The organism is Streptomyces sp. GESEQ-35 (genome assembly GCF_017948485.1).
GTDB lineage: Bacteria > Actinomycetota > Actinomycetes > Streptomycetales > Streptomycetaceae > Streptomyces.
This window is the reverse complement of the sequence record NZ_JAFFSX010000016.1, coordinates 1-57,671: the sequence shown is the minus strand read 5'-3', so window position 1 is coordinate 57,671 and position 57,671 is coordinate 1. Positions and strand designations below refer to the sequence as shown.

The 57,671-nt window shown below is 68.4% G+C and carries 54 protein-coding genes and 2 pseudogenes; 37 read left to right on the top strand and 19 right to left on the bottom strand.

Features of this window, described 5'->3' with window-relative positions:
- Positions 1-392 precede the first annotated feature (392 nt).
- From KCH87_RS28140 to KCH87_RS28130, 3 genes are read right to left on the bottom strand one after another with little or no spacing between them, the layout of a single operon-like run.
- On the bottom strand, positions 393-563 hold the full coding sequence (locus KCH87_RS28140; RefSeq protein WP_210589084.1) for a hypothetical protein: 171 nt from the start codon (positions 561-563) through the stop codon (positions 393-395).
- A gap of 26 nt (positions 564-589) precedes the next feature.
- On the bottom strand, positions 590-1,909 hold the full coding sequence (locus tag KCH87_RS28135) for a D-arabinono-1,4-lactone oxidase (protein WP_210589083.1): 1,320 nt from the start codon (positions 1,907-1,909) through the stop codon (positions 590-592).
- Positions 1,869-3,107 carry an MFS transporter gene (locus KCH87_RS28130; RefSeq protein WP_210589082.1) on the bottom strand — a complete coding sequence of 413 codons (1,239 nt, stop codon included), beginning with the start codon at positions 3,105-3,107 and terminating at the stop codon, positions 1,869-1,871. The genes KCH87_RS28135 and KCH87_RS28130 overlap by 41 nt, the downstream gene beginning before the upstream one ends.
- 203 nt (positions 3,108-3,310) lie before the next feature.
- Between KCH87_RS28130 and KCH87_RS28125 the strand changes: the two genes are divergently transcribed.
- Positions 3,311-4,438 carry a ferrochelatase gene (locus tag KCH87_RS28125; RefSeq protein ID WP_210589081.1) on the top strand — a complete coding sequence of 376 codons (1,128 nt, stop codon included), beginning with the start codon at positions 3,311-3,313 and terminating at the stop codon, positions 4,436-4,438.
- An 8-nt stretch (positions 4,439-4,446) separates the two neighbouring features.
- Positions 4,447-5,262, top strand: coding sequence for an inositol monophosphatase family protein (locus KCH87_RS28120; protein WP_210589080.1), 816 nt, complete (start codon positions 4,447-4,449; stop codon positions 5,260-5,262).
- 78 nt (positions 5,263-5,340) lie between these two features.
- Here KCH87_RS28120 and KCH87_RS28115 read toward each other — a convergent pair whose 3' ends face one another.
- On the bottom strand, positions 5,341-5,514 hold the full coding sequence (locus KCH87_RS28115) for a hypothetical protein (RefSeq protein WP_210589079.1): 174 nt from the start codon (positions 5,512-5,514) through the stop codon (positions 5,341-5,343).
- A gap of 415 nt (positions 5,515-5,929) precedes the next feature.
- Here KCH87_RS28115 and KCH87_RS28110 point away from each other — a divergent pair, with 415 nt between their 5' ends.
- The 4 genes from KCH87_RS28110 to KCH87_RS28095 all read left to right on the top strand — a co-directional run bounded on the left by KCH87_RS28110 (position 5,930) and on the right by KCH87_RS28095 (position 9,475).
- A complete protein-coding gene (locus tag KCH87_RS28110) occupies positions 5,930-6,583 on the top strand; it encodes a response regulator transcription factor (RefSeq protein WP_030605557.1) in 654 nt (217 codons plus the stop codon).
- 4 nt (positions 6,584-6,587) lie between these two features.
- Positions 6,588-7,820, top strand: a complete 1,233-nt coding sequence (locus KCH87_RS28105) for a HAMP domain-containing sensor histidine kinase (protein WP_210589078.1) — start codon at positions 6,588-6,590, stop codon at positions 7,818-7,820.
- Between the two features lie 394 nt (positions 7,821-8,214).
- Complete coding sequence (locus tag KCH87_RS28100) at positions 8,215-8,511, top strand: DUF4193 domain-containing protein (protein WP_005481602.1); 297 nt, start codon at positions 8,215-8,217, stop codon at positions 8,509-8,511.
- Positions 8,512-8,524: 13 nt separating this feature from the next.
- Complete coding sequence (locus tag KCH87_RS28095; protein WP_210589077.1) at positions 8,525-9,475, top strand: hypothetical protein; 951 nt, start codon at positions 8,525-8,527, stop codon at positions 9,473-9,475.
- Positions 9,476-9,537: 62 nt separating this feature from the next.
- On the opposite strand, the gene KCH87_RS28090 is transcribed toward KCH87_RS28095, so the two are convergent.
- A complete protein-coding gene (locus KCH87_RS28090; RefSeq protein ID WP_210589076.1) occupies positions 9,538-10,002 on the bottom strand; it encodes a DUF3093 domain-containing protein in 465 nt (154 codons plus the stop codon).
- A gap of 58 nt (positions 10,003-10,060) precedes the next feature.
- Here KCH87_RS28090 and KCH87_RS28085 point away from each other — a divergent pair, with 58 nt between their 5' ends.
- From KCH87_RS28085 to KCH87_RS28050, 8 genes are all read left to right on the top strand, one after another.
- Positions 10,061-10,645, top strand: coding sequence for a PaaI family thioesterase (locus KCH87_RS28085; RefSeq protein WP_210589075.1), 585 nt, complete (start codon positions 10,061-10,063; stop codon positions 10,643-10,645).
- Positions 10,642-11,202, top strand: coding sequence for a dUTP diphosphatase (dut, locus tag KCH87_RS28080; protein ID WP_210589074.1), 561 nt, complete (start codon positions 10,642-10,644; stop codon positions 11,200-11,202). The genes KCH87_RS28085 and dut overlap by 4 nt, the downstream gene beginning before the upstream one ends.
- A gap of 1 nt (position 11,203) precedes the next feature.
- On the top strand, positions 11,204-11,971 hold the full coding sequence (locus tag KCH87_RS28075; RefSeq protein ID WP_210589073.1) for a DUF3710 domain-containing protein: 768 nt from the start codon (positions 11,204-11,206) through the stop codon (positions 11,969-11,971).
- Positions 11,972-12,143: 172 nt separating this feature from the next.
- A complete protein-coding gene (locus KCH87_RS28070) occupies positions 12,144-13,325 on the top strand; it encodes an alginate lyase family protein (RefSeq protein WP_210589072.1) in 1,182 nt (393 codons plus the stop codon).
- 178 nt (positions 13,326-13,503) lie between these two features.
- A complete protein-coding gene (locus KCH87_RS28065; protein WP_210589071.1) occupies positions 13,504-16,071 on the top strand; it encodes a sensor histidine kinase KdpD in 2,568 nt (855 codons plus the stop codon).
- Positions 16,068-16,751 carry a response regulator gene (locus KCH87_RS28060; RefSeq protein ID WP_210589070.1) on the top strand — a complete coding sequence of 228 codons (684 nt, stop codon included), beginning with the start codon at positions 16,068-16,070 and terminating at the stop codon, positions 16,749-16,751. The genes KCH87_RS28065 and KCH87_RS28060 overlap by 4 nt, the downstream gene beginning before the upstream one ends.
- Positions 16,752-16,883: 132 nt before the next feature.
- Positions 16,884-17,282: an OB-fold nucleic acid binding domain-containing protein gene (locus KCH87_RS28055; RefSeq protein WP_210589069.1), complete on the top strand. Its 399-nt coding sequence runs from the start codon at positions 16,884-16,886 to the stop codon at positions 17,280-17,282.
- Between the two features lie 3 nt (positions 17,283-17,285).
- Complete coding sequence (locus tag KCH87_RS28050) at positions 17,286-18,059, top strand: DUF3159 domain-containing protein (RefSeq protein ID WP_210589068.1); 774 nt, start codon at positions 17,286-17,288, stop codon at positions 18,057-18,059.
- A gap of 73 nt (positions 18,060-18,132) precedes the next feature.
- Here the strand turns inward: KCH87_RS28050 and KCH87_RS28045 are convergent, their stop codons facing one another.
- Together KCH87_RS28045 and KCH87_RS28040 are read right to left on the bottom strand one after the other, a co-directional pair.
- Entirely contained in the window at positions 18,133-18,810 is a 678-nt protein-coding gene (locus KCH87_RS28045; RefSeq protein ID WP_210589067.1) for a TrkA family potassium uptake protein, read from the bottom strand.
- Complete coding sequence (locus KCH87_RS28040; protein ID WP_210589066.1) at positions 18,810-19,481, bottom strand: TrkA family potassium uptake protein; 672 nt, start codon at positions 19,479-19,481, stop codon at positions 18,810-18,812. The genes KCH87_RS28045 and KCH87_RS28040 overlap by 1 nt, the downstream gene beginning before the upstream one ends.
- A 384-nt stretch (positions 19,482-19,865) precedes the next feature.
- Here KCH87_RS28040 and KCH87_RS28035 point away from each other — a divergent pair, with 384 nt between their 5' ends.
- Positions 19,866-21,914, top strand: a complete 2,049-nt coding sequence (locus KCH87_RS28035; protein WP_210589065.1) for an APC family permease — start codon at positions 19,866-19,868, stop codon at positions 21,912-21,914.
- A gap of 74 nt (positions 21,915-21,988) precedes the next feature.
- The gene (locus KCH87_RS28030) at positions 21,989-23,320 is read left to right on the top strand and encodes a class I SAM-dependent RNA methyltransferase (protein WP_210589064.1); all 1,332 of its coding nucleotides are present in this window, start codon (positions 21,989-21,991) and stop codon (positions 23,318-23,320) included.
- Positions 23,321-23,923: 603 nt separating this feature from the next.
- Here the strand turns inward: KCH87_RS28030 and KCH87_RS28025 are convergent.
- On the bottom strand, positions 23,924-25,573 hold the full coding sequence (locus KCH87_RS28025) for an FAD-binding oxidoreductase (protein ID WP_210589063.1): 1,650 nt from the start codon (positions 25,571-25,573) through the stop codon (positions 23,924-23,926).
- A 1,129-nt stretch (positions 25,574-26,702) separates the two neighbouring features.
- Here KCH87_RS28025 and KCH87_RS28020 point away from each other — a divergent pair.
- From KCH87_RS28020 to KCH87_RS27985, 8 genes and pseudogenes are all read left to right on the top strand, one after another.
- The gene (locus tag KCH87_RS28020) at positions 26,703-27,668 is read left to right on the top strand and encodes an acyl-ACP desaturase (RefSeq protein ID WP_210589062.1); all 966 of its coding nucleotides are present in this window, start codon (positions 26,703-26,705) and stop codon (positions 27,666-27,668) included.
- A 122-nt stretch (positions 27,669-27,790) separates the two neighbouring features.
- A complete protein-coding gene (locus KCH87_RS28015) occupies positions 27,791-30,079 on the top strand; it encodes an MMPL family transporter (protein ID WP_210589061.1) in 2,289 nt (762 codons plus the stop codon).
- An 84-nt stretch (positions 30,080-30,163) separates the two neighbouring features.
- Complete coding sequence (locus tag KCH87_RS28010; protein ID WP_210589060.1) at positions 30,164-30,430, top strand: acyl carrier protein; 267 nt, start codon at positions 30,164-30,166, stop codon at positions 30,428-30,430.
- A complete protein-coding gene (locus KCH87_RS28005) occupies positions 30,430-31,662 on the top strand; it encodes a beta-ketoacyl synthase (protein ID WP_210589059.1) in 1,233 nt (410 codons plus the stop codon). Before KCH87_RS28010 ends, KCH87_RS28005 begins: the two co-directional genes overlap by 1 nt.
- Positions 31,663-31,800: 138 nt before the next feature.
- Positions 31,801-32,559: a thioesterase II family protein gene (locus tag KCH87_RS28000; protein ID WP_210589058.1), complete on the top strand. Its 759-nt coding sequence runs from the start codon at positions 31,801-31,803 to the stop codon at positions 32,557-32,559.
- 138 nt (positions 32,560-32,697) lie between these two features.
- A pseudogene (locus KCH87_RS27995) lies at positions 32,698-32,985 on the top strand (transposase); the annotation flags it as partial.
- 487 nt (positions 32,986-33,472) lie between these two features.
- Complete coding sequence (locus KCH87_RS27990; protein WP_210589056.1) at positions 33,473-33,760, top strand: hypothetical protein; 288 nt, start codon at positions 33,473-33,475, stop codon at positions 33,758-33,760.
- Between the two features lie 157 nt (positions 33,761-33,917).
- A complete protein-coding gene (locus KCH87_RS27985) occupies positions 33,918-34,511 on the top strand; it encodes a tyrosine-type recombinase/integrase (RefSeq protein WP_374199049.1) in 594 nt (197 codons plus the stop codon).
- Positions 34,512-34,559: 48 nt separating this feature from the next.
- Here the strand turns inward: KCH87_RS27985 and KCH87_RS27980 are convergent, their stop codons facing one another.
- The 4 genes from KCH87_RS27980 to KCH87_RS27970 all read right to left on the bottom strand — a co-directional run bounded on the left by KCH87_RS27980 (position 34,560) and on the right by KCH87_RS27970 (position 37,204).
- Positions 34,560-35,618 carry a hypothetical protein gene (locus KCH87_RS27980; protein ID WP_247196944.1) on the bottom strand — a complete coding sequence of 353 codons (1,059 nt, stop codon included), beginning with the start codon at positions 35,616-35,618 and terminating at the stop codon, positions 34,560-34,562.
- Between the two features lie 107 nt (positions 35,619-35,725).
- Positions 35,726-35,896, bottom strand: a complete 171-nt coding sequence (locus KCH87_RS49330; protein WP_247196943.1) for a hypothetical protein — start codon at positions 35,894-35,896, stop codon at positions 35,726-35,728.
- Between the two features lie 241 nt (positions 35,897-36,137).
- Positions 36,138-36,806 carry a nucleotidyl transferase AbiEii/AbiGii toxin family protein gene (locus tag KCH87_RS27975; RefSeq protein ID WP_210589055.1) on the bottom strand — a complete coding sequence of 223 codons (669 nt, stop codon included), beginning with the start codon at positions 36,804-36,806 and terminating at the stop codon, positions 36,138-36,140.
- Between the two features lie 5 nt (positions 36,807-36,811).
- Positions 36,812-37,204 carry a hypothetical protein gene (locus tag KCH87_RS27970; protein WP_210589054.1) on the bottom strand — a complete coding sequence of 131 codons (393 nt, stop codon included), beginning with the start codon at positions 37,202-37,204 and terminating at the stop codon, positions 36,812-36,814.
- A 403-nt stretch (positions 37,205-37,607) separates the two neighbouring features.
- Here KCH87_RS27970 and KCH87_RS50170 point away from each other — a divergent pair, with 403 nt between their 5' ends.
- The 13 genes and pseudogenes from KCH87_RS50170 (at position 37,608) to KCH87_RS27920 (ending at position 49,149) form a co-directional block, all read left to right on the top strand.
- Positions 37,608-37,736 (top strand): hypothetical protein, encoded by a 129-nt coding sequence (locus KCH87_RS50170; RefSeq protein ID WP_282613003.1) that lies wholly within the window; start codon positions 37,608-37,610, stop codon positions 37,734-37,736.
- A 37-nt stretch (positions 37,737-37,773) separates the two neighbouring features.
- A pseudogene (locus tag KCH87_RS50800) lies at positions 37,774-37,962 on the top strand (Clp protease N-terminal domain-containing protein); the annotation flags it as partial.
- Positions 37,963-38,030: 68 nt separating this feature from the next.
- Complete coding sequence (locus KCH87_RS49325; RefSeq protein WP_247196942.1) at positions 38,031-38,204, top strand: hypothetical protein; 174 nt, start codon at positions 38,031-38,033, stop codon at positions 38,202-38,204.
- A 392-nt stretch (positions 38,205-38,596) separates the two neighbouring features.
- Positions 38,597-39,376 (top strand): LamB/YcsF family protein, encoded by a 780-nt coding sequence (locus tag KCH87_RS27960; RefSeq protein ID WP_210589052.1) that lies wholly within the window; start codon positions 38,597-38,599, stop codon positions 39,374-39,376.
- Positions 39,373-40,143, top strand: a complete 771-nt coding sequence (locus KCH87_RS49320) for an allophanate hydrolase subunit 1 (protein WP_247196941.1) — start codon at positions 39,373-39,375, stop codon at positions 40,141-40,143. Before KCH87_RS27960 ends, KCH87_RS49320 begins: the two co-directional genes overlap by 4 nt.
- A complete protein-coding gene (locus KCH87_RS27955) occupies positions 40,136-41,107 on the top strand; it encodes a biotin-dependent carboxyltransferase family protein (RefSeq protein WP_247196940.1) in 972 nt (323 codons plus the stop codon). Before KCH87_RS49320 ends, KCH87_RS27955 begins: the two co-directional genes overlap by 8 nt.
- A gap of 118 nt (positions 41,108-41,225) precedes the next feature.
- The gene (locus KCH87_RS27950) at positions 41,226-42,455 is read left to right on the top strand and encodes an aminotransferase class I/II-fold pyridoxal phosphate-dependent enzyme (RefSeq protein ID WP_210589051.1); all 1,230 of its coding nucleotides are present in this window, start codon (positions 41,226-41,228) and stop codon (positions 42,453-42,455) included.
- Between the two features lie 210 nt (positions 42,456-42,665).
- Positions 42,666-43,991, top strand: a complete 1,326-nt coding sequence (locus tag KCH87_RS27945; protein WP_308298934.1) for an MFS transporter — start codon at positions 42,666-42,668, stop codon at positions 43,989-43,991.
- A gap of 44 nt (positions 43,992-44,035) precedes the next feature.
- On the top strand, positions 44,036-45,079 hold the full coding sequence (locus KCH87_RS49315) for a M24 family metallopeptidase (RefSeq protein WP_210589050.1): 1,044 nt from the start codon (positions 44,036-44,038) through the stop codon (positions 45,077-45,079).
- Between the two features lie 46 nt (positions 45,080-45,125).
- The gene (locus tag KCH87_RS27935) at positions 45,126-45,938 is read left to right on the top strand and encodes an aldo/keto reductase (protein WP_210589049.1); all 813 of its coding nucleotides are present in this window, start codon (positions 45,126-45,128) and stop codon (positions 45,936-45,938) included.
- Positions 45,939-46,148: 210 nt separating this feature from the next.
- Positions 46,149-47,192 (top strand): D-isomer specific 2-hydroxyacid dehydrogenase family protein, encoded by a 1,044-nt coding sequence (locus KCH87_RS27930; RefSeq protein ID WP_210589048.1) that lies wholly within the window; start codon positions 46,149-46,151, stop codon positions 47,190-47,192.
- A gap of 14 nt (positions 47,193-47,206) precedes the next feature.
- Positions 47,207-47,884 carry a 4-carboxy-4-hydroxy-2-oxoadipate aldolase/oxaloacetate decarboxylase gene (locus KCH87_RS27925; RefSeq protein WP_210589047.1) on the top strand — a complete coding sequence of 226 codons (678 nt, stop codon included), beginning with the start codon at positions 47,207-47,209 and terminating at the stop codon, positions 47,882-47,884.
- 350 nt (positions 47,885-48,234) lie between these two features.
- A complete protein-coding gene (locus KCH87_RS27920; RefSeq protein ID WP_210589046.1) occupies positions 48,235-49,149 on the top strand; it encodes a LysR substrate-binding domain-containing protein in 915 nt (304 codons plus the stop codon).
- 265 nt (positions 49,150-49,414) lie between these two features.
- Here the strand turns inward: KCH87_RS27920 and KCH87_RS27915 are convergent, their stop codons facing one another.
- The 7 genes from KCH87_RS27915 to KCH87_RS50165 all read right to left on the bottom strand — a co-directional run.
- The gene (locus tag KCH87_RS27915) at positions 49,415-50,572 is read right to left on the bottom strand and encodes an oxygenase MpaB family protein (RefSeq protein WP_210589045.1); all 1,158 of its coding nucleotides are present in this window, start codon (positions 50,570-50,572) and stop codon (positions 49,415-49,417) included.
- Positions 50,573-50,663: 91 nt separating this feature from the next.
- Positions 50,664-51,719, bottom strand: a complete 1,056-nt coding sequence (locus tag KCH87_RS27910; protein ID WP_210589044.1) for a polyprenyl synthetase family protein — start codon at positions 51,717-51,719, stop codon at positions 50,664-50,666.
- Entirely contained in the window at positions 51,709-51,987 is a 279-nt protein-coding gene (locus tag KCH87_RS27905) for a polyprenyl synthetase (RefSeq protein WP_210589043.1), read from the bottom strand. Before KCH87_RS27905 ends, KCH87_RS27910 begins: the two co-directional genes overlap by 11 nt.
- A gap of 215 nt (positions 51,988-52,202) precedes the next feature.
- Positions 52,203-53,444, bottom strand: coding sequence for a cytochrome P450 (locus tag KCH87_RS27900; RefSeq protein ID WP_210589042.1), 1,242 nt, complete (start codon positions 53,442-53,444; stop codon positions 52,203-52,205).
- A 29-nt stretch (positions 53,445-53,473) separates the two neighbouring features.
- Positions 53,474-54,799: a PLP-dependent aminotransferase family protein gene (locus KCH87_RS27895; RefSeq protein WP_374199043.1), complete on the bottom strand. Its 1,326-nt coding sequence runs from the start codon at positions 54,797-54,799 to the stop codon at positions 53,474-53,476.
- A 53-nt stretch (positions 54,800-54,852) separates the two neighbouring features.
- Positions 54,853-56,136, bottom strand: coding sequence for an MFS transporter (locus KCH87_RS27890; protein ID WP_210589040.1), 1,284 nt, complete (start codon positions 56,134-56,136; stop codon positions 54,853-54,855).
- A gap of 76 nt (positions 56,137-56,212) precedes the next feature.
- On the bottom strand, positions 56,213-57,671 hold a 1,459-nt coding region (locus tag KCH87_RS50165; RefSeq protein WP_210589039.1), incomplete at its 5' end, for a thioesterase domain-containing protein.

Below are 57,671 nucleotides of genomic sequence, written 5' to 3'. Positions count from 1 at the left end.
CCGCTAGTCGAGTGTGGCCTGCCCGGGTGCAGCCTGCCACAACCTTGCCGAGTTGCCCGGCGTGTCGGGCCAGGGCCCTGGATCGCCGTTATGGCACGGTTACCTATTCGCAACGCTAAGTGACAAACTCCGTCACCCTGTGCAACTAGCCCCCTCCCAGCGGTCCTTGAAGGCCACGGACGCCCTGGCGGGAGGCCGGACCCAGGGCTCGCAACAGTACTCCATTTGGACCACGTGCGTGGATTGGCACGCCGCCCAACTTCTCGCAAGGGGCGGGGCTTGGCCGCTCGGGGCGCCGTTTTCGGGATCTTGAACGTGGCGTACTTCACGTAAACGGCAGAAACGGAACTAATGGTTTCGTTTGTACGTCCCTTTCTTGTGCGGTTGGTTGATCAAGTGGGAATGTCCTCGAAGTCCGGTGACAGCGAACCGACTTCCTCAGGGACGCTCTCCCACTCCACCTCCGGGGGCGCCACTCCGTCGGGCAGCGCCTCCCCGCAGGACGACGACAGCGGTACGGCTGTGACTCCGGCGCCGACTCCGAGTACCACCGGCAACGGCACCCCGGACCCCACGCCGAGCGCGTCCGCTACGTCCCCAACACCCTCCGCAAGTAGTCGTTCTGAAACAGCCGCTCCGGATCAAGCCGATCCCGCAACGCCGTGAACTCGCCGAACCGGGGGTAGACCCCGGCGAAGTACTCGGCGTCCCGGGTGTGCACCTTGCCCCAGTGCGGCCGGCCCTCGTGCGCCGTGAAGATGCGTTCGGCGGCGGTGAAGTACGCCTGATAGGGCGTCCCCTTGAACATGTGGACGGCAATGTAGGCGGTGTCGCGGCCGGAGGCGGTCGACAGGGCGATGTCGTCGGCCGGGGCGGTGCGGACCTCGACCGGGTAACTGATCCTGAGATGCGAACGGTCGACCATCGCCTTGAGTTCCCGCAGCGTGTCCACCAGAGCCGCGCGCGGGAGGGCGTACTCCATCTCGACGAACCGCACCCGGCGGGGCGAAGTGAAGACCTTGTAAGGGATGTCCGTGTACGTCCGGGTGGACCAGGCCCGGGTGGAGATCTGGGCGATGGTCGGGACGGTCGCGGGCACCGTGCGGCCGACCCAGTTGGCCGCCTGCCAGAGGCCGTTGGAGACGAACTCGTCCTCGAACCAGCCCGCAACCCGGCCCACCGGCTGCTCCGGGCCCGCGCTGCGGTTGTTGCGCTTGGTGTTGGTGCTGCCGGTGTGCGGGAACCAGTAGAACTCGAAGTGCTCGTTCTCCGTCCAGAGTTCGTCGAACCGGCTGGTGACCTGGTCGAAACTCATCGGCTCCTCACGGGCGGTGAGGAGGAAGACCGGCTCCACGGCGAAGGTGATCGCGGTGACGATGCCGAGGGCGCCGAGGCCTATTCGCGCGCCGGCGAAGATCTCCGGATTCTCCTTCTCGGAGCAGGTGAGCACCGAGCCGTCGGCCGTGACCAGCTCAAGGCCCTTGATCTGGGCGGCGATCGAGGCAGAGTCGCGGCCCGTGCCGTGTGTGCCGGTGCTGGTGGCCCCGGAGACCGTCTGCTCCATGATGTCGCCCATGTTCGTGAGCGACAGACCTTCGCGCGCGAGGGCCAGGTTGAGTCTCTTGAGCGGGGTACCGGCCTCCACCGTGACCGTGCCGGCTTCGCGATCAATGTTGCGGATGCCGGTCAACAGTTGAGGGCGGATCAACACACCATCGGTGGCGGCAATGGACGTGAACGAATGCCCGCTGCCGACGGCCTTCACGGTCAGCCCGTCCTCCGCCGCCTTCCGTACGGCCGCGACGAGTTCGTCCACGGAAGCGGGTTCGACCTCCCGTGCGGGACGGGCCGCGACGGTGCCGCCCCAGTTACGCCACGTGCCGCTTTTCCCGCTCGCTGTGCTGCTCAACGGTGCCTCCCCGCCGTGGAGCCGGCCTGGTGAGCCGGCGGTACCCGAGGAAACCGACCGCGGCCGCGACGGCCCCGGACACCGCCGGAACCCCGTACCCGGCACGCGCTCCGGCCGCGTCGATCACCCAGCCGGCCACGGAGGAGCCGAGGGCGACCCCGACGGCGAGCCCGGTGCTCACCCAGGTCATGCCTTCGGTGAGCTGTGCGCGTGGTACGTGCTTTTCGATGAGGGACATCGTCGTGATCATCGTGGGAGCGATGGACAGACCCGCAACGAACAGCGCCACGGCCAGAAACGGCAAGTTTCCGACCAGTAGGAGGGGGATCATACTCACGGCCATCATGGATACGCCCAGCAGCCAGCGACGTTCGGGCGCCCCGTGGAACCGCAACAGTCCGAATACGGCTCCTGCTGCGCAGGAACCCGCCGCGTAGATCGCGAGGACGAGGCTTGCGGCGCCCTTGTGTCCCTGCTCCTCGGCGAAGGCCACGGTGACCACGTCGACGGCTCCGAAGATCGCTCCGGTCGCCACGAAGGTGGCCACCAGGACCTGTAGGCCGGGTGCACGCAGCGCGCTGCCGCCGCTGAGCTGCTCGCGCGGATGCGGCTTCGGCTCGGTGGCGCGCTGCGCGGTCAGCCAGAAGACGCCGGCCGCCAGGAAGCAGCCGGCGAGCAGTGGCCCCGCCTCCGGGAACCAGGCCGTGGACAGGCCGATGGAGACGATCGGCCCGAAGATGAAGCAGATCTCGTCGACCACGGACTCGAAGGAGTACGCGGTGTGCAGCTGCGGGGTGTCCCGGTACAGGGCCGCCCAGCGGGCGCGGATCATCGCCCCGATGCTCGGCACGCAGCCGATCCCGACACACGCCACGAACAGCACCCAGTCCGGCCATCCGTAGTGCGCGGCGAACAGCAGCAAGGCCGCCGCGGTGAGCGACACCAGCGTCGCCGGGCGCAGCACCCGCCGCTGTCCGTACTGGTCCACCAGCCGCGAGACCTGCGGGCCGGCGATCGCGGCCGCCAGCGCGATGGTGGCCGACAGGGCGCCTGCGAGCCCGTACCGCCCGGTCAGCTGGGAGATCATCGTGACGACGCCGATGCCCATCATCGACAGCGGCATCCGCCCGAGGAAGCCGGCGGCGGCGAAGCCCTTGGAGCCGGGTGCGGCGAACAGGGCGAGGTAGGGGCTGGGCACGGGGTCTCCGGAACGGCGGGTGCGGGCGTCCGTCAGCCGGGCACTGACCCGGCGCGGGCTTCGGTAAGGCGTGAAGAGGGCTGATACAGATTACGGGCCATGTCACCCACTTGCACCATCGGGACCGGACACGTGTGCCATCGGGACCGGACCGGTCACCCCGCCGTTTCCCGGCTGTCAGCGCCGGGTGGCAGGATCGACTCATGCCAGACGCGCTCGATGCCAAGCCCTACGACGCCCTGCTCCTGCTCTCGTTCGGCGGCCCCGAAGGCCCGGACGAGGTGGTTCCGTTCCTGGAGAACGTGACGCGAGGGCGCGGCATCCCCAAGGAACGCCTCAAGGAAGTCGGACAGCACTACTTCCTGTTCGGCGGGGTCAGCCCGATCAACGACCAGAACCGCGCCCTCCTCGACGCCCTCCGCAAGGATTTCGCCGACCACGGCCTGGACCTGCCGGTCTACTGGGGCAACCGCAACTGGGCGCCTTACCTGACGGACACCCTGCGCGAGATGGTCGCCGACGGCCGCCGCCGCATCCTGGTCCTCGCCACCAGCGCCTACGCCTCGTACTCGGGCTGCCGCCAGTACCGCGAGAACCTCGCAGACTCGCTGGCCGCGCTGGCAGCCGAGGGCCTGGAGCTGCCGAAGATCGACAAGCTGAGGCACTACTTCAACCACCCGGGCTTCCTGGAGCCCATGATCGACGGCGTGCTCCGGTCACTGGACGACCTTCCCGAGGGCGTCCGGGACGGCGCGCACATCGCCTTCACCACGCACTCGATCCCCACGGCCGCCGCGGACACCTCCGGCCCCGTGGAGGACCACGGCGAGGGCGGCGCGTACGTCGAGCAGCACCTGGACGTCGCGGAGCTGATCGCCGACGCCGTCCGTGAGCGCACCGGCATCGACCACCCCTGGCAGCTCGTGTACCAGTCGCGCTCCGGGGCCCCGCACATCCCGTGGCTGGAGCCCGACATCTGCGACCACCTCGAGGAGCGGCACGCGGCCGGGGCCCCGGCGGTGGTCATGGCGCCCATCGGGTTCGTCTCCGACCACATGGAGGTCCTGTACGACCTCGACACGGAGGCCAAGGCGAAGGGCGAGGAGCTGGGGCTGCCGCTGCGCCGCTCCGCCACCGTCGGCGCCGATCCGCGGTTCGCCGCCGCGATCCGGGACCTCGTCCTGGAGCGGGCCGCCGTCGAGCGCGGCCAGGAGGCCAAGCCGTGCGCCCTGGGCGGACTCGGCGCGAGCCACCACCTCTGCCCGGTGGGCTGCTGCCCGGCCCGCGCCCCCCGTCCCGCCGCCGCGGGCGCCGACAGCACGTACGCGTGAGGAGCGCCGTGACCGACCCCCTGCACTCGGACCTGCTCGCCCTGGCCCAGGAGGCCGCCCGGCAGGCGGGCGGACTGCTGCGCGACGGCCGCCCGGCCGACCTGGCCGTCGCCGCCACCAAGTCCAGCCCGATCGACGTGGTCACCGAGATGGACATCGCGGCCGAGAAGCTGATCACCGGCCTGATCGCCGACCGCCGCCCCGACGACGGCTTCCTCGGTGAGGAGGGTGCCTCCGTCGAAGGCTCCAGCGGTGTCCGCTGGGTGATCGACCCGCTCGACGGCACGGTCAACTACCTGTATGGGCTGCCGACTTGGTCCGTCTCCATCGCGGCCGAGCAGGATGGCGAGCGAGTCGTCGGTGTCGTCGCGGCGCCGATGCGCGGCGAGACGTACCACGCGATACGTGGTGGTGGCGCGTGGGCCGCGGGCGCCTGGGACGGGGAGCGGAGGCTGACCTGCCGCCCGGCGCCACCGCTCGAACAGGCCCTGGTCTCGACCGGCTTCAACTACGTCACCGAAGTCCGTGCGCACCAGGCCGACGTCGCCCAGAAGCTGATCCCCCTCCTGCGCGACATCCGGCGCGGCGGCTCGGCCGCGGTCGACCTGTGCGACGTGGCCTGCGGCCGGCTCGACGGCTACTACGAGCGGGGCCTGCACCCTTGGGACATGGCCGCGGGCGACCTCATCGCCAGGGAGGCGGGCGCGCTGACCGGTGGCCGCCCCGGAGAGGCCCCGTCAAACGCCCTCACGGTCGCAGCGACCCCCGGGGTCTTCGAGCCGCTCCAGCGGCTGCTTGAGGACTTCGGCGCCTGGCACGACTGACGGGCGGCAGGACGGGCCGTCGTACGACACAGCGGAGCCCCGGCGCTGGATTCGCCGGGGCTCCGCTGTCGTGCTTGATCAGACGCTTGGCGCGCCGACCTCCACACCGTGCTCGGCGGCAAGGCGGCGCAGGTCGTCGAGTTCGGCCTGCTCCACCTCGACGAGGAAGTCGTCGCCCTCGTCACGAGCCCGCGTCAGGTCGGACTCGGTCGCCCTTATGCGCTGCAGAAGTCCTGCGGTGAATGCGTCCATGCTGCGCCCCCTCGTCCTGGGTCGTGGGTCGGTGGCACGGGGGTGTGCCGTTCGGAAGGGGCGATCACGTCTCCTGTGGATGCCCAGCGCTGCCCGGGCTGGGCGGCGACGGTGCCGGACACCCACGCCCGCTCTGCGGAAAGCGGATTGCGGCGTACCGCATGGTGCTGCGGTACATGCAGAGCGTGATCGCGGGGTGTAATCGGTCCTCCCCTGGCTCCCTCCCACGGAAACCTCAACCGGGGGAGGAAATCTCGTATTCCCGGTTCCTGCACCGCTCCCGTAGGGCCCTCCTCCCCGACTTACAGCCGACTTATGGCCGAAAAGGGCAGGATGGAGGTCAACACACCCACGTAGACCCTGCCCGCGTGTGCCCGAGAGGCGCTACGCGGGTGGACACAGGAAGGACAGCGACGTGCGCGTACTCGTCGTCGAGGACGAGCAGCTGCTCGCCGATGCGGTGGCCACCGGACTGCGCCGGGAGGCCATGGCCGTCGACGTCGTGTACGACGGTGCGGCCGCCCTGGAGCGCATCGGCGTCAACGACTACGACGTGGTCGTCCTCGACCGCGACCTCCCGCTGGTGCACGGCGACGACGTCTGCCGCAAGATCGTCGAACTCGGCATGCCCACCCGCGTGCTGATGCTCACGGCCTCGGGCGACGTCAGTGACCGTGTCGAAGGCCTGGAGATCGGCGCCGACGACTATCTCCCCAAGCCCTTTGCGTTCAGTGAGCTGACCGCACGCGTGCGTGCCCTCGGCCGGCGCACCAGTGTGCCGCTGCCGCCGGTCCTGGAGCGGGCCGGCATCAAGCTCGACCCGAACCGCCGCGAGGTCTTCCGCGACGGCAAGGAGGTCCAGCTCGCGCCGAAGGAGTTCGCCGTCCTGGAAGTGCTGATGCGCAGCGAGGGCGCGGTCGTCTCCGCGGAACAGCTCCTGGAGAAGGCCTGGGACGAGAACACGGACCCGTTCACCAACGTCGTGCGCGTGACCGTTATGACCCTGCGCCGCAAGCTGGGCGAGCCGGCCGTCATCGTCACCGTCCCCGGCTCCGGCTACCGGATCTGATCCAGTGGCCACGACACCGGCGCCTCCCCAGGCGCCCCCCAAGCCCACGTGGGACCCCCGCAGGCCGGAGGCCCCCTTCCCCTGGCTGCGCCCGACCATCCGGATACGGCTCACGTTGCTCTACGGCGGCATGTTCCTGATCGCGGGCATCCTGCTGCTGTCGATCATCTATCTGCTGGCGGCGCAGGCGCTGAACGTCGGCAGCGACCTCCCCTTCAAGATCGTCGAGGGCAAGGTCACCAGCGACATCTGCAACCTGCCCGACAGCGCCACGCCCAGCACGTTCAACAGCGCGATGAACGGCTGCGTCAACGAACAGCGTCAGCACGCCCTGGACAATCTGCTCAGCCGTTCACTCCTGGCCCTGCTCGGCCTCGCCGTGATCGCCTTCGCTTTCGGATACGCCATGGCGGGCCGCGTCCTGTCGCCGCTCGGCCGGATCACCCGCACCGCCCGCGCGGTGGCGGGCTCGGACCTTTCCCGCCGTATCGAGCTGGACGGCCCGGACGACGAGCTCAAGGAGCTGGCGGACACCTTCGACGACATGCTGGACCGGCTTCAGCGGGCCTTCACCGCCCAGCAGCGCTTCGTCGGCAACGCCTCGCACGAACTGCGCACCCCGCTCGCGATCAACCGCACGCTCCTCGAAGTGCACCTGTCCGATCCGAACGCGCCGATGGAGCTCCAGCAGCTCGGCAAGACGCTGCTGGCCACCAACGAGCGCAGTGAGCAGCTCGTGGAGGGGCTGCTGCTGCTCGCCCGCAGCGACAACCAGATCGTCGAGCGCAAGCCGGTGGACCTCGCCGAGGTCGCCTCGCAGGCCATCGACCAGGTGCACTCCGAGGCACAGGCCAAGGGCGTGCGGATCCGGGGCGAGCAGAAGGCCGCGGTCGTCCAGGGCAACGGTGTGCTGCTGGAGCGGATCGCCCTGAACCTGGTGCAGAACGCGGTCCGGTACAACGTCCCGGAGGGCGGCTGGGTCGAGGTCAGTACCGAGGTCCAGCACGGTCAGGCGGTCCTGGTCGTCACGAACACGGGCCCGGTCGTGCCCGCGTACGAGATCGACAATCTTTTCGAGCCGTTCAGACGGCTGCGTACGGAGCGCACGGGCAGCGACAAGGGCGTCGGCCTCGGGTTGTCCATCGCCCGGTCCGTGGCCAGGGCGCATGGCGGGCATATCTCCGCCCAGCCACGTGAGGGAGGAGGGCTCGTGATGCGAGTTGCCCTGCCGATCTGAGATCATGCCGCGACACATTCGGGGATGTTCGCTTTGCGCGGAATTTTCACGTCCCGCTCTCGGCGTCCCCGTGTGTGATCGATCACAAGGGCAACTTTCCGGCCATCTACTCTCAGTGATCATGCACCCTGTCGGAAAGCCGGGAAAATCCCGGTTTTCGAGGGCCTTGATCACGGGAAGTACACGGTGAGACGCCTTTGAAGTGCGGTATTCGGACCGTGTACGGTCCCCATCGCCATCCAAGCCGATCACTCGTGAGGAGTCCGGTTGGGTGTCGATTGAGTAACAGACCTTGATGTGAGGCAAAATCTCCGCCTCGGGTCGGGCACAAGTCCGGCCTCTCACGCGTTACGTGCGCTGGAGACACCGCAGACACCCAGAGGGGGAGAGCGACATGGCAACGGATTACGACACCCCACGCAAGACCGACGACGACGTCGACTCGGACAGCCTTGAAGAGCTCAAGGCCCGTAGGAACGACAAGTCGACTTCCGCAGTGGACGTCGACGAGTTCGAGGCCGCCGAAGGCCTGGAACTGCCCGGCGCGGACCTCTCGAACGAGGAGCTGGCCGTCCGGGTGCTGCCGAAGCAGCAGGACGAGTTCACTTGCATGAGCTGCTTCCTGGTGCATCACCGCAGCCAGCTGGCCCGGGAGAAGAACGGTCAGCCGATCTGCCGCGACTGCGACTGAGGACGGGTCGGCCGTGACTGGCTCGACCCCTCCTTGGAAGCGCCGCTTCCCCGTGGGGGGAGCGGACGAAGGGCCGCAGTTTGAGGGCCCTCATGGCGCGCGTGACGACGAGCGGGGCTCATCCGACATCGGATCGGCCTCGCTCGAACCGGCGGCCGACCGGGCTGACCTTCCGGTCCCGACGGAGGGTCCGACGCCCGTCGCTAGGCCGGGGGTCCCCCCGCTCGAGCGAAGTCGAGAGTGGGGGAGGGCGGGGGTGATTCGTGACAAGGCCGTGGAAGGCGTCCGTAAGGGCGGCAGCCGGGCCCGTGCGGGCCTGGCGTACCTCGCCGACCGGCTGATCGAGATCGCGCCGCGGATCCCCGTACGCGACCTCAAGACGCTGCGCAGGCAGTTCCCCGGTCTCGGGCCCGAGGAACTCGCGGACAAACTCGTGGCGGGCGCGGCGAACGCGACGTCCACGGTCGGCGCCGGGATCGGTGCCGCGGCCATGCTGCCGGTACCGCCGGCGATGCCGACGGAACTGGCCGCGGAGGTCACCGGCGTCGCGGCGATCGAGCTGAAGCTGATCGCCGAGCTGCACGAGGTCTACGGCGTACGGCCGCCCGGCAACCTGAAGCAGCGCAGCACCGCGTATCTGAACTCCTGGTCGGGAGAGCGCGGGATCGACGTGACGAAGCCGTCGACGTTCAGTGCGGCGCTGAACGGCCAGATGAAGCGCGAACTGCGCCAGCAGATCATGAAACGCATGGTCCGCAACCTGCCGAACCTGATGCCGTTCATGGTCGGAGCCGCGGTCGGGGCGGTCATGAACCGCAGAGACACCCGGAAGCTCGCCGAGCGCATCCGCAAGGACCTGCGCAAGGCCCAGGTGCCGTGGGAGAAGCTGACCGAGCTCCCGTCGCTGGAGGCCCCGGCGGACCCGCTGCGCATCGGCGAGATCCCCAAGGAACTCGGGCACTGAACCGGAACATGCCCGGCAGCCGGCACCGAACCGAAACTTTGCCCGGCAGACAGAAACTTTGCCTAGGCGTCCGCCGCCCGCGCCGCCTTGAGCGCCTCCGCCAGCCGCTCCGGCTCCCGGGTCGACAGGTACAGGTAGGGCGTCGGGTCGTCCGGATCGGTGACCTCGACCTTCAGCGCGGTGGGGATGTAGGCGCGGAGCAGCAGGAACGCGCGCGTGTCCGCCTTGTACGTGCGCCAGGCGCGCGCCTCCTCCGGGTCCAGGATCTCCGTCTCGCCCAGGGCCGTCACCGGGATCTTCGCCTCGCCCGCGATCAGCGAGCCGCCGACGACGCGGATGCGCTGCGAGCCGTACGAACTGGCCACGACGGCCGCGGCCGCGGTGCCGCCGGCCAGGCCGCCGAGCATCGGCAGCGTGCCGAAGGGCAGCAGGATCAGGGCCATGGAGAGCCCGACGAGCAAACTGATCAGCCACCAGGAGCGGGGCGCGGTCAGGCGTTCTTCGTACGGGGTGGCGGAGAGCTGCATGCGGCCAAGCTTGGCACGGTGTCGGTATAGGGCCGACGCGCGGGTAAGGTCTGCGGCTGTGAGTGGTTCGTCCGCAGTTCTCAAGCCCCCCGCCGATGCCAGGAAGCCGGTGCGTCATCCCGACGCTCCCGCGCCCGGTGAACTGCTCGGCGCGCACTATGGCCAGTGCTTCGGTTGCGGCGGCGAGCAGCCCCATGGACTGCATCTGGAGGCGCGGGCGGGCGAGGGCGTCTCCCTCACCGCCGAGTTCACCGTGCGGCCCGAACACCAGGGTGCCCCCGGTCTCGCGCACGGCGGTGTGCTGGCGACGGCCCTGGACGAGACCCTCGGCTCGCTGAACTGGCTGCTGCGGACGATCGCCGTGACCGGACGCCTGGAGACGGACTTCGCCAGGCCGGTGGCGGTGGGCACCACGCTGCATCTGGTGGCCGAGGTCGTGGCGGTGGCCGGGCGGAAGATCTACTCGACCGCCGTCGGACGCATCGACGGCCCCGACGGACCCGTGGCCGTCCGCGCCGACGCGCTCTTCATCGAGGTGAAGGTCGATCACTTCGTCGACAACGGGCGCCCGGAGGAGATCCGGGCCGCCATGGACGACCCGGACCAGACCAGGCGTGCCCGCGCCTTCGAGGTGAACCCGTGAGCCGTGCCCCCCGTCAGGAACTCGACGTGCTGATCCGGCGCGTCGACGCCGACGTACCGCTTCCGTCGTACGAGCACCCCGGTGACGCCGGAGCCGATCTGCGCACCACTGAGGCGTGCGAACTGAAGCCCGGCGAACGGGCCGTGCTGCCCACTGGAGTGTCTGTCGCGCTCCCGGAGGGGTACGCGGCCTTCGTGCACCCGCGATCCGGCCTCGCCGCCCGCTGCGGTGTCGCCCTCGTGAATGCCCCGGGGACGGTTGATGCCGGGTACCGTGGAGAGATCAAGGTGATCGTGGTGAATCTCGACCCGCGCGAGGCTGTGCGGTTCGAGCGCTTCGACCGGATTGCCCAACTGGTCGTCCAGCAGGTCGAGAGGGTCCGCTTCCAGGAGGTGGCGGAGCTTCCCGGGTCGGCGCGGGCCGAAGGGGGCTTCGGATCCACCGGCGGCCATGCCGCGGTGACCGGAACAAGCAGCACAAGCGGTCAGGCCGCCATGGGCGGCGCGACGGGTGGGAATCGATACGCTTCGGTCGTATCCGACCGGGAAGGACAGTGACGTGTTCGGACGTCGCAAGAAGAAGGGTGCCGCCGACGACGCGGCCGGCGAGGCCGAGCAGGTCGTCGACAGTGTCGACACTGAGGCGGACGAAGAGGACGAGGGTGCGCGCGAGCGCGTGCGGCTCGAGCCGGAGCCGCGGCCCGACGGGCCCTGGGACAGCACCGAGGTGAGCGATCCGGCCGAGGGCCGGGTCGACCTGGGCGGCATCTTCGTGCCGGGTGTCGACGGCATGGAGCTGCGGGTCGAGGTCGCGGGCGACGCGATCGTCGCGGCGACCGTGGTGCTGCGCGACAGTGCGGTCCAGTTGCAGGCCTTCGCCGCTCCCAAGCGCGAGGGCATCTGGGGCGAAGTACGTGAGGAGATCGCGGGCGGTATCACTCAGCAGGGTGGCATCGTCGACGAGGTCGAGGGTCCGCTGGGCTGGGAGCTGCGCGCCCAGGTGCCGGTGCAGCTGCCGGACGGAACGGGCGGCTTCCAGGTCGTGCGGTTCATCGGTGTGGACGGGCCCCGCTGGTTCCTGCGCGGAGTGATTTCCGGGCAGGGTGCGGTGCAGCCGCAGGCGGCGGGACTGCTGGAGCAGATCTTCCGGGACACGGTCGTGGTCCGCGGCGAGGGCCCGATGGCGCCCCGCGACCCGATTGTCCTGAAACTGCCGAACGACGCCCAGATGGTCCCCGAGGGTGTCCAGCAGGAGGAGGCCGGCTCGCGCTTCTCCGGCGGCATGGGGCAGTTGCAGCGCGGACCGGAGATCACCGAGGTCCGCTAGTCAGACGAGGGAAGGGCCGCACCCCGGACAAGGGTGCGGCCCTTTTTCGTGCGCGGATTCTTGACGGGTTCATGCATAGCCCCTTGACGACCGATTGGTCTGTACCTACGGTCTCCGCTCAACGCCTCGTTCATAAAGGCGCCCCGTGTTCATATATGAGAACGGAGCTGCCATGCGTCGTACCCCCCTCCTCGCGATCGTCGCCGCCCTGGTCCTGGGCGGCGTCCTCGCGCAGCCGGCCGCGCAGCGCGCCGATGCCGCCCCGGCCACTTTCGTTCACCCCGGAGTCACCGTCTCCCAGGGCCAGTTGGACTTCGCCCGCGGCAAGGTCAATGCCGGCGCCCAGCCCTGGAAGGGCGCCTTCGACCAGATGATGGCGAGCAAGTACGCCGATCTGAACCGCACGCCCAAGCCGCGCGCGACCGTCGAGTGCGGCTCGTACTCCAACCCGAACTACGGCTGCACCGATGAGCGCGAGGACGCCATTGCCGCGTACACCGACGCCCTCGCCTGGTACATCACCCGCGACGAGCGGTACGCGCAGAAGGCCATCGCGCTGATGGACGCCTGGTCGGCCACCATCAAGGACCACACCAACAGCAACGCGCCCCTACAGACCGGCTGGGCGGGCTCCTCCTGGCCCAAGGCCGCCGAGATCATCAAGTACACGTACACCGGAAGCTGGCCCAACTCCGGGCGCTTCGCCACCATGCTCAGGAACGTCTATCTGCCCGAGATCATCAACGGCTCGAACTCCAACGGGAACTGGGAACTGTCGATGATGGAGGCCGCCCTCGGCATCTCCGTCTTCCTCGAGGACAAGACGTCGTACGACAAGGCCATGGCGAAGTTCCGCACGCGGACCGCCGCCTTCGTCTACCTCTCCTCCGACGGCGCGCTGCCGAAGACGGTGCCGAGCCAGAACCTCGACACCCGGGAGAAGATCGTCAACTACTGGCAGGGTCAGTCAACCTTCGTCACCGGCCTCACCCAGGAAACCTGTCGCGACCTCACCCACACCGGGTACGGCATCTCCGCGATCTCGCACGTCGCCGAGACCAGCCGGATCCAGGGGCAGGACCTGTACGGCACCGACGTGGGCGAGAGGCTGCAACAGGCGCTCGGATTCCAGGCGAAGTACGAGCTGGGTACGGCCGTGCCGAGCTGGCTGTGCGGCGGGTCGATGCATCTCGGGCTCGGCCCGATCACCGAGGTCGGCTACAACGCCATGCACAACCGCCTCGGCCACGCCATGACCAACACCCAGACCCTCACCGAGCGCAATCGACCGGCCGGCAGCAACAACCTTTTCGTCGCCTGGGAGACGCTCACCCACGGGGACAACCCGAGCTGAGCCGGTGAGCGGCCGGGCGCCGGAGGGTGACCTCGGCGCCCGGCCGCACCGCCCGCTGTCCGGCGCATCAGGGATCTGTCAAAGACGTCCCCTGCCACGTAACCTGTCCCTTTTGTTCACATCGTTGGCCGTAGAGTCGACGCTGCGTAAGCAGCAGTGATGGGAAGACAATGGGGCCATGGGACGCGGCAAGCTTCGGATCTATCTGGGTGCGGCACCGGGTGTGGGCAAGACGTACGCGATGCTGTCCGAGGCGCACCGGCGTGTGGAGCGGGGCACGGACTGTGTGGTGGCCCTCGTGGAGCATCACGGTCGGTCGCGCACCGAGGTGATGCTGCACGGCCTGGAGCAGATCCCGCGCAGGGAACTGGAGTATCGCGGCGGGGTCTTCCCGGAGATGGACGTGGACGCGGTGCTGCGCCGGGCCCCGGCCGTGGCTCTGGTCGACGAGCTGGCGCACACCAACATTCCCGGGTCGCGCAACACCAAGCGCTGGCAGGACGTGGAGGAACTGCTCGCGGCCGGGATCAACGTCATATCGACGGTGAACATCCAGCACCTGGAGTCGCTGGGTGATGTCGTCGAGTCCATCACCGGGGTGCGGCAGCGGGAGACGGTGCCGGACGAGGTGGTGCGGCGGGCGGATCAGATCGAGCTGGTGGACATGTCGCCGCAGGCGCTGCGGCGGCGGATGGCGCACGGCAACGTCTACAAGTCGGACAAGGTCGATGCGGCACTCTCGAACTACTTCCGGCCCGGGAATCTGACCGCGCTGCGGGAGCTGGCGCTGCTGTGGGTGGCGGACCGGGTCGATGAGTATCTGAAGCAGTACCGCAGTGAGCATCGGGTGTCGGCGATCTGGGGTTCGCGGGAGCGGATCGTGGTGGGGCTGACGGGTGGTCCGGAGGGGCGGACGCTGATCCGGCGGGCCGCGCGGCTGGCGGAGAAGGGTGCCGGCGGTGAGGTGCTGGCCGTGTACATCGCCCGTAGTGACGGGCTGACCTCCGCGTCGCCGAAGGAGCTGGCGGTCCAGCGGACCCTCGTCGAGGACCTGGGCGGCACCTTCCACCATGTCGTCGGTGAAGACGTTCCTGTGGCGCTGCTGGACTTCGCGCGTGGAGTGAACGCCACGCAGATCGTGCTGGGTGTGTCGCGGCGCAAGAGCTGGCAGTACGTCTTCGGGCCGGGCGTGGGCGCGACGGTTGCCCGGGAGTCCGGTCCTGATCTCGACGTTCACTTGATCACGCACGACGAGGCGGGCAAGGGGCGGGGGCTGCCGGTCACCCGAGGTGCGCGGCTCGGCCGGGCCAGGATCATCTGGGGCTGGCTGGTCGGACTGGTCGGCCCGGCGATCCTGGCGGTGCTGCTGAACGCCGTCGACATCGGCCTGGCCAACAACATGCTGCTGTTTCTGACAGTGGTCGTGGCGGCGGCGCTGCTCGGCGGGCTCTTCCCGGCGCTCGCCTCGGCGGCCTTCGGCTCACTGCTGCTGAACTACTTCTTCACCCCGCCCCTGCACCGGCTGACGATCGCGGACCCGAAGAACTTCGTCGCCATCGTGATCTTTGTGGGGGTGGCGGTGTCGGTGGCCTCGGTGGTGGATCTGGCGGCCCGGCGGACGCAGCAGGCGGCCCGGCTGCGGGCGGAGTCGGAGATCCTCTCGTTCCTGGCGGGCAATGTGCTGCGGGGTGAGACGAGCCTGGAGGAGTTGCTGGAGCGGGTGCGGGAGACGTTCGGCATGGAGTCGGCCGCGCTGCTGGAGCGACAGGGCGAGGTGGAGCCGTGGACCTGTGCGGGCAGTGTGGGGCCGCGGCCGTGTGTGAACCCCGACGACGCGGATGTGGATGTGCCGGTGGGGGATCACATGGCGCTGGCGCTGACCGGGCGGGTGCTGCCCGCGGAGGACCGCCGGGTGCTGGCCGCGTTCGCCGCGCAGGCCGCGGTGGTGCTGGACCGGCGGCGGTTGCAGGAGGAGGCCGACCGGGCCCGCGCACTGGCCGAGGGCAATCGGATCCGTACCGCGCTGCTGGCCGCCGTGAGTCACGATCTGCGGACGCCGTTGGCCGGGATCAAGGCGGCGGTGACCAGCTTGCGCTCGGATGATGTGGCGTGGTCGGAGGAGGACCAGGCGGAGCTGCTGGAGGGCATCGAGGAGGGCGCCGACCGTCTCGACGGCCTGGTGGGCAACCTGCTGGACATGTCGCGTCTCCAGACCGGCACGGTCACGCCGATCATCCGGGAGATCGACCTGGACGAGGTGGTGCCGATGGCGCTGGGCGGGGTGCCCGAGGACAGCGTCGAACTCGACATCCCGGAGACCCTGCCCATGGTGTCCGTCGATCCCGGGCTCCTGGAGCGGTCCGTGGCCAACCTGGTCGAGAACGCCGTCAAGTACAGCCCGGACGGCGAGCCCGTCCTGGTGTCCGCCAGTGCCATCGCCGACCGCGTCGAGGTGCGTGTGGTCGACCGCGGGCCCGGCGTCCCGGACGAGGCCAAGGAGCGCATCTTCGAGCCCTTCCAGCGCTTCGGCGACGCTCCCCGCGGCGCCGGTGTCGGCCTCGGCCTCGCCGTCGCCCGCGGCTTCGCCGAGGCGATGGACGGCACCCTGGACGCCGAGGACACCCCCGGCGGCGGCCTCACCATGGTCCTCACCCTCCGCGGCACGGCAACCCGCCCGCAGGACGCTGCCCAAACGCACGCGCAGGAACCTCTTCACCCCGCTCAACCCGAAAGGCAGGCCCTATGACCCGGGTGCTCGTGATCGAAGACGAGCCACAGATCGTGCGCGCCCTTGTGATCAACCTCAAGGCACGGAAGTACGAGGTCGACGCGGCCCACGACGGTGCCACCGCCCTCCAGCTCGCCGCCGCCCGCCACCCCGACGTGGTGGTGCTCGACCTGGGGCTGCCAGACCTGGACGGCGTCGAGGTGATCAAGGGGCTGCGCGGCTGGACCCGCGTGCCGATCATCGTGCTCTCCGCCCGGCACACCTCGGACGAGAAGGTCGAGGCGCTGGACGCGGGCGCCGACGACTACGTCACCAAGCCCTTCGGCATGGACGAGCTGCTGGCCCGGCTGCGGGCCGCCGTGCGTCGCGCCGAGCCCACCGGGGGCGGCGAGGACGACGTGATGGTGGAGACCGACGGGTTCACCGTCGACCTGGCCGCCAAGAAGGTCAACCGCGGCGGCAAGGACGTACGGCTGACCCCCACGGAGTGGCATCTCCTGGAGGTCCTCGTCCGCAACACCGGCCGCCTGGTCAGCCAGAAGCAGCTGCTGCAAGAGGTGTGGGGGCCGTCGTACGGGACGGAGACGAACTACCTGCGGGTCTACATGGCCCAGCTGAGAAGGAAGCTCGAGGCGGACCCGTCGCACCCCAAGCACTTCATCACCGAGCCGGGGATGGGGTACCGGTTCGAGAAGTGAGCTGCGAGGTCGGCCGGGGGTCCGGGGGTTGTCCCCCGGGGGATGCAGCATCACCGAGCCGGGGATGGGGTACCGGTTCGAGCGCCGGCACGGGGGTACGTAGGTGTCGGTGGGCCCCGGTACGCTTCAGATATGAGTGCTGTTCCTCGTTCCGAGAAGCCGGTGGGCCGGTTCCGGCGCATGCTTGACCGGCTCTCCTCGTCGCAGGAGGACCTGGAGTCGGAGGAGCTGCGTGAGGACGCCGACATCGCGGGCTGTATCCGCATCGGTGACTGCCACGACCGCCAGATCGTGACGGTTACTGGTACCTTGCGCACGGTCACCCTGCGGCCGCGTGCCGGAGTCCCGGCCCTGGAGGCCGAGCTGTTCGACGGCTCCGCCGCGCTGGATGTGGTGTGGCTCGGCCGGCGCTCCATCGTCGGGATAGAGCCCGGGCGCAAGCTGATTGCATCGGGCCGGGTCTCGATGAGCCGGGGCCGCCGTGTGCTGTTCAATCCCAAGTACGAACTGAGACCCCTCGGACGGGAGTAGCCGGTGACGTCGCTCGACAAGCCGACCACAGACACCGAAGACACCGCAGCCGCCGCGCAGGACGCACGGGCGGTGACCGAGGCAGCGCTGTTCGAGGCGTTCGGCGGCCTGCGGGGCATGATCGAGACGGTGTTGCCCGGTCTCCTCTTCGTCACCATCTACACGATCAACAAGGACTTGCACCTGTCGGCGATCGCCGCCCTCGGTGTGTCCCTGCTGCTGGTCGTGGTCCGCCTGGTGATGAAGGACACCGTCAAGCACGCCTTCAGCGGCGTCTTCGGCGTCGCCTTCGGTGTCGTCTTCGCGATGATGACCGGCAACGCCAAGGACTTCTACCTGCCCGGCATGCTCTACACGCTCGGCCTGGCGCTCGCGTACATCATCACGACGCTGGCCGGTGTCCCGCTGCTCGGCCTGATCCTCGGCCCGGTCTTCAAGGAGAACCTCTCCTGGCGCACCCGCAACCCGGGCCGCAAGAAGGCGTACGCCAAGGCCAGTTACGCCTGGGGCCTGATCCTGCTCGCCAAGTGCGCGATCCTCTTTCCGCTGTACTGGTGGGCCGACACCGCCCAGCTCGGCTGGGTCCTGGTCGCCCTGAAGATCCCGCCGTTCCTGCTGGCCGTCTGGCTGACCTGGGTGTTCCTTGCGAAGGCTCCGGCGCCCATCGACGTCTTCGCCGAAATGGAGGCGGAGGAGAAGGCCGAGGAGGAGCGAAAGGCCGCCCTCGCCCATGAGCACGGCGAGGCCACGGCGGGACGGCACCGCCGGGACGCCTAGCAAGCGGTTCTACGACGGCGGAGGGCACCCTGATTCTTCAGGGCGCCCTCCGCCGTCGTAACCCTCGAAGAGGTCAGCTCTCCGTGTCCTCGCGGCGCACCGAGAGCAGATCCTCCAGCTGTTCCTCGCGGGCCTGCGCGGCCACGAACAGCAGCTCGTCGCCTGCCTCCAGGGAGTCCTCCTGGGACGGGGTGAGGACGCGGTTGCCGCGGATGATGGTGACCAGGGAGGTGTCCTGGGGCCACTCCACGTCGCCGACCTGGGTGCCGGCCAGGGCCGACTCCTCCGGCAGGGTCAGCTCGACGAGGTTGGCGTCGCCGTGGCTGAAGCGCAGCAGACGGACCAGGTCGCCGACGCTGACCGCCTCCTCGACCAGGGCGGACATCAGGCGCGGGGTGGAGACGGCCACGTCGACGCCCCAGGACTCGTTGAAGAGCCACTCGTTCTTGGGGTTGTTGACGCGGGCGACGACGCGCGGGACGCCGTACTCCGTCTTCGCGAGCAGGGAGACGACCAGGTTCACCTTGTCGTCGCCGGTCGCGGCGATCGCGACGTTGCAGCGCTGGAGCGCGGCCTCGTCCAGGGACGTGATCTCGCAGGCGTCGGCGAGCAGCCACTCCGCCTGGGGGACGCGCTCGACCGAGATGGCGGTCGGCGCCTTGTCGATGAGCAGGACCTCGTGGCCGTTCTCCAGCAGTTCGCCCGCGATCGAGCGGCCCACCGCACCGGCACCGGCAATGGCGACCCTCATCAGTGACCGCTCTCCTCTTCGGGACCCTTGGCGAACGCCGCCTCGACCTTGTCGACCTCGTCCGTGCGCATCATCACGTGGACCAGGTCGCCCTCCTGAAGCACGGTCTGCGAGCTGGGCAGGATCGCCTCACCGAGGCGGGTCAGGAACGCCACGCGGACGCCCGTCTCCTCCTGCAACCTGCTGATCTTGTGACCGACCCAGGCGGTCGAGGCGTGCACCTCGGCGAGCTGGACGCCGCCGGTGGGATCGCGCCACAGCGGCTCGGCACCCGAGGGCAGCAGCCGGCGCAGCATCTGGTCGGCGGTCCAGCGGACGGTGGCGACGGTCGGGATGCCGAGGCGCTGGTAGACCTCGGCGCGGCGGGGGTCGTAGATACGGGCCGCGACGTTCTCGATGCCGAACATCTCGCGGGCCACGCGGGCGGCGATGATGTTCGAGTTGTCGCCGCTGGACACGGCGGCGAAGGCGCCGGCCTCCTCGATGCCGGCTTCGCGCAGGGTGTCCTGGTCGAAGCCGACGCCGGTGACCCGGCGGCCGCCGAACGAGGAGCCAAGGCGTCGGAAGGCGGTGGGGTCCTGGTCGATCACGGCGACCGTGTGCCCCTGTTGCTCCAGGGTCCGGGCGAGAGCGGAACCCACTCTGCCGCAGCCCATGATGACGATGTGCACGACCGTCCTTCCGATGTCAAGAGTCGTTGACTTGGCCTGAACAGGGTCTCAGACCGCCGCCCAAGCTACACAGGCGCGGTCGTCGGGCGGGACCCCCGTGCACGGGGCGCTGCCGGTCAGCGACGGCTGATGCTGCGGACGCTGACCAGGGTCAGGATGCCGAGGCCGACGAGTGTGGCGGCGGCGCCGATCAGCTGGGCGGTGGTGTGCATGGATCCTCCGGAGGTCGGCAACGGCCGGAAAACGGGCGGGTTTTGTCATATAGGCATAGGTGTGGGGCGACCTGCCGAAACCGCCGCCGCACCGGTTCCGGTTTTCACCCGGAGAGCAGATGTGGGACGGCAGGTGGGCGGCCTCCCGTTCGAACGCCTACGATCCTCTGTTGTGTCCAAACTGACCGACGTGCCCAAACGGATTCTGATCGGGCGCGCACTGCGCAGTGACCGGCTGGGCGAGACGCTCCTGCCGAAGCGCATCGCCCTCCCCGTCTTCGCCTCCGACCCGCTGTCCTCCGTCGCGTACGCGCCCGGAGAAGTGCTGCTGGTCCTCTCGATCGCGGGCGTGTCGGCGTACCACTTCAGCCCGTGGATCGCGCTCGCCGTCGTCGTGCTGATGTTCACGGTGGTCGCGTCCTACCGGCAGAACGTGCACGCCTACCCGAGCGGCGGCGGCGACTACGAGGTGGCCACCACCAACCTCGGCAACAAGGCGGGCCTGACCGTCGCGAGCGCGCTGCTCGTCGACTACGTCCTCACCGTCGCCGTGTCGATCGCGTCCGGCATCGAGAACCTCGGTTCCGCGATCCCCTTCGTGGTCGAGCACAAGGTGCTCTGCGCGATCGCCGTGATCGTGCTGCTGACGCTGATGAACCTGCGCGGCGTGCGGGAGTCCGGCAAGCTCTTCGCGATTCCGACGTACGTGTTCGTCGCGGGCGTCTTCATCATGATCGCGTGGGGCGCGTTCCGCGGGCTGGTGCTGGACGACACCATGCGGGCCCCGACGGCGTCGTACGAGATCAAGGCCGAACACCAGGGCCTGGCCGGCTTCGCCCTGGTCTTCCTCCTGCTGCGCGCCTTCTCCTCCGGCTGTGCCGCGCTCACCGGTGTCGAGGCGATCTCCAACGGCGTCCCGGCCTTTCGCAAGCCCAAGTCGAGGAACGCGGCGACCACGCTGGCGCTGATGGGCTTCCTCGCCGTCACCATGTTCTGCGGGATCATCGGCCTGGCCATGGCGACCAAGGTCCGCATGGCCGAGAACCCGGCCGTCGACCTGATCCACGACGGTGTCGCGCTCGGCTCCGGATACGTCCAGAACCCGGTGATCACCCAGGTCGCCGAGGCCGTCTTCGGCAAGGGCAGCTTCCTGTTCGTGATCCTCGCCGGGGCCACCGCGCTGGTGCTGTTCCTCGCGGCCAACACCGCGTACAACGGCTTCCCGGTGCTCGGCTCGATCCTCGCCCAGGACCGCTATCTGCCCCGCCAGCTGCACACCCGCGGCGACCGGCTCGCCTTCTCGAACGGCATCGTGCTCCTGGCCGGCGCGGCCATGCTGCTGGTGTGGATGTACGGCGCCGACTCCACGCGGCTGATCCAGCTCTACATCGTCGGCGTGTTCGTCTCCTTCACGCTCAGCCAGACCGGCATGGTCCGCCACTGGAACCGCCACCTGGCCACCGAGAAGGATCCCGCCAAGCGCCGCCACATGATCCGCTCCCGCGCGATCAACACCTTCGGCGCCTTCTTCACCGGTCTGGTGCTGGTCGTCGTCCTGGTCACCAAGTTCACGCACGGCGCCTGGGTGGCGCTGCTCGGCATGGTGATCTTCTACGTGACGATGACGGCCATCCGCCGCCACTACGACCATGTGTCCGAGGAACTCGCCGCCCCCGAGAGCCCGAGCGACGACAGCGTACGACCGTCCCGCATCCACTCCGTCGTCCTGATCTCCAAGATCCACCGACCGGCCCTGCGGGCTCTGGCCTACGCCAAGCTGCTGCGAGCGGACACGCTGGAGGCGCTCAGCGTCAACGTGGACCCGGCCGAGACCAAGGCGCTGCGCGCGGAGTGGGAGCGACGCGGGATCGACGTACCGCTGAAGGTGCTGGACTCGCCGTACCGGGAGATCACGCGGCCGATCATCGAGTACGTGAAGGGCCTGCGCAAGGAGTCGCCGCGCGATGTCGTGTCGGTGATCATCCCCGAGTACGTGGTCGGCCACTGGTACGAGCAACTGCTGCACAACCAGAGCGCGCTCAGGCTGAAGGGGCGGCTGCTGTTCACGCCGGGCGTCATGGTGACCTCGGTGCCGTACCAGCTGGAGTCGTCCGAGGTGGCGAAGAAGCGTGCCCGTAAGCGGTCGGAGTGGAACGCGCCGGGTTCGGTGCGGCGGGGTCCGGCGGAGCAGCGCGCGAAGGAGCCGAGCGCGAAGGACTGACCTGTGCGCGAGCACGTAGACTGATGGGCTGTTGTCCAACTTTTCCCCCCTTGACGTTGTGGAGTCACCCCGCCATGCAGGCAGAACCGAAGAAGTCGCTGGTCGGGGAGGAGTACGAGGTCGAGATCGGGCCCGTCGCGCACGGCGGGCACTGCATCGCCCGTACGGAGTCGGGTCAGGTGCTGTTCGTCCGGCACGCGCTGCCCGGTGAGCGGGTCGTGGCGCGGGTGACGGAGGGCGAGGAGGACTCCCGGTTCCTGCGCGCGGATGCGGTGGACGTGCTTTCCGCCTCCAAGGACCGCGTCGAGGCGCCCTGTCCGTACGCCGGTCCGGGCCACTGCGGCGGCTGCGACTGGCAGCATGCCAAGCCCGGCGCCCAGCGGCGGTTGAAGGGCGAGGTCATCGCCGAGCAGTTGCAGCGGCTCGCGGGGCTGACGCCCGAGGAGGCCGGCTGGGACGGCACGGTGATGCCGGCCGAGGGCGACAAGCTGCCGGCCGGTGAGGTCCCGGCGTGGCGGACGCGGGTGCAGTACGCGGTGGACGCCGAAACGGGACGGGCGGGTCTGCGCCGGCACCGCTCGCACGACGTCGAGCCGATCGACCACTGCATGATCGCGGCGCCCGGAGTGAGCGAGCTGGGCATCGAGAAGCGTGACTGGACGGGCATGGAGTCCGTCGAGGCGATCGCGGCGACCGGGTCGCAGGACCGCCAGGTGATCCTGACGCCGAGGCCGGGGGAGCGGCTGCCGCTCGTCGAGCTGGACAGGCCGGTGTCCGTGCTGCGGGTGGAGGAGAAGGACGGCGGCGTCCACCGGGTCCACGGCCGCGCCTTCGTCCGGGAGCGCGCGGACGGTCGTACGCACCGCGTCGGCAACGGCGGTTTCTGGCAGGTCCACCCGAGGTCCGCGGACACACTGGTCACTGCGGTCATGCAGGGACTGCTGCCGCGCAAGGGCGAGATGGCGCTCGACCTGTACTGCGGCGTCGGCCTGTTCGCGGGCGCGCTGGCCGACCGGCTCGGCGAGAAGGGCGCGGTGCTCGGCATCGAGTCCGGCAAACGCGCCGTCGAGGACGCCCGGCACAACCTCGCGGACTTTCCCCGGGTCCGCATCGAGCAGGGCAAGGTCGAGTCCGTCCTGCCGCGTACCGGCATCACCGAGGTCGACCTGATCGTCCTGGACCCGCCGCGGGCGGGAGCGGGACGGAAGACGGTCGAGCATCTGTCCTCCCTGGGCGCGCGGCGCATCGCTTACGTGGCGTGCGATCCGGCGGCGCTGGCCAGGGACCTGGGGTACTTCCGGGAGGGCGGGTATCGGGTGCGGATGCTGCGGGCGTTCGATCTGTTTCCTATGACGCATCATGTGGAGTGCGTGGCGATTCTTGAACCGGCCGCGAAGGGTTCCTGACCTGCGGTTTTGTGAGTGCGCACTATGTGCGGTGTGGGCGTTACGGGCGATATCTTGACGCTGAAATGACGCTGAAATGACGCTCGTGACGCTCATTTGACGCTCGTTCTGATGGAGTGTCAGGCGCCTTGTCGGGCAGGTCAGACCCTGTCAGGTGGCGAGTATCGATGGGCGCCGAGGGCAGGCGACGCTGAGCGCAGACCTACTGAGTCCTGCTGGTCAGATATCCCGGAAGAGAGAGGGGTGAGCCCCGTGACCGGCTTCGGATGGCTGCGGGGCATCGGTGGTTCGCCTTTGAACGAACGGCAGCGCGCTTCTGGAGCGGCTCGCGTCCGGTGAAGAACCTGGTGCCTGGACGCCGGGGGAGTGGCGCTCGGACGTATGCCCCCCTACGCGACCGTGGCCTGCTGCTGGACATCCAGGAGACGACCACGCCCGTAGGTCACCGCCCTGCGCGACAAGACCATCGACATCTGCCTGCTGCGTGAACCGGCCTCGGGACAGGGCGACCCGCCCGGGTCGGGTCGGCTTCACCGAGTGGAGGTGGATGTCGGCGATCTGCCATGGCGGCTGAGCCGTCTCGCTTACTGGGGCCGAGTCCGGTCAATTGGGGGCAGGCGGTCGGATGGACTGCGCGTGGCGGAAGACGTTCTTGGGATCCCAGCGTTGCTTGGTGCGCTGCAGGCGCTTGTAGTTGTTCTTGTAGTAGAGCTGGTACGACGGCTGGCCGGAGGTGTTGAGGGTGCCATCGTCGAGGTCGACGTCGGGGTAGTTGACGTAGCAGCCGTCGGTGTTGGACGACTGGGATGCGGTCAGTGCGGGGTCGGGTGCTGCGGGCACGCCGCCGGTGGACCGGTAGACGTCCTTGTAGAAGTCGCGGATCCAGCGCAGGTGCGGGGCGGCGATCCCGCTGTCCTTGTCGGCGTCCCGGTAGTCGTACACCCCGTTCGCGTCGGCGTCCTTGTCCCACGTCCAGTACGCCTGATACTGCAGCTTCATGACGGAGGAACGCTGGGGTACGGCTGTCGCGTCCGAGTCGACGTCGTTGACCATTCCTCCGTAGGAGTCCACCTGAAGCAGGGCGTCGGGGTTGTGGTAGGTGGTGTCGGTGAGGTGGCGGTGGATGGCGTCGATCTGTTCCTCGGTGAACGCCTTGGTGTGGTAGGCCGACTTGTACTTGCCGCAGCGGTTGGGGCCGGAGTCGTTCAGACTCTGGGTGGCGGTCAGCCACGGCAGACGGGTCGGGATGAACAGCTCCCTCTGCGCGGGGTGCTCACCGGTCTGCCGGTCCAGGACCGTCTCGGCGACGTGTGTTTCGGTGCCGGTGGTGAAGCCCTCGGTGATGTAGTCCAGGAACGCCTTCAGGCGCGCGGGCGAGTCGTCACGGGTGCCGTCCATCTGGATGATCAGGCCCACCTTGCCGTTGGACATGTGGGTGAGCTTGAGCAGAGTGAACAGGTCCCGGTACCCGTAGCGATGGATGAAATCCGGCCCTTTGCCGGTGTGTTCGTGCTCGAAGAACTGCCCATACCGGCGCACCAGTGACTTGAACAGGTCGGGTCGCGCCTGGAACTGCTCCCACTTCCAGGCGACGGACCTCAGCAGTACCTGCCCGGGCGGCTGGGGCAGGTCGCGGAACCAGTAGCGGGTGATGACACCGAAGTTTCCACCGCCTCCACCGGTGTGCGCCCACCGCAGGTCACGCAGTGCCGGGTCGGCGGAGTCCTTGCTGGCCACGGTGACCTTCGGTGTCCTGCCGTCGGCGACGGTGACCACCTCGACGGCGTACAGGTAGTCCACGGTCAGGCCGTAGAGCCTGGACAGCAGGCCGTATCCGCCACCGGAGATGTGGCCGCCGCTGCCGACCGAGTAGCAGGAGCCTCCCGGCAGGGCCCGGCCGGTGGTCCGGTACAGCTGGGTAGTGCTGTGCCAGTTCGTCGCGCCCGCCTCCACGCAGTACGCCTTCATCGACGGGTCGTAGTAGGCGCGGTTCATGGCGCTGACGTCGATGATGACGCCGACGTCGGGGGCGGAGACGAAGTTTTCGTAGCAGTGGCCGCCGGAGCGCACGGTGATGCGGCGCTTGGTGTTGGCCGGTTTGCTGAGGAATTTGGTGAGCGCCGCCGTCACGTCGTCCGCGGACGTTGCCACCACGACGTAGTCGGGATGGGCGATCCAGCGTTGGTTGAATCCGCGGCGCAGCGCGTCGTAACGCTCGTCACTCGGCTTGACTTCGATCGGTTGTGCTGGCATCAGTGCCTTTCGCGGGGAGGGGTAGCAGGCAAGGAGAGGGCCAGACAGCGCTGGGCGTCGGCAGGTGTGCACCGGTGACCGGTGGGTCGGTGACATGTGTGGTCTCCTGCCGGAACGGATGGGGTGTCCTGCCGTAGTCGTCCGTGTCGTTCGGAGGATCTGTCGGTTTGCACCCAGACCCGGAGGACAGCCCGTCAGCTCACCAAGAGGCCCGTGGACAGCACCGTCGAGGCCCAGCACTGACGAAACGCGTACACCCGCCAGTCTGCGTAGCCGCCGAACAGCAAAGGAAGGCGTACGGCTGTGCGTTGAATGCACGCCCTCCTAATTTGCTTGCTTCACGCGCCGCGTTTAAGCCGGTGACATGTGAAATGACGGTGCATGCGCCGGGTAGTCACGCGCCGTCGCCAACCTTGTTCCGGCTCCAACTGCATTACACCTGGGCGGCATTACGGCATGAGGCCGCCTAAATAGACCGCTGTTGGGATAATCATCCCAGCTTGTGTAAGCGTCTGGCGTCGTATCGAGTAGCTGGCGAAAGGTGGTCGATAGAACAGCGGATCAGTTTTGACTATTCGATGAGCGGAGTACCGACCGCTCAAGACCGGCGAGCGTTTCGCGGTGACGCACCCAGCCGAGCCGGCCGCTAAAACATCAATACGACTACCGACCGCTCGGCGGCGTGGCTCCTCGGATCACGGGTGTTGATCGGCACGATGAGGCCGGCCGCTCGCCGCTGCCCGACTCTGCGAGGCCGAGGCGTCCAAGTCGGTCGACGTTAGTGGTCAGTCGTCGCGATGTTCGACCGGCTCGTGGAGACGCTCCTGCTGCTGGCCGACGACTCCCTGGTGCGGGCCAGCACGCGGGAGAACGCGGACCTCCTCTGGGCCTGCCGGGGAGGGGTTGGCGTGTCCGACGACGGTCTTGGATCTGGTGAGACTCGCGCTGCGGCAGGTACGAAGGATCATGCCAAGGACCGCCGTCCGCGTAGCCGAACTCCGGGGTGAGTGACACCGTTCGGGACGTTGTTCGAGGTCAGACCATGAGTAACAGCCTTATGGGCTATTCGAGATGATGTGACCCGCGTGGTGCCGCGCGACAGAGTGGATGAGTCAGAGACTGGTGAGCCATGACCCTCTCTCCCCGCGCTGGCGGTCTCTCGGCTTCTGACTGGCTTGCGGAGCTGGAACCTGTGGTGGGCACGTTGCTTGAGCGGCATCTGGCCCGGTCTCAGGAGTGGTTCCCGCATCAGTACGTCCCGTGGGGCCAGGGCCGTGACTTTGACGGCCCCTTGGAGGGTGACCCGTGGGAAGCCGGGCAGTCATCTCTGTCGTCGACAGCTCGTTCGGCGCTGGTCCTCAATCTTCTGACCGAAGACAATTTGCCCGGCTACCACTGGGCGCTGTCCACCCGCATCAGCCGCAGTGGGGCGTGGGCGGAGTGGATCAACAGGTGGACTGCGGAGGAGGACCGGCACAGCACGGCTCTGCGCGCGTATCTTCACGCCACGCGCGCGGTCGATCCGGTGGCCTTGGAAAGGGCCCGGCTGGCGCACGTGGCGACCGGGTATGAGCCCGGGCGTGACGGGCTGCTGCAGAACCTGGTGTACGTCACCGTCCAGGAACTGGCTACCCGCGTGTCCCACCGCAACGCTGGTCGTCACAGCGGTGAGGAGAACTGCGAAAGGCTGCTGACACGCATTGCCCAGGACGAGAACCTCCACATGGTCTTCTACCGGGATCTGCTGGCCGCGGCGCTGGCCATTGATGCCGATGCCGTGGTGCAGGCGTTGTGCGACTGCGTCGCGACGTTTCAGATGCCGGGGCACCGCATGCCGGGATTCCGGCGGATGGCATGGGACGTCGCCCTCGCCGGCGTCTATGACCTGCGGGTGCATCACGATGATGTTCTCGCCCCGCTGTTGCGCTCTCTGTCTCTGTGGACGTTGCAGGGCCTGGGGCCGGCTGGGGAGCAGGCTCGCGAAGGGCTCGCCCGGGAACTTGAGCGCACGAACGCCCGGGCTCGAGCGTTCGAGGGCGTCAGAGAGCAGCTGTCGGCTAAGGAGCATGCAATCCACCTCCAGCCGCCCCGGTGATTGATCGAGGCAGCTTCGGCTCCACTGCCTGACAGCGGCAGGCTCCCGGCTGTCTGCGCGCCCGAGTTCGTGCTCCATGGACAGGAAGCGACGGTGTTTTGACGATCCCCATGAGTGCGGCCATGAACAAGTCAGGGCATCCCGCGGGAGGCGGTGACGGCCTCATCGCCGCACTGGCCGGCTTCTGCATGCGTCGCGCCCGCTCGCTGCTGATGACATATGCGCTGGTGGCGGTGGTAGCCGGTGCGCTAGGAGTGGGGGCTTTCAGTGAGCTGTCCTCCGGCGGCTACACCGCCACCGGGACGGAAGCAGCCCGCGCGGAGAAGATCCTCGCTGACCGGTTCGGGGCGAGCACATCCGACTTGACGGTGTATGCGCGGGCCGCGGACGGCGTTGACAACCCCGCCGCCGTAGCCGCCGGGCGCCGCCTGGAGGCGTGGGCGCACATGCAGCCCGGCGTACGGCATACCGCCTCATACTGGGACGGGGATCGGCCGGAGCTGCGATCCGCGGACGGGCGGGCGGCCCTGATCCGTTTCGATCTCGCCGGTGACGATTTCACTGCCATGCGCACGGCCGAGCGGCTGAGCCCTGGACTGAGACAGCACTCCGGCACGCTCGCCGTCGAACTCACGGGTCCCACGGTGGTAAACGCGGAGGCGACCCGACAGAGTCAGCACGACCTGTTGCGAGCGGAGCTCATCGTGCTGCCACTCACCGTGCTGATTCTCCTGCTCGCCTTCGGATCTCTCGCCGCGGCCCTGGTGCCGACAGCGATCGCTGTTTGCGTGGTCACCGTGGCGTTCGCAGTGCTGCGTCTGGTGAACGTCTTCCTGCCGATGTCGGTGTTTTCCCTGAACATCGCCGCAGCCCTCGGATTCGGGCTGGCTGTGGATTATGCGCTCTTCGTCGTGACCCGGTTCCGCGAGGAGTTGGCCGACGGCTGTGCTGTGCCGGACGCCGTGGTGCGCAGTATGCGCACGGCGGGCCGGGCGGCTGTCTACAGCGCCGCCACGGTCCTTGCAGGGCTGGCCGTGGTCCTGGTGCTGCCCTTGCCGTTCCTGCGGTCTTTGGCCATCGCCGGGATCGTCGTGGTGGCGCTGGGCGCGGCTGTCAGCATGACCGCGCTGCCGGCGCTGTTGCTGCTCATTGGTAGCAGGACGGATAGCGCGAGCCAGGCACTCCCGTGGCGTCCAGTGCGGAGGGGAGTCTCTTCGCAAAGCCGGGAGAGCCACGTGTGGAAGGCGATTGCCCAGGTGACTGTCGCGCGCCCGGTCGTCTTGCTCGGGCTGAGCGTTCTGGTGCTGTTGGCGATGGCCGTACCGTTCGCGCAAGCGCGCTTTGGAGTGGTCGATGCCCGTGTTCTGCCGTCTGACGCTTCGGCACGCACCGCCGCGGAGAGCATCAGCCGGGCCTTCCCCGTGGACAGCGAACGCGCCCTGACGGTTGTCCTGCCCGAGGCGGACGTCACTGCCCCAGCGTCCCTGGACTCCTACGCACGTCGGCTCTCCCGGATTCCCGGCGTTGTGGTCGTTTCCGCGGTCACGGGCTCCTACCAGGCCGGTCATCGCACGGAAGCCAGTGGCACAAGCCAGAGCCGGGCGGGGGCAACCGGGCCTGGGACATGGGTGACAGTCGTCGGGCAGGCGCCCGCGCAAAGCGACGCTGCCCGGCAGATGCTGCAGCGGGTACGAGCCGTTCCGGCGCCCGGTCCGCGCTTGGTGTCCGGCCGCACTGCACAGGCCGCCGACACCATCGCCGTCATGGGCAACCGTCTGCCGTGGGTGGCCGCCCTGGCTGCTCTGGCGACTGTCGCTGTCCTACTGGCCTGCACCCGTTCCTTCTTGGTCCCGCTGAAGGCGGTGGTCGTCGGAGTGCTGAGCCTGACGGCCAGCCTCGGCGCCCTCGTCTGGGTGTTCCAGCAGGGACATATCCGGTTCCTCGTAGGTAACTTCGCCGTCACCGGATACCTGGAAGTCACCATGCCGGTTCTGGTGCTGGCCCTGGCTTTCAGTGCCTCCGTGGACTACGAGCTGTTCTTGATGACCCGCATCAAGGAGGAATACCTGGCCACAGGCGACAACAAGCAGGCGATCGTGACGGGCATCGCACGCACCGGGCGCCTGTTCAGCGCGGCCGCTCTCATCGTCGCCGTCGCCATGGGCGCCCTGGCGACCTCGGGGATCAGCATGCTGAAAATGCTCGGCATCGGCTTGGCCATCGCCGTCCTGGTGGACGCCACCATCGTCCGCGGCATCCTCGTCCCTGCGGTGATGCAGCTCGCCGGCCGGGCCAACTGGTGGATGCCACGCGTACGACGCCATCCGGTGAAAGACCCTGCCCCCGACGGCGCCCGCGCCCACGAAGCGATGACCGTCAGCTCATCGTCCCAACGGGCGACTTCACCGTGACCCGCCGCCCGCAGTCAGGCTGCCTCGCCCTGGCCCATGCCACGCTTCCCTCCTCCCCCCACAGATCCGGTGAAGGAAACGTCGATGACCGACTCGTACCGAATGATCAGCGATCGTCTCCGGGACTACTTCGGCATCGACGAAGCGTTGATCAGCGAGGACCGCACTTTCAAGGACCTCGAGGTGGACTCGATCACCCTCGTGGAACTCCTCGTCATCCTGGAGGAGGACACCGGACTTCAGCTGTCCCAAGACGCCACCGCCTTGAGCACCGATCTCACTCTCCAGCAGGCTTCGCACTTCCTCGATCAGGCTCGCAAGTCCCCCACCGCGGCTGCGGGCACCAAGTAATGGCACAGCACGATGTAGCGGTGACCGGCATGGGCCTGGTCACCCCCGCGGGGATCGGAACCGCCGCCACGTGGGCCGGCCTGTGTGCCGGGGTGTCGGCCGCCACCGTCGATCCCGTCATGGCCGACGCCGAAGCCCCCGTCGCGTTCTCCTGCCGCGTCCCGGATTTCGACCCCGACCACCTGCTGGGCAGGCGCACCGCCTGGCGGCTTGACCGCTTCACCCAGATGGCGCTGGTGGCCGCCCGCGAGGCCGTGCACGACGCCGCCCTGTGCCCTGACACCTGGGACGGCACCCGCGTCGCCGTCGTGCTGGGAGTGGGGGCCAGCAGCAACGACACGGGCATGGTCACCTTCCGTAAACTTCACGAACGCGCCTATCACGCCCTGTCACCGACGGCGATCGCCCGTTCGTCCCCGAACATGGCAGCCGGAGAAGTCAGTTTGCATCTCGGGGCCCTGGGACCAAGTTTCATCGTGGGCACGGCATGCGCCTCCGGCACCACCGCCATCGGAGTCGCCCGGGACCTGGTCCGCTCCGGAGCCTGCGACATCGCTCTGGCCGGCGGCAGCGAATCCCCCTGCACCAGCCCCTTCGCGGCAGCCGCATTCCACCGCATGGGCGCCCTGTCCACCAGGCACCACGACCCGGCCGGCGCCTGCCGGCCCTTCGATGCGGACCGGGACGGGTTCGTCCTCGGCGAGGGCGCAGCCGTCCTCGTCCTGGAAAGCGCCCTCCACGCGCGGGCTCGCTCCGCCCGCGCCAAGGCGTTTCTGACCGGGTATGCCGCCAACGCCGAAGGCCACCACCCCACCGTCCCCCACCCCGAGGGTGAGGGCCTGGCACGCTGCCTGAGCGCGGCCCTCTGCGACGCCGAACTCACTCCCGAGGACATCAGCCACGTCAACACCCACGGCACAGCAACCCGTCTGAACGACCAGGCCGAAGCCGGCGCCCTGCACCGGGTGTTCCGCCGACCACCACCCGTCACCGCCGTGAAGAGCATCACCGGGCACTCGCTCGGGGCTGCCGGAGCCATCGAAGCAGCCGTCAGCGTGCTGAGCCTCGAACACCAGACCATCCCGCCCACCGCCAACCACGAACGCTGTGACCCCGATATCGACCTGGACGTCGTCGCCAAGACACCACGCCGTGCCCACGTGCAGGCCGTCGCCAGCACCTCCGCAGGATTCGGCAGCCAGAACGCCACCCTCATCTTCACCCAGCCCTGACGGCCACCGGCAACCCGGACAACGCCCCCAGGCATTACCACAATGATGCACAACCCGATGATGAGTAGGACGGTGCCTGCCCTGCCCGCGTCACCACACCCCGTATGCAACAGCGCCGCCGACGCAAACCACAGCTCGGTGACGACTGTCCAGCTGACCGGGAGAACCCGCGCCCGGCTGCGCGTGTACTGCCTGCCGCCGTCCGGCTGCGGCCCCGAGTACTACGCGCCGTGGACCCGCTGCGCTCCGGCTGAGTTGGACATCTGCTCCTTCTCGCTCCCCGGACGCGGGCAGCGCAGTGGCGAACCGTCACAGACCGATCCACGCCGGCTCGCCGCCGACATTGCGGAAGCCATCGACCGCTGCCATGACCCACGGCCATTCGCCGTGTTCGGGCACAGCGTGGGAGCACTCATGGCGTACCTGGCCACATGCTCCCTACGGCACAGCAAGAACCGCACCCCTCACCTGCTGGCCTTGTCAGCGCTGCCCGCCCCGCACCTGGGCCTGTACACCGCAGCCCTGCCAGCCCGCCTTGCCGCGGGGCTGGCCGGCCTGACCGACCTCATCGGCCCGCTCCCCGAAAACCTGATCCACACGCCCATGGCTGCCGCCCTGTGCACTCCGATCCTCGCCGACCTGCTGCTCCTCATGCACTACCGCCACTCACGTGAGGAAACCCCGCTCGACCTTCCCCTGGCCCTCTACGGCGGCACCCACGACCCGATCACCGACACCAGCAGCCTGACGGCTTGGAACGAACTGGTCACCACACCCGCCACTCCACGCCTGTTCCCAGGAGCCCACACCTATCCGGCCGATCACACTGACGCACTCGTCCACCAGCTCACCCACGACCTGGCCGATGCCTGCACCACTGATCGTGCATGTGGGTAACCGAGCGTCAGCCGCACACAGCGCAAACAGGCGCACACCTGCTCGGCGGCCTGCTCCTTTATGCAGCTTGCCGGGCTGGCATTGCGCACAGTGATGTCCAGCCCGGTGACAGGTGGTGCCCCGGAGATGGTGGTCGCACGCCCGCAGGGCAGTGGGCGACGTAGAGTCGAAGACCGCGAGTGCCTGCAGCGATCATCTTCGTAGCCACCTCCGGCGGCTCCTGGCGGCAGTTGCCGCCGGTGTTCGGGCTGGCCTGGCCCGCCGTCTACCGGCAGTGGTCCAAGGACCCCGTCCGGGCTAGCCTGCACAGTGTCACCTTCGATGAGCTCGGGCCCGCCAGCGAGCTGGACTGGTCGCGGTGCGCAATCGACTCCGTCAGCGTCCGGGGCCTCAAAGGGGGCTGCTAAGGGGCCGAATCCGACCGATTGACCGGGGGACGACGTCCGCGTGGGCTGGCCCGGATCAGGACCGGCTCTCGCGGGATCCGACTGGCACCGTCGGGTCCGCGGTAAAACCGGGCAGATGTTCGACTCGCCTTGCGTAATCCACTGCTGTGCCCGCCCGCGCCCGTTTCGGATATGACGCCGGAGGCGGTCGACAAGACGTTAGAAAGCGTCACGTCAAAGCCTTTGGACGCGCTCGTGGTCTGGAGCCACTGCTGTGGTTTACGACGGTGCGAGTGCGCATGGTCTGGGATTGCCGCCCGTGCACCTGTGCGCTGGTGAGGCCCACGAGCGATAGGGAAGACGCAGGGCAGCAGGTATGCGGCGTATTCATTGGACGTAGACCGCACCATCCTCGTACAGGACATCCTCTCTGTCCCCGGGAACTTGCCGACGGGGAGACGGAAAACCTCCTTGCCGTCCTCGCCGCCGAGCACCGGTGCACCCCTGCTGATGCCCTCCCCGATGCCTTGTGCCTGTTCGAGCAGGTCATGGACGCCTACGACAACACCCAGAGCCAACTCCTGCGGACGTCCCTCGGCCGCCAACCGCACATACGCGCCTACCTGACGGCCCTGAACGACTTCAATGCGGGCCTGATCGAGTGGACCACGCACTCCGCCCGCTACACCCGTTCCCCGATCGCCCACTGGACCGTCCCCGACCAGATCATCCACCCAGCCGACGAAGCGCCCGACACGCGAACCCATCAGGTCCCGACGCCGCCGTCACAGCGGAAGTATGGAGGGCAGCTATGACCGACTCTACGGCTGAGACGCGGGCGGCCCGGGCCGTATGCCGGGCCGCTGGCTGCCGCGGCGATCTCAATCATCCGCGACTGCGCTTCAAGGAACTTGAATTGGATGCCGCTCACGAGGTTGAGGCCGCCGCTCAAGGCGTCGTTCCCCACGCCGGATCCTGGATGAACTCCCCGCCGCGTGGCGGACAATGTGCCTGCTCGGCTTCTACACCGGACTGCGCTGGGGAGAACTCTCCGGCCTGCATCGCCACCGCATCGACGCACGTCGCTCGCGCCTGTTCGTGGTGGAGGTCAACACCAAGAGCGGTATCAAGGAGTACCCGAAGAGCTCCAAGAGCCGCCGGGAGGTCCCCTTCCCGCCCCACGTCCTGGAGGCACTCGAACGCCATATCCACCGGCTCGACCGGGACGCCGTGGTCTTCACCACCATCACCAAGGGCCGTGCCGGACGCCTCCTAGCCGACAGCAACTGGCGTCGGCAGACCTGGTGGCCCACCGTTGAAGGTGCCCACTACTTCGACTCCGACGGCGAGCAGCAGCTCGTCCCGCACTACCCGCCGCACTCCATGCGCCACACCTGTGCCTCGTGGCTGGTCCAGAAGGGAGTCTCCCTCTACGAGGTCCAGCACCTCCTAGGCCACGAGAGCTTCCAGACCACCCAGCGCTACGCCCACCTGCAACCGGACGCCCACAAGGCCGTCCTCGGAGCCTGGGAACGTCTCGACGTTCCGCTGACCGTAGCCGCATGAACGTTCCTCCGCCCTGTCCTCAACGGACGGGGCGGAGTCGTTTGCGGGTCACAGGTGCTGGTCGGCTGGATCTGTCTCAGGAAGGATCCAGTGATCCTGGGCGTCGAACGGCCAAGGGTATGTGTGCGGGTTGCCCTTCAGTAGTTCGTGCAGCGCCTCACGATTGGCTGGGGGATCCGGCGGAGTTCGCAGTGTCGAGCAAAGCGGGTCGGTCCGCGCCGCGTAGCCTTCGGCCCACTCCAGCCATTCGACCTCGTCCGCCGGAATCGGTGCGTCGCCGACTCGTGCCCGGGCAGCGTGGCAGAAGGAGCGGATCTCCAGAGCCTGCTGCCACGCCCTCACTTGCTCGGTCAGGACCTTCGCCCGGTGCCGCTCGACCTGTTGTTCGCGTGCCTGCGCAATGGCTGCGTACCAGCGGTGCCGCTGCTCGGCTTCGCGGAGCTCCTTCTCCCGCTCCCGCTGTTGGCGCTCGGCTTCTGCCGCCAGGTGCTCGAGCTTCTGCAGCAGGCGCCCCAGCCGGGACTCCAGGGTCCATCGGGCGCCATCGCTGTACGAGAACGCATGCTCATACCGGCTTCTGACCGGTGCGCCGATCGCCAGACGCCTGTCGAACTTCTCGTCGTCCGTGGGTGGCCGCGTCCAGGGACCGCGCTGCTGTCGGCGGATCTCCTGGGCAGTCGGCTCGTGCGGGACCTTGGTCGTCCGTTCCGTGAGGGCGAGGGGGAAGGCCCGGCCGTGGATGACGATGGCGACCGTGTGCACCGCATCCCCGTGGTCGAGATCGGTCCGGCTCTCCACGGCATGGCCACGGTTCTCGGCTTCGGTCAGGAGAGAGTGCATGATCCGCAGAGCTCGGTCGACCAGCGGACGTGACAGGTACAGGGGGATGACCTCGGGCTTGCCCCGGGTGTCGACCACGGTCCGGGACCTGCCGAGCGCCTTGCGCGTCGCGCGGACCAGACGGTGAGGGCGGCCCACGCTCTCGGGCACGTCGACGGCTGGCACCGGTGGAGACTGGGCCGCCTTCTCGGCTTCCTCGTCGACCAGCGCGAAGACGCAGTCGCCTCGCTGCCGTCCGGACCAGCGCAGCTGGTGCCCCTCCGGCACGTGACCGTGGTGCAGCGCGTCGTAGTAGGCAGCCCGCCACCGCCCCCTCGTCTGAGGAGCGGGATCGGGGACCGTGATCTTCTCCGAGGCGGAGCGCAGCAGGGAGATCAGCTCGACTCCGTCGGCGGGGCACGGGCAGCTTCGTCGGCGTCTTCTTCCAGCCGTTCCTTTGCTGCCTGTACTCCGCGAGGGTGCTTGCCGTACTTGAGGTAGTAGCGGCCGTCCGCCGTGACGACCGTGACGGGTGGCCCGCTGCTGCGCCACGTTCTCTTGATCAATCCGCGCTTCTCAAGCGCCGCAGCCGTATGGATGGCCTTTGGCGGGAGAACCACGGCCTCAGAAGCAGCCGCGATCTCTCGCAGCATCGCGGCTTGCTTCTCCGACAATGCGCACTTCACGGGCCAGGACTCCGCTCGGCTCAGTGCAGGGAGGAGCGTCACGATAGGCGGCAGAGGCTGGGTGTTGCCGCGTTTCGTAGCCCGTCTGGGTGGCTAGAGCCGTGTGAGGGTTCGGGCGTGATCAGTCGATGTCCGGATCATCGGCCTCTTCCAGGAGCCGGGTCGCGAGGTCATCGGCCCACGCCACAGCCCAAGCGCGAAGCGCGGTGATGGTGGCGTCATCGATTCCATAGGCGGCGAAGGCTTCGTCGTCGGTCCACTCGGCGCCCGTGAGGTTAGCCTGCAGGTCCTCGCGCTCGAAGCGGCCACGGGCGTGGCGGCGGCCGAACTCCTCGAGTTCGGCATTGGTCCAGCGGCGGGAGGCTGCGAACACGTCGATCAGGTCGCGGGGCGCTCCGCGGTCGGCGAGGGCGCGGACCTTGGTCCCGATCACGTCCTCCTCCGCGAGGACGGGTCCGTACGGGCTCTGGGCGACCGGCCGCCAGAAGATCTCCTTGAGGATGTCGACTTCGCACTCCTGCCCGGTGGCCTGGTCGGTCACGGTGAAGCGGGCGGACAGCGGTGCGGTCTCCAGCGCGTGCACCTTCCAGCCGCGGGCTTCCAGGCCGGCGCGGAGCGTGGCGGCGATGTCGGCCATGGGCGCCGGGTTCTCGGTGGCGACATCGAGGTCCTGGCTGGGGCGGTTCACGAGGCGGTGCGCCCGCACGGCATATCCGCCGGTGAGGACCAGGGGATACGGCGAGCCGAGCGCGATCACATCCGCCAGGAGCCGCGTATGCAGCTCCGGCATGTCCGTCACGCGGCTGCCCGCGTGCGGGAGGCGAGTTGGGGAAAGGCGTCTTCCCATACGGCGCGCACGGTGCGACCGACGAGTGTGCGCAGCACCGGCCACAGCTGGAGGAGCAGGTCCTGGTTGAGGTAGCGGGGCAGGTCGTTGCGCAGGCCCTCGTGCAGGACGGTGCGGTACAGGCCCATGCGCTGGCGGGGCTTGCTCATGTCGTACGAGGTCATCCCCGACCAGGCCATGTGCAGTGGCAGCTCCACGATCCCCTGGGTCGGGCCGTGCAACTCGTCCAGCGACTCCGGCAAACGCCGCCGGAACTTCTCCCGGTACAGCGCGAGGTCCTCGGCGACCGCGCCCGAGAGGTCGCTCGGCGTGGGTGCGGGGTGCTGTGGGCTGGAAGGCATGACTCCATTATGGCGGCCGGAGAAGCGGTCAGGGCCATGATGTGCGAGCCTGCGTCCGGACTGAGTGGGAGCGGCTCGTGGAAGGGAGCTGGTCGTGGCAGCCTGTTCCCCCGAAGAGGAGGGACGGGCAGTCGGCCGTGACGCTCGTTTGACGCTCTGGGCGCCCGCACGCGGGGCAGCGAGCCGAGAAACAGGTCCTGACCTTGCCTTTCCCGTGACTCGTTCAGGCTGACATCTTTCCGATGACGCATCATGTGCAGAGGGTTGCCATCCTTGAACCGGTCGCCAAGCCGTCCTGACCTGCGGTCTTGACGCCCAATGACTTTCCGCTGGTCAGGCATGGCGTCGTGGGTTCCGTGGCAGGCAGGGGGCGTCGTGTCGTCGCGGTGGTGGAGGTCCAGGGATGCCCTCGGTGATCGGTCTGCTGGAGGAGCGGGGTGACCTCGCCCCCTACTGGCGCTTCCACACCGCGCGCGAGCACGAACGCCTCTACCCCACACCCAGCAGGCAGGAGTACGACCTCACCGCGTGATGCACGCATCCGGTGGACGCCGAGGCGCTTCTGGCGAATGCTGACCTCCATGCCCGAGTCAATGACCGAGCACTCTGTGCGAGACATCGCCAAATCCGTTGCCGAGGCACGGTCGTTGGGCCACGCGACCGTATCGGCCACCCACGTACTTCTGAGCATCGCCCACCACGAGAGCCCTGCCCGTCAACTCCTGGACTCCGCGGGCGCCAACTACGAGACGGTCCACACAGCACTGGACACCCCGGACGCCCCAGGAGCATCACCCGCGCCCGGGAACTGCCCTGGTCGCCTTCGATGGAGAAGATCCTCCACCTCTCGCAAAGCCTCACCAAGAAGCCCTTCACCTCTGCTCACATGCTCGCGCTCATCCTTGACCATGACGAACGCGCCACCACGCTGCTCGAGGGCATAGGGGTGAACACGGCCGACCTACGAGCGACGGTGGCCGCAGCAGTCAGGGAACCCTGACCTACTCAGGGCAGCACCTGAACTCGCCCTCCAGCAGCCGCATCAGGTGGCCTGCCCTTGTTCAGGGAGCAGGCAGCGACAGCGGTGCACGCCCCGGGCAGACACCCGCGCGTTCACGGACCCGCGCCCGCCCCCTGAGCGAAAGGTCGGCTCCGCCGTCGAGATCCAGGACCGGGGTCTCGTGCGTCCTGGCGCGCCGCGCAGCCGTTCGCGCGGACCCGTCTGACCCATCAAGAACGGCTATGCGGCCATGGGTCTTTGTGATGTGACCTTCTTCCCCGCCCCTGCCGGATCTAGCGTCTGACCTGGACGCGATCCCTCACCGGGGCCGCCGACACGAGCGCCGGACGTGGTTCGACGCCGTCCCGTTCCGGCAGGAAAGGAGCCTCGCTGTGCCTGTCGTCGATCTGGTCGCCGATCTCGGAGAGAGTTTCGGGGCCTACACCATGGGCAACGACGCCGAGCTGTTGAACTTGCTGACGTCCGCGAACGTCGCATGCGGATTCCACGCGGGGGACCCACGGGTGATGGACGCGACCGTACGCGCCTGTGTGGAGCGCGGTGTCGGCGTCGGCGCGCACCCGAGCTTCCCCGATCTGGTGGGCTTCGGACGCCGGGCGATGGACCTGGCCCCCGACGAGGTGCGCACCGACGTGCTGTACCAGGTCGGGGCGCTGTCCGCCTTCACTCGCGCGCACGGCACCCGTATCGGGCACCTTGCACCGCACGGACGCCTCGGCAACCTGGTGGTCACCCGGCGGGACTACGCCGAGGCCGTCGCCGACGCGGTCGAGGCGTTCGACCCGTCCCTGGTGATCCTGATGCAGGAGGGTGAGATGGCTGCCGTGGCGCGCGAACGCGGACTGCGGATGGCCATGGTGGGCATCGCCGACCGCGCCTACGAGGACGACGGCACGCTCGTGTCGCGGTCCGAGCCCGGAGCCGTGCTGCACGATCCGGAGGAGGTCACCCGCCGGACCGTCCGGATGGTGACCGAAGGGGTGATCACCAGCCGGAACGGAACGGACCTGCCGGTGCGGACGGACTGCGTGCAACTGCACGGCGACGGTCCCGCGGCACTTCAGCTCGCGACGCGCATCCGTGGCGAACTGCAGGACGCCGGTGTGCGGTTGGCGCCGCTGCACGAGGTGCTGGGTGCGCAGGTCGCATGAGGGACACGAGGGACACGGGGACAGCGACCGCGGTCGCCATCTCGCCGTGCGGAGACTCCGCTGTGCGCGTCACCGTCGACGGCACCGACACCGACCGCGTGTGGACGGCCGTGCACCGGCTCGCGGGATGGCTCAACCAAGGTCTGATCCACCCCACGGTGACGGCCGTCCCGACCTACGACGCGGTGCTCGTGGAATTCGACCCCTACTGCACAACGGGTGAGGTGATCGCGTCGCACATCCGCGCCTGGGACACCACGGCCGGTGAGGGTGAGGAGACCGGCGGCGGTGTCATCGATGTGCCGGTGCTGTTCGGTGGCGAGGCGGGCCCCGACCTGGAGTGGGTCGCCGATGTGGTCGGCAAGCCGGTGCCGAAGGTCATCGACCTCGTGTGCGCCAAGGAACACCTCATCCGCTGCCTGGGCGGCCCGGCCGCGTCAGCCATGATGGACGGACCCGACTTCGAAGTCCCGATTCCCCGGCTGGCGACCCCCCGGCTGAGGGTGCCCCCCGGCGCGGTCTCCGTCGCGGGCCGGCAGTCGGTCATCGGCCCAGTCGCCGCACCGAGCGGCTGGCGCCAGATAGGACGGACCCCGCTGGACATTCTGCGGACCGACGTAGATACCGGGACCGACGCAGATTCCGGGACCGACGCCGACACCGTCGTCCTCTACCGGCCGGGGGACAGGGTGCGGTTCCTGCCGATCGACGAGGCCACCTACATCGACCTGCTCGGCACACCGATGCGTTACCGCCACGATGGCTGACCGCCCTGACCTGTACGTCGAGTCCGCGACGGCATGCGTGGTCACCGACCTGGGCCGTGTCCCGGGCCCTTCGCGCGGCCTTGCGGTCAACGGCGCGCTCGACCAGTTCGCCGCCCGCGCCGCGAACGCCCTGGTCGGCAACGCGCCCACGGACCCGCTCATCGAGGCCACCGGCTTCGGTGTCACCTTCCGTCCCAGCCACGACGTCCTCATCTCCGTCACCGGCGCGCCCGCCGAACCCACCGTCGACGGTCGGGCGTACCCGGCCTGGGCACCACTGTCGGTGCGCGCGGGCGAGACGGTGCGGGTCGGCATCTCGGACGCGGGGTTGCGCGCCTACGTCGCCGTGCACGGGTCGTTCGACGTTCCCCGGCTGATGGGAAGCTGCGCACCGGACTCGATGATCGGGTTCGGAACGCACGTCACGTCCGGAACCTCCCTGTCCCTGTTCCGCTCCCACCCACCGCTGGTCAACCGGCGCTTCGGCGCCACCGTGTTCGACTTCGGCATCCCCCGCGACGTCGGTCGTACCTCCGCGGTCCTGGACGTGATCGACGGGCCCGACGCCGCCGAATTCGGCCCGGGGCTCAAGCGGTTGTACGACTCCCCGTACCTGGTCACCCCACGCATCAACCACGTCGGGCTGCGCGTGGCCGGGCACGTGCCGCAGCGTTCGGCCGCGGGGGAGGTGCTGTCGCGCGGTGTGCCGATCGGGGCGATCGAGGCCCCGACGGGCGACGAGCTGCTCGTTCTGATGCGCGGCCGTGGGATCACCGCGGGATACCCGGTGCTCGCGGTGCTCACCTCCTGCGCCCTGGACAACGCGGCGCAGCTCAGACCCGGGCAGGAGATCCGCTTCCGGCGGACGACCGCTGCCGTCGCCACCTCCGCCTATCTGGAGCGGCGGCGGCTTCTGGACCGGGTGGCGCTGCGCGCGCGTACCGCCTTCGCGGCACTTCTCTGACCCCTCGCGTCACGGCCCCTGGCACAACGACCTCTCGTACAACGACCTCTCGTACAACGACCTTTCGTACAACGACCTTTCGTACAACGACCTTTCGTACCACCGAAGGAGAAATGGGATGCCCCTTTCCGAAACGCTTCGGGCGCCCGTGCCGGCCGAGCGGATGTCGCGCGTCAGGGAGTCGCCGAGTTCCCGGGTCGCGGACCGGGTGCGCGCATTTCAGGCGGCGGGCCGCAAGGTCCTCCCGCTCACGATCGGCGAGCCCGATTTCGATACGCCGGACCATGTGAAGGAAGCGGCGATCGCGGCGATCCGCGCGGGCGAGACGAAATACACCTCGGCGAACGGCACGCCCGCGTTGCAGCGGGCGATCACCTCTCGTCTGCTGCGGAAGACCGGGCAGTCCTACGCCACCGACGAAATCTGCGTGGGCGGCGGCGCCAAGCAGCTCATCTTCCTGGCGTTCGTGGCGACGCTGAACGAGGGTGACGAGGTGATCGTCCCGGCACCGTACTGGGTGTCCTACCCGGACATGGTCACGGTGAACGGAGGGCGCCCCGTGGTCGTCGCCACCACGGCCGCGGACGGGCACAAGCTCACGCCGGGCCGGCTGCGCGAGGCCATCACCGACCGGACGAAATGGGTCGTACTGAACACGCCCAACAATCCGACCGGCGCCGTCTACAGCGAGGAGGAACTGCGCGGGCTCGCCGACGTCCTCCGCGCACACCCGCACGTGTCGATCCTCTGCGACGAGATCTACGACGAGATCAACTTCGGCGCACGGCCGGTGCCCAGCGCCGTGACCGTCGCTCCCGACCTTCGGGAACGGATCTTTCTCGTCAACGGCGTGTCCAAGGCGTACGCCATGACCGGGTGGCGGATCGGCTACGCGGCCGGCTCGGCCCGGCTGTGCGGGGCGATCGGCACGCTCCAGTCGCAGAGTTCGTCGTGCCCGTCGTCGGTGAGCCAGGCGGCGGCCGTCGCCGCGCTGGACGGCGGCCGGGAGTTCATCGACCGCACGGTGCGCATCTACGCCGGGCGACGGGACCTGCTCGTGTCCGGCCTCGACGCGATCGACGGGTTGCGTCCGACGGCCCCCGAGGGAGGCTTCTACGTGTGGACCGACTCCTCCGCGCTGATGGGGGCCGTGACCCCCTCGGGGTCGACGCTGGCATCCGACACGGATCTCTCGGAGCACTTCCTGGAAACCTCCGGCGTGGTGGTGATCACGGGGGACTCCTACGGCTGCCCGGGTCATTTCCGGGCCAGCTTCGCATTGTCGTCCGACGCCATTCGGGAAGCCGTCGCGGGGCTCGCGCATTCGGTATCTCTGCTGCGTCGCTGAAATACCCTTTCCGCTACGCCATGACCTGCCGGGCCGACAGGAATAAGTTTCCGTAATGGCGGCATCAGGAACTGCGCTGAGCTTGCGGCTGGATATACCCACCGGAAATACCGAGGAAATAAAGACGGGCCAACATTCCTCATACCGGTGACCAGCCACACCGTGAAGACGCGACCAGCGTGACGACTCCTGTTGTGAAAGGTAGTGCCCGTGAAAAGCACGGTCTCTGTGGTTCCGACGCATACGCAGACGCCCCCGGCCACCACGAGGGCGACGAAGGCGTCCATCGCCGGTGGTCTCGTCGGTGTCTTCGTCGAGTTGTACGACAACGCCGTCTACGGATTCGTGGCGGGGACCCTCGCGGTGGTGTTCTTCCCCAGCGACGCTCCCACCACGAGCGTCATGCTGACCTTCCTGGCCTTCGCCATCCCGTTCTTCTTCCGCCCGGTGGGCGCCGCGGTCGCCGGGTCATGGGGCGACCGGATAGGCCGCAAACGGGTGCTGCTGATACTCATCACCATGATGAGCCTGTCCACCGCCCTGGTCGGCTTCCTGCCGAGCTACGGCTCGGCAGGGGTCTGGGCACCGATCGGCCTGGTACTGCTGCGTTTCGTCCAGGGCTTCGCGATGGGCGGTGAGCCCGGCAACGGCAACTCGTTCCTCGCCGAACACGCCGGGGACGGGCGCCGGGGCCGGGTGGTCAGCTACGCCAACGCCGCCACGTTCGTCGCGATGCTGCTCGGCACCCTCTTCGCCGCGCTGCTCACCGCGGTGCTCAGCACCTCGTCCATGGAGGCGTGGGGCTGGCGGCTGCCGTTCCTCCTCGCCCTCCCGCTGGGCGTGGTGGGCCTGCTCGTCCGGCGACTGGCCGACGAGTCCCCGGAGTTCGCCGAGGCCGAGGCGAAGGGCGAGGTGGCCGGCAGCCCGCTGAAGGAGGCGTTCACCTCCCCGGAGATTCGGCGTGCGATGGGAGTGGCCATCGTGCTGCCGCTGCTCAACAGCTCCGGTTACTTCGTCCTCTTCATCTACATGCCGACGTACATGAAGGACGAGATGCACTTCTCCGCCCTGGAGGGCCTGCTCGTCACGGCCATCATGCTGGCCGTCGGCATGTTCGCGGTGCTTTACGCCGGACGGCTGTCGGACCGGGTGGGCCGCAAGAAGCTGCTCAGCATCTCGGCGTTCACCATGGTCGTCATCGGCTTCCCCTGCTACTGGCTGCTGACGCTGGGTTCCTTCGCCACGGCGGTGGCCGGCGCGGTGATCATGTCCGTGTGTTTCGCCGGCACCAACGGCGTGATGCAGGTGACGCTCGCGGAACTGTTCCCGACCCGCGTGCGGAGCGTGGCGTACGGCGTCGGCTACAACCTCGGCACCGCGATCTTCGGCGGCGCCGCCCCACTGCTCATCTCGGCGCTCATCGTCTCGACCGGCAGCACCTGGATACCGGCGATCTACCTCGTCCTCACCTCCGCCGTCGCCGGGTTCACCGCGCTGCGCATCCGCGAGACGGCCTTCGAACCACTCAAGCGCTGAACCAACCGCACACCCAGTCACGCTTTCGAAAGGACGGTGGTCCCGTGGCGACAGCGGCCACGTGCCAGGCCGGAGCCGGACTCGACGGGCTCCGCGGACAACTGGACAAGGCAGGCTTCACGGCCCTGTTGCTGACCTCGCCCGGCGGGCGCCGGTACGCCCTGGGCTCGGCGCCCGGCCTCGCCGACGGGACCGTCGTCCTGCTCACCACCGACGGCACGGTGGTGAGCGCGGCCGGTGACCTCTCCGCTGCGATCACCGCCGCGCTGCGTGCGGCCGGCGTCGCGGACGGGGTGGTGGGCGTGGACGCCGATCTGCCGGGGGAAGTGTTCGGGCGGGTGAACGACGCGGGCGTGCGGTTGCGGCCTGCGGCCGACATGGTCTTCGCCGAACTCGCTTGCTGCGAGCCCGAGGAGCTTCCCGCGTTCACCGCCGCCGCCGGCCTTGCCGCTGTCGGCTACACGGCGGTCATGGACCACCTGCGCGTCGGCATGGACGTACGGGAGCTGTCGGGCAACGTGGATCGCTCGATCCGCCGGGCCGGTGGCCTGTTGGGGTGGTACGACCAGATCGGCGAGATCGGTGCGAACGCGGCGGCCGGCTCGGATCTGGTGACCGTCCGCGGCCACGACCCCGGCACCGCTCGGCTGACCGCCACGTCCCCGCTCCGCTACGTCCTGCACCCGCTGCTGGAGGGGGTCGCGGGGTACGCCGCGGCGACCGCCGTACTCAGCAAGGCCGACGGCCCGCTGCGCGCCGCCGGCGACACGGGCGCCGCCGCGACCGCCGCACTGCTGGCAGCGCTGCGACCGGGCGCCCCGCTCCGCGAGGGCTACGCCGCGTTCGACCGCGAGACCGGCGAGCACATGGCGGCCTGCTGGATCGTCGCGCTGCGCGGTGGCGGGGCGTCGCTGCCGCTGGCGCCCGACAGCACGGTGATCGCCGAGCCCGGCATGGTGCTCGGCGTGCGGACCGAGGTCGTGGCACCCGGCCGGGGCTCGATAGAACTCGCGGAGACCGTCGTGGTGACCGCCTCGGGCGCCGACCCGCAGGCGCGGACGCCGCTGCGGCTCGTCGAACTGTACTGACCTACTGACCTGCCACGGCCGTATGAACCGTGTGAGGAGAACCGCCATGGAAACGACCCTCCCATCCGGAGCGGGCCGGGTACCCACGGCCGACGCGGGCGGCCGCGCCATGCCGCTCATCGGATTCGGCACCCATCCGATGCGTGGCGACCAGGCCACCGAGGCCGTGCTGACCGCGTTCTCGGTCGGCTACCGGCTCGTCGACACCGCCACCCGCTACCGCAACGAGGCCGCCGTCGGAGCGGCCCTCGCGGCCACCGACCTGCCCCGGTCCGACCTGTTCGTGACCACCAAGATGCCGCCCGACCAGGTCGGCAGGGAACGGCTCACGCTGGAGCGGAGCCTTGCGGCGCTGGGCTGCGACTACCTCGACCTGTGGCTGATCCACTGGCCGCCCGGGGGATACCCGGGCGTCACCAGTTGGCGCGAGTTCGTCCGCGCCCGCGACGAGGGCCTGGTACGGGCCATCGGTGTGAGCAACTACTCGGTCGAGCTCATCGACGCGCTGCACCAGGAGACGGGGGTGTACCCGGCCGTCAACCAGGTGCAGTGGGGGCCGGGCGACCACGACCCCGACTTCGCCGAGGCGATGCGCCGGCGCGGCGTGGTGCTCAGCGCGCACAGTCCGCTGCGCAGTACCGATCTGGACCACCCGGTGCTCGTGAACATCGCGCGGCGGCACGGCCGTTCGGCGCGTGACATCGTCCTGGCGTGGAACCTGCACCACGAGGTCGCGGTGACCGTGAAGTCCGCGCACCGCGAACGCATGGAGAGGAACCTGTCCGCGGTCGACGTCACGCTGTCCCCGGCGGACACAGCGGCGATCGACGGCCTCTCGACCGTGTCGGCGGTGCAATAGCCGCACACACCGGAACCCGTGAATACCGGAAATCCGGCCGGCCCGGCATGTGAATACCACCGACTCGCGTGTATTACCTGCTCGTACCCCTCTTCGACCTGTCATCGGTAATTGTGATTCCGTCATGCTGATTCCCTTCACGTCTCCTACGGGCGGACTCGCGGAACTACGCTGCGGAAAGCAGCTCACCGATTTCCGAGAGAGGCCGAAGTGGTTTATCAGGTCGCGATCACGCGAGGTTATGCCCAGCCGGACGGGAGCACTGTCTTCGGTGACATCGGGCTCTCCCGGCTGACCGACGCCGGGCTGGCGTGGCGCGTACTCGACGAGGAGGTCGAGGAGCTACGGGCCGACCAACTGCAAGGGGCGGACGCGGTTCTCGTACTGGGGCACGAGCGGGTCTCGGCGGAGTCGATACCGGCATCGGGACGGCTGCGGCACGTCGCGCGGTTCGGCGCCGGCTTCGATGCCGTGGACACCGACGCCTGCGCCCGGCGCGGTGTGCTGGTGACCAACGCTCCCGACGCGGTACGGCGGCCGGTGGCCGACTCCGTGGTCGCCCTGCTGTACGCCCTGTCGCACCACTTGGTCGTCAAGGACCGGCTGGTGCGGGAGGGCCGGTGGGCGGAGCGCGCGGCGTGGCGTGGCTCCGGGCTGACCGGCGCGACGGTGGGCATCGTCGGGCTCGGCGGCATCGGCCTTGAGACCGCGCGCCGGGTACGTGCGCAGGGGCTGCGCGTGCTGGGGTACAACCGCAGCGACCGCGGCCGGGAGGCGGCGGACATCGGCATCGAACTCCTCCCGCTGGACGAGGTGTTGGCGCAGAGCGACTACGTGGTCGTCGCCGTCGCGGCGAATTCCGGTACACGGCACCTCATCGGGGAGCGCGAACTCTCGCACATGCGGCCGACCGCCCGGCTGGTCAACGTCTCGCGCGGTGTGGTGGTCGACGAGGAGGCGCTGACCGCGCGGCTGTCGGACGGTCGGCTGGCCGGCGCGGGCCTGGACGTGTTCACCGAGGAGCCGCTGAAGACGGACAGCCCGCTGATCGCCATGGACAACGTCGTCCTTGCCCCGCACTCCCTGTGCTGGACGGACCGGTACACCGCCGCGGTCTCGGCGAGCGTGATGGCGTCGCTCATCGCGGTGAGCCGTGGCGAACAGCCCCACGAGACGGTCAACGCACCATTCCCGCCCGGCACATGGCCCGATACGCGTCCAGATCGTGATGACAAGGATGAGCCGGCCCGATGAAAGGAAACCTTGCCATGATCCACGTACGCACCAAGATCGACCGCCCGTCCGCCGAGGTGGTCGCCGCGCTCGGCCGATTCTCCGCTGCGACCATCCACGAGGCGCAGGGCCGCAAGGGCGCGTTGGCGCACCGGCTGAAGCCCGTGGACCCCGCCATGTCGTTCTGTGGACCGGCCTTCACGGTCGAGGCGCAAGCGGGCGACAACCTCATGGTCCAGGTCGCGGTCTCGTACGCCGAGCCCGGTGACGTTGTGATCGTCGCCGGCTCGGAGTTCGAGCAGGCAGGTTCCTTCGGCGACGTCCTCGCCACCGCCTGTCAGAGCAAGGGGCTGGCCGCGTTCGTCACCGACTCCGGGGTGCGCGACAGCGCGGACCTGCGGAAGCTGGGTTTCCCTGTCTTCTCCGGTTCGATATGCATCGAGGGAACGGTCAAGGAGACCATCGGCCTGGTGAACCGCCCGATCTCCATCGGCGGACAGGTCGTCCGGCCCGGCGACATCCTGCGCGGCGACGCCGACGGCATCGTCGTGGTCGACCCGCTGGAGGCCGAGGAAGTCGTCTGCCTGTGCCGGCGGCGCGAGGATCACGAGGTGGGGATCCGGGAGGAGCACCGCCGTGGTGACAGGCCGTTGATCGAGGTGCACGGGCTCACCGAGAAACTGAAGGCCAAGGGTCTGGTCGTCGAGGAATGAGGGAACCCGCTGTCGCCCGACCTCGATGATCCGTCCGGCGCGTCCGGTGTACGTGTCCGAGGTGCACTCCCATTCCGCTGGTGACCATCAAGGGGTACGTTTGCCCGCGTACTTTCGGACATGCGGTTCCACTCTCCGACACCGGCGGGTGTCGGCTCCCACAGCGGCCTTCCGGCCCGCGGCCTGCATGTCGGCGATGGTCCCGACGCCGTGACCTGCCACGTCGGAAGCGGCTGAGCACGGCGAGAACCGCCCACCCGGGAGAAGAGCGCCGAGTCCTTCGCGGCAGCCGTCCCGGTCACGCTCGACGCGAGCGCGACTCCCAGACGACAACTCCGAGGAGGAGCGCGATGGACACCCGCAGACTCGGTTACTTCGTCAGGGTGGTCGACATCGGCAACATCACCCGGGCCGCGGAGTCGCTGCACATCACGCAATCGGCGCTCAGCCAGCACATCTCGGCGTTGGAGCATGACTTCAAGACCCGCCTGCTCGAACGCACCGGCCGCGGCGTGGAGGTCACGGCGCCCGGGCGCTCCCTCTACCGCTACGCGCAGGGCATCCTCCGCCTCGAGAAGGCCGCGCGGATCGACCTGCGCACCGAAAGCGACACCCCGGCCGGTCTGGTGACAGTCGGCCTGGCCTCGTACAGCATGGCGCCGGGCCTGGCCGTACCGCTGCTGCGGGCCGTGCGCGAGCGGTACCCGAACATACAGCTGCAACTGATCCAGAACCTGACGGTGGTGATGAGCCAGGCCGTGCTGCTCGGCCAGGTGGACATGGCGCTCATCTACGACCCCGGTTATGTGAAAGGGGTCGTCTTCCAGCACGTCCTGGAGGAGGAGTTCCATCTGATCACCAGCGCCAGGACGCCGCCCGTCACGAGCGGCGGCGACACCATCACCCTCAGAGAGGCGAGTCGCCTGGGCTTCATCATGCCGAGCGAACTGCACACCGTCCGGCGCATCACCGAGGCCGCCTTCCACACCGCGGGACTGCACTGCTCGGTGGTCGCCGAGGTCGAGCCGGACAAGGTGCTGCGGGACGCCGTGGTGAACGGGCTCGGTGCCACGGTGCTGCCGCTCACGGCCGCCAGGGCCAACTTCGGCTCCGGCGAGGTGCGCGTCTACCGCTTCGCCGACGCGCGGTTGCGTACCTCGATGTCCTTGTGCACCCCCGAGACGCAGTCGCTCTCGCACGCCGCCGCGTTGGTGGCGGATCTTTTGCGCACGCTGATACTGGACCAGTCGGTCGCCGGCCCATGACGCTCGAAATCTCCTTGCGAATGGCGACCTCGCTGTCCTGCCTGGTGATCGGGTCGGACACGGTGAAGCGGGCGGACAGCGGGGCGGTTTCCAGCGCCTGAACTTGCCAGCCAGGAGCCGTGCGTGCAGCTCCGGCATGTCCGTCACGCGGCTGGCCCATGCGCTGACGCGGCTTCGGCTTGCCCAGGTCACACGGCGGCGTGGGTTGATGGGCCTCCACAGGCGTGGGATCTCAAGAGTCGTGGTCTCTGGGCGTGCCGGGGCGTCAGACGGTGGTGGCCGGCGGGATCCACCGGTGGGTGCGGGGCACCGCGCTGGGGATGCCGTAGTCCTTCTTGAGGGTTTCGGGGATCGCGTAGTGCATGACGCGTCCACGGGTGAGGGAGGACAACTCGAGGACCGTGGTGAGGTGGCCGAGGCGGTCCAAGGCCCAGGCGCCGAGCGGGGAGCGGTCCTCGACGGTCTCCAGGACGCCGAGGAGGTGGGGCACGGCCTTGACGACGGTGTCCCACGATGTACGGGGCACGTGGAGCCAGTCGGCGCAGGTGTCGCCGATGAGGTGGCGGATCAGGGCGGAGACGATGGGGTCGAAGAAGGTGCCGGGCACTACCTCCTCGTAGAGGTCGATCAGCTGCCGGGTCAGCTGGGCGCCCTCCTCGGAGGGCCCCATGTGCCGGACCATGTACAGGTCGAGGAACCCGCGGGCCTCGGCGAGAGTTCGGGGGACGGCGTCCTGGTCGACGCCCAGCATGGCGCCGACGACGCGCCACGCGTAGTAGTACGCTTCCGCGCCCTCGGTCGACATGTGGATGCCGAGGCGGTGCAGGCTGTCCAGGACGAGCAGGGAGAAGAACATCTGCCCGCCGATCATGTCCTCCTGGCAGATCGGCGTTCCGTGGGCTGCCGTGTCCCAGTGGTTCTCGCGGGTGAGGTGGTGGCGGATGGAGGCGTGCAGGAGGCGGACCTTCTGGGCGGCGGGGATGAACCGGCTACCGGCCTCGAAGGCGTCGGGCTGCATCAGGTACACGGTGAACTGGCCGGTCTCCGCCATCCGTTTGGACGGGTACTTCAACCCGTGGGTGGCCGACAGCAGCTTCGCCACGTGCGGGACGAGGTAGCAGGCGGGCATGGAGGCGAAGGACAGCGCGGTGGAGATGTGCACGTTGTTGTCGATGAAGAAGAGCCGGGCCTTCTCCATCTCGGCCCAGTCCACCCAGGCCGGCGGGGTGCGGGTGGCTTCGAGGTACTCACGCGCGACGTCGGGCAGACCGTCCGGCAGGGGCGCGCCGGCGGTGGAGACGTAGCGCATCAGGGTGTTGAACTTGCCCACCTCCCCGCGTTCGAAGAGCTCGGTGACTGTCGCATCGGCGAGTTCGTCCCCGGCCTGCCGCAGGGCGTCCAGCGATGCGTCGGTGTAGGTCATGGCGGGGTTCCTCATCTTCCTCGGGGGCGTCCACGACAGACGGGAGAGGCGCCTGCCCGGCAGGGCACGGGCTCGCGCCGGATGCGAGCGGTCAGGACAGGCGTACGGCCGCGGAATGCGCCAGCGCGGTCAGTCCGGTGACGGCGTGCGCCGGTAGATCCAGTTCGTGGAGGGCACCGAGAGCCTCCTCGACCCGTGCCCTGATCATGTCCTCGATCCGGTCGGGTGCTCTCAGCCGGCGCATCACCTCGCGCACCGCGTCCAGCCCATCCCCGTCCAGGTCGTCTCGGCCCAGCAGCGAGTGCAGCAGCTCCCGCTCCGCGTCGTCGGCGAGACGCCATGTCTCTGCCAGCAGCGCAGTGGGCCGTCGGCCGCGCACATCATCGGCATTGGCCTTGCCGGTGTGCTCGGGGTCTCCGAACAGCCCGAGCAGGTCGTCCCGGAGCTGGAACGCCTCGCCCAGCGGCAGCCCGTACGCGGAATAGCCCTCGCGCAGCCGCGCGCCCGCGCCGGCCAGCGCACCACCGATCAACAGGGGCTGTTCGACGGTGTACTTGGCGGTCTTGTACCGGATCACCTTCAGCGACATCTCGGTGTCCGGACCGACTCCGGTACGCAGGATCTCCAGACACTCACCCGCGATCAGCTCACGGGCCATCACGGCCCACAACGGGCGGGCCCGGACGAGATACGCGGCGGGCAGACCGCTGGTGGCGAACAACTGCCCGGCCAGCGCCATCAGCAGGTCTCCCACCAGCATCGCCAACGACCGCGCGGCGGCATCGGCGTCCGGACGAGCCCCTACGGCCCCGCGCAGGGCGACGTGGGTTGTGGGTCGCCCATGCCGCAGCGGACTGTCGTCGATGAGGTCGTCGTGCACGACCGCTGCGGCGTGCACCAACTCCATGGAGGCCGCCGCCCGCACCAGCGCGTCGCTGTCCGGTTGGCCCACCGCACGCCAGCCCCAGTAGCAGAACGCCGCCCGCAGCCGTTTGCCGTCCGCGACCGCCGCCTCCAGCATGTCGGCCACGGCGCCGAGCATCGGATCGACCGCCGCGAACTCAGCGGCCTCCCCGGCGACGAACCGACGCAGCACCTCGTCCACGCGGGCCTTGAACGCGGTCGGCTCCCACCGGTCATACGCCACCGGTGGCCTTCCGAGCCAGGGCGCGCTGGGCGAGGATCTCCAAGTGGGCCGGGGGCACAGCCGTATACCGGGCCAGCACCAGACGCCCACGTGCCACGAGCTCGTGCTCAGCCTCCGCCGCCAACTCCGCGGCGTCCGACCGGCGCAGCAGCCCTCGCACCGTCCCCAGGGCCGAACCCACCGTGCTCACCGCCAGATCGGCCAGCCCGGCAGCCAGCAGCAGCGCCTGGCTGTCTAAGCCTCCGCACCGTCCCGCTTCTTGCGTCACGCCATCCCCCTCATCCGTCGTACACCCAGGCAGCCCTGTGCGCACACCGTCCTTCCGAGGATCGCGTCCCATCGGGTGCGACACCGGAAGAACTCACGATCGAGTGATCCCACCGCTCGCCCGTGCGGGACCGGAGACCGGCGGTGGTTGTCGCCAGGTGCAGCCGGAAGTGGCTACGAAGATGACCGCGGCCGGCGTCTCGCAGTCACCCGCCCCTATTCCGCAGCGGATCGGTTGGGAATGAGGGAGACCGGTAGGCTGCTGTATCCGCGGAGGAACGTCGAGTAGAGCGCCTTGGGGTCACCCATGAGCTCGATCCGGTCCACCCTGCTGATGAGGGTCTTCAGTACGGCAGTGATTTCGGCTCGCCCGAGGTATGACCCGAAGCAGAAGTGGGGCCCGAATCCGAAGCCCAGGTGCTTGTTGGGAGTCCTTGCCAGGTCAAAACTCTGCGGGTCCGAGAAGACGTTTTCGTCGCGGTTCGCGGAAGTGTTCCAGAGGATGACGTGGTCACCTTCGCGGATCGTCTGGCCGCCGATGCTGACTTCGGCCGTTGCGGTACGACCGATGTGCATCGCCGGCGTCGTCCAGCGCACGATCTCCTCGACCGCGCTGGCTATCGAAACGCGGTCCTCCTTCAACGCCAGCCACTGATCGGGGTGCTGGGAGAAGGCGAGCAGGGCGCCGACCATGGCCAGGCGACTGGTGTGATCTCCCGCGAGGATGAACCCGTAGCAGTTGACGACCACTTCGTCATCGGTCATCGGCTCACCGTTGATCCGGCAGGTGGCCATCGCGCTGATCAAGTCGTCCTGCGGGTCTTCGCGACGGGCCTCGATGATCTCCTGGCAATAGATGAGGAGTTCGTTGCGAGAGAGCCAGACGTCCTCCTCGGTCTGTCCCTCGTCGTCCGCGCTGACCGTGTCCCGGCTCAGGTCGAGCACGTACTTGTGATCCGTCGACGGAAAGCCCAGCAGATCGCAGATCGTCCCCATGGGAACCGCTTCCGCGACCTCCTTGGCGAAGTCGAAGGTCCCGGTGCCGACGGCGGGGCCGAGGACATGGTCGACCCGCTGCTGAAGTTTGTCCGTCACCCCTTGGCGGATCCGGGGACTGAACGCCTTCAGCAGGATCGACCGCATGGCATTGTGGCGCGGCGCATCGGTGAGCGCCAGGATCTTGCCGGCCGCCGGATCCCCTCCGGGCTTGTGCAGCGAAGACATCATGTTCCCGGGCTGCGAGCTGAATCGCTCGGGGTCCTGAAGAACCGCCATCACGTCCGAGTGGCGGGATACCACCCAAAATTCGGACCCGCGTTCCGTGGCCGGGTGCAGATATACGGGCTGCTCGGCCCGAACGCGCCGCCAGAAATCTTCCATGTCAGTATGCAGGAAGGTGTACGGGTCCGTGAGGTCCACGCTATTGAGATCGTCGGCGAATATGCCTTTGTTCGGCATGGAAATCTCCTGGCCTTCGGAATTGGTGACTACTGCGTAGATATTTCCTTGCCCGAAAGATCGGCGATCAGCATCGCCAGTCGATCCAGTCCCGCTTCAATCTCATCCGGCGACACCACGCTCACCGACAGTCGTAGCTGATTCTCGCCGCCACGGCCGTCGTAGAAATGGCTCATGGGTGTCCACAGGACGCCGTACTTACTGGCCCCATATTCCAGTGCGGTGTCGTCGGCAATGAACGGAACGGTGACTACCACGAAAAACCCGCCGCCGGGCGTATTCCATGAGACCTGGTGATTTTCGCCCCGGGGGAACCGTCGTCCCATCCCCTCCAGCAACAGCCGCAGATTTCGGCTGTAGAGCTGTACTTCTCTGGTGTTCGCCTTGACCAGACTGCAGTCATGCTCCAGCAGCTTGCCTCCCGCAATGGCCTGGGCCAGGGGCGAGGTGTTGACGGTGAGCATACTTTTGATCTTGGACAACTCGTCCGCGAACAGCGTGGAGCCTCCATCCGCACCAGCCACGCGCTGATCCGCGACCACAAAGCCGACCCTGGCTCCGGGAAAGCAGGTCTTGGCGAGCGAGCCGAGATAGATGACCCGCCGCGAAGTGTCGAGGGCCTTCAGCGTGGGCAGGCGCTGACTGTCTTCGGCCTGGAACAAACCATACGGATTGTCCTCGAGGATCAGCAGATCGTGCTCCGCCGCGATGGCGAGCAATGTGTGTCTGGCCTCCAGGTCGAGGCTCGCGCCGGAGGGGTTGGCGAAGTCCGGGACGAGGTAGAAGGCCCGCGGCCGCTTCCCCGCGGCGTGCACCGCCTCGATCTGCTCGACCAAGTGGCCGAGGTCAACGCCGTCCTCGTTCTCCCGCACCGGCCAGAGGGGCATGTCCACCAGCCTCGCGGCACCGGCCAGTCCGACGTAGCCCGGCGAAACCGTCAGCACGACGTCACGCTCGTCCATGCGAAGTGCCCGGAGCGCCAGGAACATCGCCTCCTGGCAGCCGACCGTGACGACGATCGACTCCGGGTCGACGTCGATGCCCTCGTCACAGGCGAGATTCCGGGCGAGCAGCTCGTGAATGATGCCCTTGGTCCGACCGTACTGGAAGAGGGTGCGGCGTACGAGTTGTGCGTCGGCACCCACCTCGGCCGCCAGGTAGTCGCAGAAGATCTGTAGATATCGAGGAAGATCGTCGATGTCGAAGAAATCCTCAGTGGGCCGGCCGGCAGCGAGCGAAATGGCCTCCGGGAAGCGGCTGGCCACCTCGTTCAAGAAGTTCATGGAGGCGAGCGCCGGATCCCGGAGCGCTGCATGCAGTCGATCCGTGCTCAGGTCGGCGGCCAGGAGTGCCACTCCACTGTCGTTCATGCAACCTCGCTTGCCTAGGAGGAACAGCGATTCCGCGACTACTTCGACGCGCCCTGGTTCGATGTCGTAGCGGAAGCTTCTTCTGTCGCTTCTCGAATGGAGCGGTTGCTCAGCGCGGGCAGGCTGACCAGGGCCACCAGGACCATCAAGAGGCCGCCCATGATGAACGGCGCCCGCAGACTGATCTCGCTCGCGAGGTAGCCTCCGAGAACAGCTCCGAAGGGTGCACCCATGAGCGAGATCAACCGGCTGGCAGAGAGCACTCGTCCGCGAATTTCCGCCGGTGCGAGACGCTGCCGCATTGCTCCGACGATGACGATATTGACACTCATCGAGAATCCGATGATGGCCATCATTCCGCCGGCAACCCAGGGGTTTCCGGTCAGGCCGAGTCCGACGACCGCCAGTCCTTCGACGGTCATGCCGATGTAACGCATGCTGCCCACTTGGATCTTCTTGGAGATCGAAGAGGAAACGAAACTGCCGACGAAGGCACCGACCGCGGTCGAGCTCAGCAGCAGGCCGTAGCCGATCTCACCGAGGCCGAGTTGGTCCTTGGCCAGCAGGACCAGCAGCGCCATTTTGGCGGTGAAGACGAGATTGCCGATGGCAGCGGTGGCGGCCAGCGCTCGTAGTACTCGATGCTTCAGCAGCCAGCGCAGTCCTTCCGCGACCTCGGCACGAAGGCTTCTGCGGGTGGGCTCGGCGGCAGGCGCGTTCGCGAAGTCGCCCTTCAGGGAACCGACGAAAAAGGCGCTGATCAAGAAGGAGAACGCGTTCCCCAGAAACGGCAGAGAATGTGACAGGGAGAAGAGCACACCGCCGAGCGGGGGGCCTGCGAGCTGTTCGCCATTGATCTGAGCCGCGGAGATCCGGCCGTTGGCCCGAATGAGCGCCTGATCCCCCGAGACGATCACCGGCATGACGGCCTGTGCGGAGATGTCGAAGAAGATATCTGCGCAGCCCAGAGCGAATCCCGCCACGATCAGCAGGAAGATACTTGCATGATCGGTCAGTACGGCAGCCGTGAGCACGGCGAGGATGGTGAACCGGACGAGGTCCGCACGCAGCATCACCCTTCTCCGGTCCCACCGGTCCACCAGCGCTCCGGCCGGCAGACCGAGCAGGATCCATGGCAAAGTTGCGACGGCGCCGACCGCACCAATGAGCAGTGGATCACTGGTCAGTTGGACTGCCAGCAGGGGCAGTGCGGCCAGCTGAACGCCATCGCCCAATGACGAGGCGATCATGGCCACCCACACCTTGTTGAAGTTGTGGCCCAATTGCGGCTGGGTCGCCTTCTCTTTGCTGGTGACTGTCAACGGTTCTCCTGAGAATTGATTTCTGGATAGCTGCGGTGAGACAGAGAGAGCACCCCGGACGGGGGGAGGGAAGAGCTCAGGCTTTGCCCTGTTTTCCCGCGCTACCGGCCAACCTTGCAGCCAATATCTGTCCTATTTCGGACAGTGGGTGGGGCTGAGTCATAGCCCCGTGCGCGCAGTCGATGGCGTGTACTTCAACGCGTCCGTTCGTATGCGGAGACCAGACAGCGGGGGTGAGTTCACTGCCCGCCTTGTCGGCAGCCGCGGCAAAGAACAGTATGTCGCCCATGAACTTGCCGACACTGATGTGATCGCTCAAGTTGGCGATATCCACGAAGACTTTGACCAGAGCCGAGAACTCGGCCACGCCAAGCCCAGCGAGAGGGCTTTCAGGCGATGCCGGGTCATGTCCGATGGACTCGGCGATGGCACTCAGTACCTGCGGGCTGTCGTACGACAACCGCTCACTCTCCCAGCCGTCAGTGGGCAGGTAACTGTCCATCATGGCGAGCAGAGCGACTTCCTCGCCTTCCTCCTGTAGGCGGACCGCGACGGCGTGAGCCACGATGCCCCCGAAGGACCAGCCCATGAGGGCGTACGGACCGGAAGGCTGAACGGTTCGGATCTCGTTCAGGTAGTCCTCGACCATCTCCTCCAGCCCGGGTGCCGCGGCGTCCGGCTGGCTGAACTTACGGGCCTGGAGGCCGTAAAGAGGCTGCTGACGGTCCAAATGGCGCAAGAGGCCGGAGTACGCCCAACTGAGCCCGATCGCCGGATGGATACAGAACAGCGGGTCGAGATCCCCTTCGGTGCGCAGGGGGAGCACGACCCCCAACGAGTCCCCGGAAGAGCTCCCCGGCGTCCCGTCCAACTGCTGGACAAGGGTGGCGATGGTGGGGGTTTCGAAGAGGGCGCGTACTGGCAGCTCGATGCCCAGGGTCGATCGGATGCGGCTGGCCAGGCGGGTGGCGAGGAGCGAATGCCCGCCGAGTTCGAAGAAGTTGTCGTCGATGCCGACTGCGGGCACGGCGAGTATCTCGGCGAACAGGCCGCACAGGATTTCCTCGCGTGGGGTCCGCGGACCGCGTCCGGCTCCGGCCGTCGTCGGCAAGTCGGGGGCGGGCAGGGCCCGCTGGTCGATCTTGCCGTTGGTGGTCAGCGGGAGCTGGTCGAGGACCACGAACGCCGAGGGCACCATGTATTCCGGCAGCAGACCCGCCGCATGCGCACGCAGGGTCTCGACATTCGGCCCGTCGCTGCGGCCCGGCTCGGCGACCACATAGCCCACCAGGCGTTTGTCGCCGGGCTGGTCCTCGCGGGCTATGACCGCGACCTGGGACAGCCCAGGGAAGCGGCTCAGTACGGCTTCGATCTCGCCGAGTTCGATGCGGAAGCCGCGGATCTTGACCTGGTCGTCGGCCCGGCCGACGAACTCCAGCAGGCCCTCGCCGGACCAGCGGGCCAGGTCACCGGTGCGGTACATGCGGCTGCCGGCAGGACCGAAGGGATCGGCCACGAACCGCTCCGCCGTCAGG

What these genes read in the sequence shown, in the direction of transcription:
- KCH87_RS28025 (WP_210589063.1), bottom strand. Translation starts at nt 25,573, where the DNA reads ATGCCAGCACAACCGATCGAAGTCAAGCCGAGTGACGAGCGTTACGAC.
- KCH87_RS28060 (WP_210589070.1), top strand. Translation starts at nt 16,068, where the DNA reads ATGACCCGGGTGCTCGTGATCGAAGACGAGCCACAGATCGTGCGCGCC.
- KCH87_RS27935 (WP_210589049.1), top strand. Translation starts at nt 45,126, where the DNA reads ATGGAAACGACCCTCCCATCCGGAGCGGGCCGGGTACCCACGGCCGAC.
- KCH87_RS27950 (WP_210589051.1), top strand. Translation starts at nt 41,226, where the DNA reads ATGCCCCTTTCCGAAACGCTTCGGGCGCCCGTGCCGGCCGAGCGGATG.
- KCH87_RS28015 (WP_210589061.1), top strand. Translation starts at nt 27,791, where the DNA reads ATGAACAAGTCAGGGCATCCCGCGGGAGGCGGTGACGGCCTCATCGCC.
- KCH87_RS27970 (WP_210589054.1), bottom strand. Translation starts at nt 37,204, where the DNA reads ATGCCTTCCAGCCCACAGCACCCCGCACCCACGCCGAGCGACCTCTCG.
- KCH87_RS28065 (WP_210589071.1), top strand. Translation starts at nt 13,504, where the DNA reads ATGGGACGCGGCAAGCTTCGGATCTATCTGGGTGCGGCACCGGGTGTG.
- KCH87_RS28005 (WP_210589059.1), top strand. Translation starts at nt 30,430, where the DNA reads ATGGCACAGCACGATGTAGCGGTGACCGGCATGGGCCTGGTCACCCCC.
- KCH87_RS28020 (WP_210589062.1), top strand. Translation starts at nt 26,703, where the DNA reads ATGACCCTCTCTCCCCGCGCTGGCGGTCTCTCGGCTTCTGACTGGCTT.
- KCH87_RS27925 (WP_210589047.1), top strand. Translation starts at nt 47,207, where the DNA reads ATGATCCACGTACGCACCAAGATCGACCGCCCGTCCGCCGAGGTGGTC.
- KCH87_RS28090 (WP_210589076.1), bottom strand. Translation starts at nt 10,002, where the DNA reads ATGCAGCTCTCCGCCACCCCGTACGAAGAACGCCTGACCGCGCCCCGC.
- KCH87_RS27915 (WP_210589045.1), bottom strand. Translation starts at nt 50,572, where the DNA reads ATGACCTACACCGACGCATCGCTGGACGCCCTGCGGCAGGCCGGGGAC.
- KCH87_RS28055 (WP_210589069.1), top strand. Translation starts at nt 16,884, where the DNA reads ATGAGTGCTGTTCCTCGTTCCGAGAAGCCGGTGGGCCGGTTCCGGCGC.
- KCH87_RS27900 (WP_210589042.1), bottom strand. Translation starts at nt 53,444, where the DNA reads ATGCCGAACAAAGGCATATTCGCCGACGATCTCAATAGCGTGGACCTC.
- KCH87_RS49320 (WP_247196941.1), top strand. Translation starts at nt 39,373, where the DNA reads ATGAGGGACACGAGGGACACGGGGACAGCGACCGCGGTCGCCATCTCG.
- KCH87_RS27920 (WP_210589046.1), top strand. Translation starts at nt 48,235, where the DNA reads ATGGACACCCGCAGACTCGGTTACTTCGTCAGGGTGGTCGACATCGGC.
- KCH87_RS27955 (WP_247196940.1), top strand. Translation starts at nt 40,136, where the DNA reads ATGGCTGACCGCCCTGACCTGTACGTCGAGTCCGCGACGGCATGCGTG.
- KCH87_RS27975 (WP_210589055.1), bottom strand. Translation starts at nt 36,806, where the DNA reads ATGCCGGAGCTGCATACGCGGCTCCTGGCGGATGTGATCGCGCTCGGC.
- KCH87_RS28010 (WP_210589060.1), top strand. Translation starts at nt 30,164, where the DNA reads ATGACCGACTCGTACCGAATGATCAGCGATCGTCTCCGGGACTACTTC.
- KCH87_RS28100 (WP_005481602.1), top strand. Translation starts at nt 8,215, where the DNA reads ATGGCAACGGATTACGACACCCCACGCAAGACCGACGACGACGTCGAC.
- KCH87_RS50170 (WP_282613003.1), top strand. Translation starts at nt 37,608, where the DNA reads ATGCCCTCGGTGATCGGTCTGCTGGAGGAGCGGGGTGACCTCGCCCCC.
- KCH87_RS28030 (WP_210589064.1), top strand. Translation starts at nt 21,989, where the DNA reads ATGCAGGCAGAACCGAAGAAGTCGCTGGTCGGGGAGGAGTACGAGGTC.
- KCH87_RS28115 (WP_210589079.1), bottom strand. Translation starts at nt 5,514, where the DNA reads ATGGACGCATTCACCGCAGGACTTCTGCAGCGCATAAGGGCGACCGAG.
- KCH87_RS49325 (WP_247196942.1), top strand. Translation starts at nt 38,031, where the DNA reads ATGGAGAAGATCCTCCACCTCTCGCAAAGCCTCACCAAGAAGCCCTTC.
- KCH87_RS28070 (WP_210589072.1), top strand. Translation starts at nt 12,144, where the DNA reads ATGCGTCGTACCCCCCTCCTCGCGATCGTCGCCGCCCTGGTCCTGGGC.
- KCH87_RS28045 (WP_210589067.1), bottom strand. Translation starts at nt 18,810, where the DNA reads ATGAGGGTCGCCATTGCCGGTGCCGGTGCGGTGGGCCGCTCGATCGCG.
- KCH87_RS28125 (WP_210589081.1), top strand. Translation starts at nt 3,311, where the DNA reads ATGCCAGACGCGCTCGATGCCAAGCCCTACGACGCCCTGCTCCTGCTC.